This window comes from Pseudomonas sp. McL0111, from assembly GCF_052567255.1.
The window spans coordinates 968,187-1,025,857 of the sequence record NZ_CP199585.1; the positions used below are offsets into that span (position 1 = coordinate 968,187).

At 59.5% G+C, this 57,671-nt stretch carries 42 protein-coding genes and 1 riboswitch (2 of these 43 cut by a window edge); of the genes, 15 read left to right on the plus strand and 27 right to left on the minus strand.

Features of this window, described 5'->3' with window-relative positions; translation table 11 throughout:
• Both cytX and thiC read right to left on the minus strand, forming a co-directional pair.
• Window positions 1–760, minus strand: partial view of a putative hydroxymethylpyrimidine transporter CytX gene (gene cytX, locus ACTWLJ_RS04435; protein WP_401216157.1) — the 5' portion only. It extends 533 nt beyond the left edge of the window; only the first 760 of its 1,293 coding nucleotides appear in the window; the start codon lies at window positions 758–760; its stop codon lies beyond the left edge, outside the window.
• Between the two features lie 145 nt (window positions 761–905).
• Window positions 906–2,795, minus strand: coding sequence for a phosphomethylpyrimidine synthase ThiC (gene thiC, locus ACTWLJ_RS04440; protein ID WP_445180005.1), 1,890 nt, complete (start codon window positions 2,793–2,795; stop codon window positions 906–908).
• A 146-nt stretch (window positions 2,796–2,941) separates the two neighbouring features.
• Window positions 2,942–3,047: riboswitch (TPP riboswitch) on the minus strand.
• A 205-nt stretch (window positions 3,048–3,252) separates the two neighbouring features.
• Between thiC and ACTWLJ_RS04445 the strand changes: the two genes are divergently transcribed.
• Window positions 3,253–4,686 (plus strand): TolC family outer membrane protein, encoded by a 1,434-nt coding sequence (locus ACTWLJ_RS04445; RefSeq protein WP_445180006.1) that lies wholly within the window; start codon window positions 3,253–3,255, stop codon window positions 4,684–4,686.
• A 171-nt stretch (window positions 4,687–4,857) separates the two neighbouring features.
• On the opposite strand, the gene waaA is transcribed toward ACTWLJ_RS04445, so the two are convergent.
• Both waaA and ACTWLJ_RS04455 read right to left on the minus strand, forming a co-directional pair.
• Window positions 4,858–6,132, minus strand: a complete 1,275-nt coding sequence (gene waaA, locus ACTWLJ_RS04450) for a lipid IV(A) 3-deoxy-D-manno-octulosonic acid transferase (RefSeq protein ID WP_445180007.1) — start codon at window positions 6,130–6,132, stop codon at window positions 4,858–4,860.
• A gap of 11 nt (window positions 6,133–6,143) precedes the next feature.
• Window positions 6,144–7,046 (minus strand): LysR family transcriptional regulator, encoded by a 903-nt coding sequence (locus tag ACTWLJ_RS04455; protein WP_445180008.1) that lies wholly within the window; start codon window positions 7,044–7,046, stop codon window positions 6,144–6,146.
• Between the two features lie 103 nt (window positions 7,047–7,149).
• Between ACTWLJ_RS04455 and ACTWLJ_RS04460 the strand changes: the two genes are divergently transcribed.
• The 4 genes from ACTWLJ_RS04460 to ACTWLJ_RS04475 all read left to right on the plus strand — a co-directional run bounded on the left by ACTWLJ_RS04460 (window position 7,150) and on the right by ACTWLJ_RS04475 (window position 10,659).
• Window positions 7,150–7,482: a DMT family transporter gene (locus ACTWLJ_RS04460; RefSeq protein ID WP_401216162.1), complete on the plus strand. Its 333-nt coding sequence runs from the start codon at window positions 7,150–7,152 to the stop codon at window positions 7,480–7,482.
• Between the two features lie 195 nt (window positions 7,483–7,677).
• On the plus strand, window positions 7,678–8,853 hold the full coding sequence (locus ACTWLJ_RS04465; protein ID WP_445180009.1) for an NAD(P)/FAD-dependent oxidoreductase: 1,176 nt from the start codon (window positions 7,678–7,680) through the stop codon (window positions 8,851–8,853).
• A complete protein-coding gene (locus ACTWLJ_RS04470) occupies window positions 8,850–9,662 on the plus strand; it encodes an aldo/keto reductase (RefSeq protein WP_445180010.1) in 813 nt (270 codons plus the stop codon). Before ACTWLJ_RS04465 ends, ACTWLJ_RS04470 begins: the two co-directional genes overlap by 4 nt.
• A 31-nt stretch (window positions 9,663–9,693) precedes the next feature.
• Window positions 9,694–10,659, plus strand: coding sequence for a metal ABC transporter ATPase (locus tag ACTWLJ_RS04475; RefSeq protein ID WP_445180011.1), 966 nt, complete (start codon window positions 9,694–9,696; stop codon window positions 10,657–10,659).
• A 4-nt stretch (window positions 10,660–10,663) separates the two neighbouring features.
• Here ACTWLJ_RS04475 and ACTWLJ_RS04480 read toward each other — a convergent pair whose 3' ends face one another.
• The 7 genes from ACTWLJ_RS04480 to msbA form a co-directional block, all read right to left on the minus strand.
• The gene (locus tag ACTWLJ_RS04480; RefSeq protein ID WP_445180012.1) at window positions 10,664–11,464 is read right to left on the minus strand and encodes a hypothetical protein; all 801 of its coding nucleotides are present in this window, start codon (window positions 11,462–11,464) and stop codon (window positions 10,664–10,666) included.
• 31 nt (window positions 11,465–11,495) lie between these two features.
• Window positions 11,496–12,203 (minus strand): hypothetical protein, encoded by a 708-nt coding sequence (locus ACTWLJ_RS04485; RefSeq protein ID WP_445180013.1) that lies wholly within the window; start codon window positions 12,201–12,203, stop codon window positions 11,496–11,498.
• Window positions 12,204–13,178, minus strand: a complete 975-nt coding sequence (locus tag ACTWLJ_RS04490) for a glycosyltransferase family protein (RefSeq protein WP_445180014.1) — start codon at window positions 13,176–13,178, stop codon at window positions 12,204–12,206.
• Window positions 13,179–13,308: 130 nt separating this feature from the next.
• Window positions 13,309–14,730, minus strand: a complete 1,422-nt coding sequence (gene hldE / locus ACTWLJ_RS04495; RefSeq protein WP_445180015.1) for a bifunctional D-glycero-beta-D-manno-heptose-7-phosphate kinase/D-glycero-beta-D-manno-heptose 1-phosphate adenylyltransferase HldE — start codon at window positions 14,728–14,730, stop codon at window positions 13,309–13,311.
• Window positions 14,731–14,794: 64 nt separating this feature from the next.
• The gene (locus ACTWLJ_RS04500) at window positions 14,795–16,195 is read right to left on the minus strand and encodes a PIG-L deacetylase family protein (protein WP_445180016.1); all 1,401 of its coding nucleotides are present in this window, start codon (window positions 16,193–16,195) and stop codon (window positions 14,795–14,797) included.
• Window positions 16,196–16,199: 4 nt separating this feature from the next.
• The gene (locus ACTWLJ_RS04505) at window positions 16,200–17,096 is read right to left on the minus strand and encodes a GNAT family N-acetyltransferase (protein WP_445180017.1); all 897 of its coding nucleotides are present in this window, start codon (window positions 17,094–17,096) and stop codon (window positions 16,200–16,202) included.
• Window positions 17,090–18,910: a lipid A export permease/ATP-binding protein MsbA gene (gene msbA, locus ACTWLJ_RS04510; protein WP_401216172.1), complete on the minus strand. Its 1,821-nt coding sequence runs from the start codon at window positions 18,908–18,910 to the stop codon at window positions 17,090–17,092. Before msbA ends, ACTWLJ_RS04505 begins: the two co-directional genes overlap by 7 nt.
• Before the next feature lie 125 nt (window positions 18,911–19,035).
• Here msbA and ACTWLJ_RS04515 point away from each other — a divergent pair, with 125 nt between their 5' ends.
• The gene (locus ACTWLJ_RS04515) at window positions 19,036–19,689 is read left to right on the plus strand and encodes a toluene tolerance protein (protein ID WP_401216173.1); all 654 of its coding nucleotides are present in this window, start codon (window positions 19,036–19,038) and stop codon (window positions 19,687–19,689) included.
• A 3-nt stretch (window positions 19,690–19,692) separates the two neighbouring features.
• Here the strand turns inward: ACTWLJ_RS04515 and ACTWLJ_RS04520 are convergent, their stop codons facing one another.
• The 12 genes from ACTWLJ_RS04520 to glnE all read right to left on the minus strand — a co-directional run bounded on the left by ACTWLJ_RS04520 (window position 19,693) and on the right by glnE (window position 35,006).
• On the minus strand, window positions 19,693–21,132 hold the full coding sequence (locus tag ACTWLJ_RS04520; RefSeq protein ID WP_445180018.1) for a hypothetical protein: 1,440 nt from the start codon (window positions 21,130–21,132) through the stop codon (window positions 19,693–19,695).
• A gap of 75 nt (window positions 21,133–21,207) precedes the next feature.
• A complete protein-coding gene (locus tag ACTWLJ_RS04525) occupies window positions 21,208–22,116 on the minus strand; it encodes a glycosyltransferase family 2 protein (protein WP_445180019.1) in 909 nt (302 codons plus the stop codon).
• Window positions 22,109–23,863, minus strand: a complete 1,755-nt coding sequence (locus ACTWLJ_RS04530) for a carbamoyltransferase family protein (RefSeq protein WP_445180020.1) — start codon at window positions 23,861–23,863, stop codon at window positions 22,109–22,111. The genes ACTWLJ_RS04525 and ACTWLJ_RS04530 overlap by 8 nt, the downstream gene beginning before the upstream one ends.
• 172 nt (window positions 23,864–24,035) lie before the next feature.
• Window positions 24,036–24,371, minus strand: coding sequence for a YceK/YidQ family lipoprotein (locus ACTWLJ_RS04535; RefSeq protein WP_445180021.1), 336 nt, complete (start codon window positions 24,369–24,371; stop codon window positions 24,036–24,038).
• Window positions 24,372–24,528: 157 nt separating this feature from the next.
• Window positions 24,529–25,980 carry a lipopolysaccharide kinase InaA family protein gene (locus tag ACTWLJ_RS04540; RefSeq protein WP_445180022.1) on the minus strand — a complete coding sequence of 484 codons (1,452 nt, stop codon included), beginning with the start codon at window positions 25,978–25,980 and terminating at the stop codon, window positions 24,529–24,531.
• Entirely contained in the window at window positions 25,980–26,732 is a 753-nt protein-coding gene (locus ACTWLJ_RS04545; protein WP_445180023.1) for a lipopolysaccharide kinase InaA family protein, read from the minus strand. Before ACTWLJ_RS04545 ends, ACTWLJ_RS04540 begins: the two co-directional genes overlap by 1 nt.
• Window positions 26,729–27,463 (minus strand): lipopolysaccharide kinase InaA family protein, encoded by a 735-nt coding sequence (locus ACTWLJ_RS04550; protein WP_445180024.1) that lies wholly within the window; start codon window positions 27,461–27,463, stop codon window positions 26,729–26,731. The genes ACTWLJ_RS04545 and ACTWLJ_RS04550 overlap by 4 nt, the downstream gene beginning before the upstream one ends.
• Window positions 27,463–28,269 carry a lipopolysaccharide core heptose(I) kinase RfaP gene (rfaP, locus tag ACTWLJ_RS04555; protein WP_445180025.1) on the minus strand — a complete coding sequence of 269 codons (807 nt, stop codon included), beginning with the start codon at window positions 28,267–28,269 and terminating at the stop codon, window positions 27,463–27,465. The genes ACTWLJ_RS04550 and rfaP overlap by 1 nt, the downstream gene beginning before the upstream one ends.
• Window positions 28,270–29,391, minus strand: coding sequence for a glycosyltransferase family 4 protein (locus ACTWLJ_RS04560; RefSeq protein ID WP_445180026.1), 1,122 nt, complete (start codon window positions 29,389–29,391; stop codon window positions 28,270–28,272).
• Window positions 29,391–30,452: a lipopolysaccharide heptosyltransferase I gene (gene waaC / locus ACTWLJ_RS04565; protein ID WP_445180027.1), complete on the minus strand. Its 1,062-nt coding sequence runs from the start codon at window positions 30,450–30,452 to the stop codon at window positions 29,391–29,393. The genes ACTWLJ_RS04560 and waaC overlap by 1 nt, the downstream gene beginning before the upstream one ends.
• A 1-nt stretch (window position 30,453) precedes the next feature.
• Entirely contained in the window at window positions 30,454–31,488 is a 1,035-nt protein-coding gene (waaF, locus tag ACTWLJ_RS04570; protein WP_445180028.1) for a lipopolysaccharide heptosyltransferase II, read from the minus strand.
• Window positions 31,489–32,066: 578 nt separating this feature from the next.
• Window positions 32,067–35,006 (minus strand): bifunctional [glutamate--ammonia ligase]-adenylyl-L-tyrosine phosphorylase/[glutamate--ammonia-ligase] adenylyltransferase, encoded by a 2,940-nt coding sequence (gene glnE, locus ACTWLJ_RS04575; protein WP_445180029.1) that lies wholly within the window; start codon window positions 35,004–35,006, stop codon window positions 32,067–32,069.
• Between the two features lie 384 nt (window positions 35,007–35,390).
• Here glnE and aceE point away from each other — a divergent pair, with 384 nt between their 5' ends.
• The 5 genes from aceE to msrA all read left to right on the plus strand — a co-directional run bounded on the left by aceE (window position 35,391) and on the right by msrA (window position 45,542).
• The gene (aceE, locus tag ACTWLJ_RS04580; protein ID WP_445180030.1) at window positions 35,391–38,036 is read left to right on the plus strand and encodes a pyruvate dehydrogenase (acetyl-transferring), homodimeric type; all 2,646 of its coding nucleotides are present in this window, start codon (window positions 35,391–35,393) and stop codon (window positions 38,034–38,036) included.
• Window positions 38,037–38,047: 11 nt separating this feature from the next.
• The gene (gene aceF / locus ACTWLJ_RS04585; RefSeq protein WP_445180031.1) at window positions 38,048–40,054 is read left to right on the plus strand and encodes a dihydrolipoyllysine-residue acetyltransferase; all 2,007 of its coding nucleotides are present in this window, start codon (window positions 38,048–38,050) and stop codon (window positions 40,052–40,054) included.
• A 278-nt stretch (window positions 40,055–40,332) separates the two neighbouring features.
• Window positions 40,333–41,730 carry an alkaline phosphatase D family protein gene (locus ACTWLJ_RS04590; RefSeq protein WP_445180032.1) on the plus strand — a complete coding sequence of 466 codons (1,398 nt, stop codon included), beginning with the start codon at window positions 40,333–40,335 and terminating at the stop codon, window positions 41,728–41,730.
• Between the two features lie 243 nt (window positions 41,731–41,973).
• Window positions 41,974–44,670, plus strand: a complete 2,697-nt coding sequence (locus ACTWLJ_RS04595; RefSeq protein WP_445180033.1) for a putative bifunctional diguanylate cyclase/phosphodiesterase — start codon at window positions 41,974–41,976, stop codon at window positions 44,668–44,670.
• A 206-nt stretch (window positions 44,671–44,876) separates the two neighbouring features.
• Window positions 44,877–45,542 carry a peptide-methionine (S)-S-oxide reductase MsrA gene (gene msrA, locus ACTWLJ_RS04600; RefSeq protein WP_401216795.1) on the plus strand — a complete coding sequence of 222 codons (666 nt, stop codon included), beginning with the start codon at window positions 44,877–44,879 and terminating at the stop codon, window positions 45,540–45,542.
• 125 nt (window positions 45,543–45,667) lie between these two features.
• Here the strand turns inward: msrA and ACTWLJ_RS04605 are convergent, their stop codons facing one another.
• Entirely contained in the window at window positions 45,668–46,507 is an 840-nt protein-coding gene (locus tag ACTWLJ_RS04605) for a 23S rRNA (adenine(2030)-N(6))-methyltransferase RlmJ (RefSeq protein ID WP_401216797.1), read from the minus strand.
• 291 nt (window positions 46,508–46,798) lie between these two features.
• On the opposite strand from ACTWLJ_RS04605, the gene ACTWLJ_RS04610 reads away from it, so the two are divergent.
• A complete protein-coding gene (locus tag ACTWLJ_RS04610) occupies window positions 46,799–47,098 on the plus strand; it encodes a T6SS effector amidase Tae4 family protein (protein ID WP_445181315.1) in 300 nt (99 codons plus the stop codon).
• The gene (locus ACTWLJ_RS04615; protein ID WP_445180034.1) at window positions 47,095–47,511 is read left to right on the plus strand and encodes a hypothetical protein; all 417 of its coding nucleotides are present in this window, start codon (window positions 47,095–47,097) and stop codon (window positions 47,509–47,511) included. Before ACTWLJ_RS04610 ends, ACTWLJ_RS04615 begins: the two co-directional genes overlap by 4 nt.
• Before the next feature lie 254 nt (window positions 47,512–47,765).
• Here the strand turns inward: ACTWLJ_RS04615 and ACTWLJ_RS04620 are convergent, their stop codons facing one another.
• From ACTWLJ_RS04620 to putP, 3 genes are all read right to left on the minus strand, one after another.
• On the minus strand, window positions 47,766–48,473 hold the full coding sequence (locus ACTWLJ_RS04620; protein ID WP_445180035.1) for a DUF4123 domain-containing protein: 708 nt from the start codon (window positions 48,471–48,473) through the stop codon (window positions 47,766–47,768).
• Entirely contained in the window at window positions 48,463–50,478 is a 2,016-nt protein-coding gene (locus tag ACTWLJ_RS04625) for a type VI secretion system Vgr family protein (protein WP_445180036.1), read from the minus strand. The genes ACTWLJ_RS04620 and ACTWLJ_RS04625 overlap by 11 nt, the downstream gene beginning before the upstream one ends.
• 349 nt (window positions 50,479–50,827) lie before the next feature.
• Window positions 50,828–52,312 (minus strand): sodium/proline symporter PutP, encoded by a 1,485-nt coding sequence (gene putP / locus ACTWLJ_RS04630; protein ID WP_445180037.1) that lies wholly within the window; start codon window positions 52,310–52,312, stop codon window positions 50,828–50,830.
• Between the two features lie 459 nt (window positions 52,313–52,771).
• On the opposite strand from putP, the gene putA reads away from it, so the two are divergent.
• Both putA and ACTWLJ_RS04640 read left to right on the plus strand, forming a co-directional pair.
• A complete protein-coding gene (gene putA, locus ACTWLJ_RS04635; protein WP_445180038.1) occupies window positions 52,772–56,725 on the plus strand; it encodes a trifunctional transcriptional regulator/proline dehydrogenase/L-glutamate gamma-semialdehyde dehydrogenase in 3,954 nt (1,317 codons plus the stop codon).
• Between the two features lie 257 nt (window positions 56,726–56,982).
• Window positions 56,983–57,671, plus strand: partial view of an acyl-CoA dehydrogenase gene (locus ACTWLJ_RS04640; RefSeq protein WP_445180039.1) — the beginning only. 1,114 nt of this gene lie beyond the right edge of the window; 689 of the gene's 1,803 nt are visible here — the first part of the coding sequence; it begins with the start codon at window positions 56,983–56,985; its stop codon lies off the right edge, out of view.

A 57,671-nucleotide genomic window follows, 5' to 3' on the forward strand; every position in this document is an offset into this window, starting at 1 on the left:
TCATCAGCCAGAAGTTGCCGATGAAGAAACCGACAGCAGTACCACCAAATACATTCTTCGCCCGCTTGCCGAATCGCGAGTAGTCAGCGATCAGCGGCAACCACGACAGCGGCATCGCGATGGCAATGTCGAAGCCCACGGCGAACGGCATCGAACCATCACCGGAACGCGCCCACAGGGCAGCCAGATCGGCTTTGGCGAACAGGTTCCAGGTCAGCCAGATACACGCGGCCAATAGCAGCCAGATGCCCCACTTGCGCAGGATCTTGCGCACGAAAGTCAGCGGCCCGCTCACTGCGAGCAAAGTGGCCAATGCGCCGAAGCACAGCGTCCACAACATCGGGCTGGCCCACAGGCTGCCTTCGCTGAACGCACGGGTGCCGAGCAGGCTGGCGGCGTCGCGCATGACGATGATTTCGAACGAGCCCCAACCGATCAGTTGCAACAGGTTGAGCAGCGCCGGCAGGCTCGCGCCTTTACTGCCGAGGCTGAGTTTGAGCGCGGCCATCGACGACAGGCCGGTGTCGCTGCCGATCACGCCGACGGCGGCCAGCAACAGCACACCAACCAAGGTGCCGAGAAAGATCGCCAGCAGCGAACCCGACAGGCCAAGACCGGGCGCGAGCAATGCACCGGTCTGCAAGACCATCAGGCCGATGCCGAGGGAAAACCACAGGGAAAACAGATCGCGACCGCCAAATACACGCTTGTCGGCGGGCACGGCGAGATCAGGGGAATAAGTGCTGGGTTGAATGCTCAAGGGTGTTATCTCAGAGGGACATTTGTTGTTGTGTTGATCAATCGCCAGCAGGCTGGCTCCCACAGGGGAGTTGTGGGCTCACCAATCAAGTGTGGGAGCCAGCCTGCTGGCGATGGGGCCACAGGCCCCACCGTTTCAGGTCAGATCAAACCTTCTTGTACAGCTGACTGCCTTCCTTCTTGAACCGCTCAGCCTGTTCCGCCAGGCCTTGGGCGACTTCCACGTCGACCGCGTCGATCCGCTGGTTGGCCGCGTATTCGCGGACTTCCTGGGTGATCTTCATCGAGCAGAATTTCGGCCCGCACATCGAACAGAAATGCGCGACCTTGGCCGAGTCCTTCGGCAGGGTTTCATCGTGATACGAACGGGCGGTGTCCGGGTCCAGACCGAGGTTGAACTGGTCTTCCCAACGGAACTCGAAACGCGCCTTGCTCAAGGCATTGTCACGAATCTGCGCGCCCGGGTGGCCCTTCGCAAGGTCGGCGGCATGAGCGGCGATCTTGTAGGTGATGATCCCGGTCTTCACGTCATCCTTGTTCGGCAGACCCAAGTGCTCCTTAGGGGTCACGTAGCAGAGCATCGCGCAACCGAACCAGCCGATCATCGCCGCACCGATACCCGAGGTGATGTGGTCGTAGCCCGGTGCAATGTCGGTGGTCAGCGGGCCGAGGGTGTAGAACGGCGCCTCGTCGCAGCACTCGAGCTGCTTGTCCATGTTCTCTTTGATCAACTGCATCGGCACGTGGCCCGGGCCTTCGATCATGCACTGCACATCGTGTTTCCAGGCAATCTTGGTCAGCTCGCCAAGGGTTTCCAGCTCACCGAATTGTGCTGCGTCGTTGGCGTCGGCAATCGAGCCCGGACGCAGGCCATCGCCCAGCGAGAAGCTGACGTCGTAGGCCTTCATGATTTCGCAGATTTCGTCGAAATGGGTGTAGAGGAAGTTCTCTTTGTGGTGCGCCAGGCACCACTTGGCCATGATCGAACCGCCACGGGAAACGATGCCGGTCACGCGTTTGGCGGTCAGCGGCACGTAGCGCAGCAACACGCCGGCGTGAATGGTGAAATAGTCGACGCCCTGCTCCGCCTGCTCGATCAGCGTGTCGCGGAACAATTCCCAGGTCAGGTCTTCAGCGGCGCCGCCGACTTTTTCCAGCGCCTGATAAATCGGCACGGTGCCGATCGGCACTGGCGAGTTGCGGATGATCCACTCGCGGGTTTCGTGAATGTGTTTGCCGGTGGACAAGTCCATCACGGTGTCCGAACCCCAGCGAATGCCCCAGGTCAGTTTCGCCACTTCTTCTTCGATGGACGAACCCAGTGCGCTGTTGCCGATGTTGCCGTTGATCTTCACCAGGAAGTTACGGCCGATGATCATCGGTTCCAGTTCGGTGTGGTTGATGTTGGCCGGAATGATCGCGCGACCACGGGCGATCTCTTCACGGACGAATTCGGGGGTGATGATTTTCGGCACGCTGGCGCCGAAGCTGTGACCGGCGTGTTGCTGGTCCAGCAGGCCAGCGGCGCGAGCCACTTCCAGCTTCATGTTTTCGCGGATGGCAACGTATTCCATCTCGGCGGTGATGATGCCCTGACGCGCGTAGTGCATCTGGCTGACGTTGGCCCCGGCCTTGGCGCGGCGCGGGTTGTTGACGTGAGCGAAGCGCAGCTTGGTCAGTTCGGCATCGGCCAGACGTTCCTGGCCGAAGTTCGAGCTCAGGCCCGGCAGACGCTCGGTGTCTCCACGGTCGTCGATCCACGCCGAACGCACGTCGCCCAGACCTTTGCGCACATCGATCACCACGTTCGGGTCGGTGTACGGGCCCGAGGTGTCGTAGACCGTGACCGGGGCGTTGATTTCGCCACCAAAGTCAGTCGGCGTCACATCGAGGCTGATTTCGCGCATCGGCACGCGGATGTCCGGGCGAGAGCCCTGAACGTAGACTTTTTGCGAACGGGTGAACGGCTTGACCGATTGCTCATCGACCTTGGCCGAATCACTCAGGTTGATCGCGTTTTTTGATTTTGTAGTCATCACGGGCTCTCCAGACAGCATCCAGGCAGTGGATTGTCGGAGCAGAACCTGAAAGGCACGGACGCACCAGGACTGGTGCTGTGCATCGTCGTCGAGCGTTCGATTGTCGAACAATATCCCGGACGAAGCACAAGAGGACTCGCCGGGTGACGAGAAATCTTGTTCCCTACGCAGGCGCTAACCTGATCAGGTTCAACGGGATCCGAAATTATTCGATCTCAGCCTCATAGCAAGGCACCCCGACAAGAACCCGGCCAGTCTAGACACAACCGGCAAAGAACGCCAACACCGCGGCAAACACCATGATGAATGGCGCAATTGGCAGGACTTGCAGGATTGTTGCCGCCCGAATGCGCAACTACACTCGCTGTGCCCCGCCATGCCTTGACGCTGTGGGGCCCGCGCCGTACCTTTGGCGCCCGGATTATTTTCATAATATTTAGCTAGGGATCGCCTCATGCTGCGCAAACTTTCACTGGCTCTTGCCGTGTCTTGTGCGTCCACCTCAATGGCCGGGGCAGCAGAAGCGCCCTTGTCGACCAAGACCGATCTGGTCAGCGTTTATCAGGAAGCGGTCGACAACAACGCCGATCTGGCTGCAGCCCGCGCCCAGTACGGCGCCCAGAAGGAAGTCGTGCCACAGGCCCGTGCCGGTCTGCTGCCGAATCTGTCTGGCGGCGCCGAAGTGGCCGACGTGCGCACCTCGATCGACCAGCCTTCGGCGATTGCTAACCGCAGTGCTCACTCCTATCAGGCGACGCTGGCGCAGCCACTGTTCCGCGCTGATCGCTGGTTCCAGTACCAGGCCGCCAAAGACGTCAACGAACAGGCCGCGTTGCAACTGTCGGCCACCGAACAGAACCTGATTCTGCAATCGGCGGAAGACTACTTCAACGTGCTGCGCACTCAGGACAATCTGGCCTCGACCAAGGCTGAAGAAGCTGCGTTCAAGCGCCAGCTCGACCAGTCCAACGAGCGCTTCGATGTCGGCCTGTCGGACAAGACCGACGTGCTGCAATCGCAAGCCAGTTATGACACTGCACGGGCCAACCGGATCGTCGCTCAGCGTCAGGTCGATGATGCGTTCGAAGCATTGATCACTTTGACCAACCGTGAGTACAACTCGATTCAGGGCATCGTCCACACCTTGCCAATCCTGCCGCCGGCGCCGAACGACGCCAAGGCCTGGGTCGAAACCGCCGCCAAACAGAACCTCAACCTGCTCGCCAGCAACTTCGCCGTCAGTTCCGCCGAGCAGACGCTGAAGCAGCGCAAGGCCGGCCACTTGCCGACCCTCGATGCGGTGGCCAAGTACGAAAAGGGTGACAACGACGCCCTCGGTTTCGCCAACCCGAATGCCTTTGGTACGTCGTACAGCGGTAACGTCGAGCAGAGTACGCTGGGCCTGCAATTGAACATTCCGATCTACAGCGGCGGACTGACCAGCTCGCAGGTGCGCCAGTCGTATGCGCAACTGGATCAAAGCGAGCAACAGCGTGAAGCGCTGCGCCGGCAGATCGTCGAAAACACCCGCAACCTGCATCGCGCGGTGAACACCGATGTCGAGCAGGTACAGGCGCGCCGCCAGTCGATCATTTCGAACCAGAGCGCGGTGGAAGCCACGGAAATCGGTTATCAGGTGGGTACGCGCAACATCGTCGATGTGCTGGATGCCCAGCGCCAGCTGTACACCTCGGTGCGTAACTACAACAACACTCGTTACGACTACATCCTCGACAACCTGCGTCTGAAGCAGGCAGCAGGGACGTTGAATCCGGGTGACCTGCAGGATCTGGCGCGCTATCTGAAACCGGACTACAACCCGGACAAAGACTTCCTGCCACCCGACCTGGCCAAGGCTGCCGAAGCCCAGCTCAAGGCCAGGCCTTAACAGGCGAAAAAATCCCCGTGGCGAGGGGATTTATCCCCGCTGGGCTGCGAAGCGGCCCCGCTTTTTTTCAGCTGTCTCGAGTTGTTCGGCCTGACGACTGCTGCGCAGTCGAACGGGGATAAATCCCCTCGCCACAGAGACCTCATCTCTCAGTAACGTTCGAGCCAGACGTTATTTGATCAGTCTGCCCAACCCATCCAGCAACCGCTGCAACGCGCCCTGATTGCGGCGCATCACTGTCAGCCCGGCCTCGGCCATGCGTTGTGCATCGCGGGGCAGTTCGAACAGGCGCTGCACTTCCACCGCCAGCCCTTCGGCATCATCGACTTCGACCAACGCCCCGGCGCTGCGCAATTGCGCGGCGATGTCGAGGAAGTTGAACAGATGCGGGCCACTGATCACCGGTTTCGCCAACGCCGCTGGCTCCAGCAGGTTATGCCCGCCGTTCGGCACCAGACTGCCGCCGACAAACGCGCTGTCTGCCAGCGCATAAAGAAACAGCAACTCGCCCATGGTGTCGCCGAGTAGTACCGACGTGCTGGCATCGACAGCAGCGCCGGTCGAACGCCGCACCGTGGCGAAACCTTCGCGCTGGCACAACTCGAACATCGGATTGAAGCGCTCCTGATGGCGCGGCACCAGAATCAGCAGCGCATCAGGATGACTGGCCAACAGCCGACGATGGGCGCTGAGCACCACTTCATCTTCGCCTTCATGGGTGCTGGCGGCGATCCACACCGGACGCTCCAGCGCCTGCCATTGCCCACGCAATTCGGCGGCACGTTGCAGCAGTTGCGGGTCGATGGTCAGGTCGAACTTGATTGAGCCGGTCACTTCGACCGCTTCCGGGCGTGCGCCCAAGTCACGGAAGCGCTGCGCCTCGGCTTCGGTCTGCACCGCGAGCAGGCTCATTTCGGCGAGCATCGGCGCGGTCAGCTTGCTGAAGCGGCCATAGCCTTTGGCCGAACGCTCGGACAACCGGCCGTTGGCCAGCGCCACCGGAATCCCACGCTTGGCGCATTGGTGAATGTGGTTGGGCCAAAGCTCGGTTTCCATGATCACCGCGAGTTTTGGCTGCAGCCGATCCAGAAAACGCGCCGAAGCGCACGGCAAGTCATACGGCAGATAGCAGTGCTGAATGCGGGGCTCGTTGGCGAACAGCGCCAGAATCCGCTCCGAACCGGTCGGGGTCATGCTGGTCACGGTAATCGGCAGCTGTGGATAACGTTGCAGCAGCGCACGGATCATCGGCGCGGCAGCGATGCTTTCGCCCACCGACACCGCGTGTACCCAGATGCCTCCGGGTTGCAGCGTCGGCATCCCGCAGGAGAAACGTTCGGCAATCCGTTTAGCGTACGCCGGCGCCTTGCGCGCCCGCAGCCACAGCCGAATCGCCACCAATGGCAGCCCCAGATAAAACAGCGCGGTGTAGAGAGTTCTATTCATGGCGGCGGAGTTTATCGACTTTTGTCGCCGATCGCCCGCAAGTGCACGGCAAAACGCTCGGCGAGCCAACGCGCCGCCGGCCCCAGCGGCTCATCGCGGCGCCAGACCAACTCGACGACCAATGACGGCGGGGTCCATTCGCTGTCCAGTTCGACCATCGAGCCCTGATACGCCGAATACTGCACGACGTGGCGCGGCAACCAGGCCCAGCCGAGATCGCGCACCAGCCACTCGGCCATCACGTAGAAACTGTCGGCACGCCAGACCTGCGGACTGGCGGGTTCATTGCCCGGATAGACGCTGGTTTGCGTCGACATCAACAATTGTCGGTGTTGCGCCAGCTGCTGGCAGGTGACGTAGGACTGCGTCGCCAACGGATGATTGATCCCGCAGACGGTGACCATTTCCACGCTGCCGAGCACCCGGCGCTCAAGCGCTTCGGGGATTTCGTCGTGATAGAACAACAGGCCGAGATCGGCGCGACGCTCGACCAGTTTGCGCGCGACTTCACCTTGGGCGGCGCTGGTCAGTTGCACTTCCAGACTGGGAAACTGCTCGGCCAGCGCACCGAAACTTTCCACCAGTGCCTGATAGGGCATCGCCTCGTCCTGCGCCACGCGCAATTGCGCTTCCTGGCCACGCATCATCGCCATGGCCCGACCGTTCAGGCGCTCGCATTGGCGTAACACCTCGCGCGCTTCCTCAAGCAACGCTTCTCCCGCTTCAGTGAGGCTAGGCTGGCGTCCACTGCTACGCTCAAACAGGCTGACGCCCAAGTCGTCTTCCAGCAAGGCAATCGCACTGCTGATCGCCGACTGCGCCTTGCGCTGATGCCGCGCCACAGCAGAAAACGAGCGCTGTTCGGCGACGTCGACAAACACGCGCAGTTGATCCAGATTCCATTGCATGTTCATCAGCAAGCCCATCTTCAAAACAGATAGGTAATGACTTTACCCCATCTGGAGAATCACTAGAATGCCGACCTCAGAAAGCAACGTTTTACTTGAGGATTGAACCATGAACGCCTACGCCTACCTGGCCATCGCCATCTGTGCCGAAGTGATCGCCACTGTTTCGATGAAAGCGGTCAAAGGCTTCAGCACGCCGCTGCCATTGATTCTGGTGATCTGCGGCTACGCCATCGCGTTCTGGATGCTGACGCTGGTGGTACGCACGGTGCCGGTGGGCGTGGCGTACGCGGTGTGGGCCGGCATGGGCATCGTGATGGTCAGCGTCGCGGCGCTGTTCATCTACGGACAGAAGCTGGATGTGCCGGCAATGATGGGCATGGGCCTGATTGTGCTGGGCGTGGTGGTGATTCAACTGTTCTCGAAAACCGCCGGCCACTGATTCATACCGTTCCAATGTAGGAGTGAGCCTGCTCGCGATAGCTATAGTCGACTCGACATTTAAGCTGACTGACCCGCCGCTATCGCGAGCAGGCTCACTCCTGCAGGCTTTGGGTTCAGCCTGTTGATCACCAACAATTCCCCTCTTTCACGAGTCTGTATACTGCGCCCTCGTCTTGAACACTGAGGTCGCTGCATGCCATCCGTTATTTCCACCGACGTTCTGATTGTCGGCGCTGGTGTCGCCGGCCTCTGGCTGAATGCGCGCCTGCGCCGTCAGGGTTTTTCGACCGTGCTGGTGGAAAGCGCCAGCCTCGGCGGCGGACAGAGTGTGAAGTCGCAAGGCATCATCCACGGCGGCGCCAAGTACGCACTGCACGGTGCGCTGACCGGTGCTTCCGAAGCCATTGCCGACATGCCACGACGCTGGCGTGAAGCGCTGGCCGGAGACGGCGAGCTGGATCTGAGCGGCGTGCGCCTGCTCTCCGAAGCTCACTATCTGTGGTCGCCCGGCACTATCGCCGGCAATCTCACCAGTTTCTTCGCCAGCAAAGCCGTGCGTGGCCGAGTCGATCAGGTCAAGGGCGATCAACTGCCGCCCGCCCTGCAAGACAAGCGCTTCAAGGGCAAGGTCTATCGCCTCGCCGAATTGGTGGTCGACGTGCCGAGCCTGATCCAGCGTCTGGCGGATCTGGCCGGCGACGGCTTGCTCGCCGGCCAAGTGATCGAGCCGTTGCTCGACGGCGGCGTGCTGGTCGGCCTCAAGGTCGATGGCCGCGCGATCCGTGCCCAGCGCATCGTGCTCAGCGCTGGCGCCGGCACCGCCGCACTGCTCACCGACCTCGGCCTGACCAAACCGGCCATGCAACGCCGTCCGCTGCACATGATCATCGCCAAAGGCCCGAGCCTGAAACCGCTGTACGCCCACTGCCTGGGCGGCGGCACCAAACCGCGCATCACCGTCACTACGCATCCGGCGGCTGATGGCAATTGGGTCTGGTATATGGGCGGCGACATCGCCGAAAGCGAAGGCGTGGCCCGCGAGCCCGCTGAGCAGATCGCTACCGCGCAGAAAGAACTCGGCCAGTTGCTGCCGTGGATCGACCTGAGCACCGTGCAATGGGCCACCCTGCGGGTGGATCGCGCCGAACCGCTGCAATCGGGCCTGACCCGACCGGACAACGCGTTCCTAGCCGAGGAAGGTCGTCTGCTGGTGGGCTGGCCGACCAAACTGGCGCTGGCGCCGGACTTCGCCGACCGGGTCATCGCCTCCCTTGAGCGCGACGGTATTCAGCCAAGTGCTGCCGAGCCACTGCCCGAACTGCCGAAACCACCAATGGGCGTCCCGGCCTGGGAGCAACTGCTGCCATGAGCCTGCCAACCCTGCATGACTTGCATCGCCCACTGGGCAGCACCGGCCTGATGGTTTCGCCGCTGGGCCTGGGCACGGTCAAACTCGGCCGCGACCAAGGGGTGAAATACCCCAACGGTTTCCAGATTCCCGACGACGACGCGGCGCGCATGCTGCTCAAGCAGGCCCGCGAACTGGGCATCAACCTGATCGACACCGCGCCAGCTTACGGTCGCAGCGAAGAACGCCTCGGCCCGCTGTTGCGCGCCCAGCGAAACGACTGGGTCATCGTCAGTAAGGTCGGCGAAGAATTTGCTGATGGCTTGTCGCACCACGATTTCAGCGCGGCTCACACTCGATTGTCAGTGGAGCGCAGTCTGCAACGTCTGGAAACGGATTTTATCGACCTGGTATTGGTGCATTCCGACGGCAACGATCTGGCAATCCTCAACGACAGTGAAGTCTATGAAACCCTCGCGGCGCTGAAGGCCGAGGGCAAGATTCGCGGCTTCGGCTTCTCCGGCAAAACTGTCGAGGGCGGGCTGAAAGCGCTGGAGCAAGGCGACTGCGCGATGGTCACTTACAATCTCAATGAGCAAAACGAGAAGGCCGTGATTGACTATGCTGCTGCTCACGGCAAAGCCATTCTGGTGAAGAAGGCTTTGGCCAGCGGTCACGTCTGCCTGAGTCCCGGCGTCGATCCGGTTCGCGCCAGTTTCGAGTTGTTGTTCCAACAGCCTGGCGTCGCCAGTGCTATTGTCGGCACCATCAATCCGCTGCACCTCGCCCACAACGTTGCGACCGTTGCCCAGGTCCTTCGTGGTCATTGACGCCGCCTCGCGGCCTTAAGCAGGAGCCGACATGCCGCGCACGCTCATCAGAAAGAACCCGAGCAACTTCAAGACCCTGCCGCTATTCGTCGAAGCCACGCCCGAAGGCCTGAGTTATCAGAGCGTCGGCATGCCGCTGAATTTCGCCCAGACCTTGCAGCGGCGCAAACCGGTCAGCGTCGCGGATGCCGAACGCTTTGCCCTGGAACTGGCAAACCTCGGGGTCTCGGTGCGCCTGACCCTGCATTGGCAGAATCGCGATTACTGGGTGCTGGTGCGCCAGCGCAGGCAGGATCGCGGCGACGTCGTGCTCAAGTTGATTTCCGGTTACGTGCCGGCTCACGAATTGAATATTCCGTTGCATACAGCGATCCAGGAGATCGCCGAAGAGTGCCTGCTGGAAACCCCGGAAGGCTGGCTCGGTGGCCGATTCAACGATACCTGGCTGCCCGCGCCTTACTCGTCCGCGCTGCATTATCGCGAGGCGCTGCCCTTTCGCCTGACGCCGTTGTCCGGCTCGGCTCTCCCGGTGCGCTGCGCCAATCTGCAATTGCAGGAACGGCCGCGGGCCTACGTGCATCTGCCGACCGCCTCTCTCCAACTGATTTATGACTTGCGCCTGGAAGTCCCCAAGGAAGCCAAATCCCTGAGCCTGTTCCACGTCGATGAACGTCTGGAAGGCGATCAACTGGTGGCCCGGCTCGACCGCAAACGTCCCGATCTGTATTTGATGCCGCTACAGGATGGCGAACCTCTTGCAGAGCTCTACACGCTGAAGAAGGGTCAGCTGTATCCGGCAGGTACCCGTGGCCTGTATCTGGCCGAAAGTTTTGCCCGACAGGACGGCTGGGTGGTACGCGAAGAGCGGATTCGCTGGAAGGACTGGCTGGCGCAACAAGGCTTGCTGCCGGCCAAAGCACCGCGTCAGAGCCTCAAGCAACTGAGCATCAAGGCGCTGAAACTGGTCGGGCTGGTCAAGCGCAGCGCCGGAAAGTGACGCTCTAGCGCTGGCGATCCATGAAGGTGCGCAGCGTGGCGAAGAAGTGGAAATAACGGTTCTCGCGCTTGCCCATACCGCGTTTGGGAGAGAACGATTCTTCGGCGAACGCACCATTGATACGCACGCGGGAGGCTTGGGTTTTCAGAGTACAGACCTTCGCATCAGCCTGTTGCAGTGCATATTTGAGCAACCGCTCGGAGTGCAGCTTTCTTCCAGTAGCCTTGCAGAAATCGAAGATGCGCTCGATGCGTTTACCGTAAGCGACGTAAGTATCACGACCGCAAATGGCAAACCGATCATTCAATCCACCCCACCACTGCCAGTCAGGAATGTAGGCGTTGTGGCGGCGCGCCTGCGGAGCCTTGAACACATAAGCCGGCAACGGCGTGTGAAAGAAATTGTCCGGGCGTACGAACACAACAAAGTCGGGATCGAAAGACTCGATGGCCGTGGTCACGGTGTGCAGCGAATTCAATTGAAAGATCAGGTTGCGCAGCGACGCATAGTCGTCCGCCCAGGTATCGCCGAGTGACTTCACGCGCTCGAAATCCCAACGCTCCAGCACGCCCTCAGTTGACGTAAGCGAACCTGTCATCGACTCGAAAGGCCGGTAGTTATCGGCGCTTAATTCACCCCGCTCGCCCGAACGGGTGTTTTGCACTTCGTCGACTTTGTAGAGGTGATAGAAACATTTCACCTCGCAATCCGCAGGCAATTGCGCCAGCACGTTCTCCTCGATGGAAGGAAAACAGATCTGCGAATTTCTTGGGATTCCGAAAAAAGCCACTGCAACTTTCAACACTCAACAGCACCTTTTAATAGTGATTCGTCGCTCATTTGCGACGCAGTAACCGTTGCCACCAAGGGCGCGGCTGAAGAGCCACAACCGTGACGTCGGCCTGTTGCAGCCAGTCGCGCTCGTAGTCCCAGGCGTGTCCGCCCCAGAGTTTTCCCGCTTCATTGGAAAAACCCAGGGTCATGAGCTGGTAGGTGTATCCGCCATGCCCGCGTAACCAGTCAAACAACACCAGGGCGTTGAACCCCGTGGAGGGGCCGACATAACGCTTGCCGCCCGGGCGATCAACCGGGTAGTTCCACAGCGGCGGAAGTGGAATGCGCTCGCGCAAAAGTGCCACACCAGGCACCGGGCTCATCGCCCCCGTTACCCCGACCAGCACAGTGAAACTGCGCTCGCCGGCCTGCTCGACCAATTGCTGAACCTGAGGGTTGCGGGGCAGACCGAAAAAGTACGCATCCGGTGCGTTGAAGCCATGAACCAGGACATTGACGCTGCGCGGGTCAAGCAAGGGTGCCTTGACGCAGGTATTGAAGCTGACCACGACGTCATCCACGCCGATGTTCAGTCCGGCGAAATCAGCGGCGGTAATCGCCGGGTTGTTGGCAATCAGCACCACTCGGGGTGCACGCTGCAAACAGGCCTTGAAGGCCGGCGAAAAGGCATCGGGAACGCATTGATCGCCGCCGGGCAGCGCATCCAGCGCCATGTATTCGCCGTTTTTCGGCGCTTGATGCTCCTTCATTTACACCGGCACCTTCATCCCGTAGCGCAATTTTACCCACCACTGGGTGAACGCCGAAGGCGGTTGCCACGGACGCATTTCACGCTGGATTTCAGCGGCAAGGGTCTGCCCGACGCGGGCAAAGGAATAACGGCTTTCGGCAAACGCCTGCCCATTGGCGGCGATGCGCTCGGCCAGCGCAGGATCGCCCTGCAACAGTTTTATCTTTTCTACCGCCTCGTCTTCGCTGCGGTAGAACACCGTGTTGTGCATGTCTTCGAAACCCAGCAGCGTGTCTTCCTCGCCCTGACTCCACGCCAGCAGTACGCAGCCGCAGGCCATCGCTTCGAAGTTCTTGATCATGAATTCGTTCATGCCAATGTCGGCGCTGACAAAGATCCGGATGCGATTGAGCGTTTCCAGGTATTCGGCGCCGGATTTGGTGCGGGTCACCAGCATGCCGGTGCGCTTGGACAGTGACTCGAGAATCGCTTTGCGCTGAGCGTATTCGGTGCTTTTCAGGCTACCGAGGAAACCAATCGGGATGTCGCGCTCGGCACCGGTGTTGCGCAGCATCTGCTCGTCATAGCCCTTGGACACGAACACCGTGTCGATGCCTTCGGCGTTCATTTTGCGAGCAACCACGGCACCGGACACCAGCGCCCGGCAACTTGGCAGGCGACTGTAGAGCCGCGAGTAGACCTTGCGGTACTTACTCGCGGGCATGTAGTTCTGGTAGGCGTCGTGTTCGAGGAAGATCAGCCCCGGGATGCACTTGAGCACACGCAGTTGCGGCGCCAGGCGTTTCACGCGAGAGAAGATCACCACCCGGTCAAAGGTCTGATAATCGACAGAGGCGAGAAACGAGCCCAGGTTCATCTGCTGCTGTTTACTCAGACGAAAGATGGAGCACTCATCGCAGTTCTGCTGCACGATTTCGTACAGCCGATCCAGAATGACTCGCTGCTCGTCCATCACCAGGAGCATGACTTTCATAAATTAAGTTACCACGTGACAAGTACAGGCAAGCGCATCGGGTTTGTAGCAGCCGACATCAAAAGAAACGGTTAAATCCCCACGGCAAAACCCGTTCATACGCAGTACACAACGGAAAGTATTCACTGGATCAACGATTGCGAATCTTCTCGACAATCGCCGTTGTCGAGCTGTTTTCAACCAACCCCAAAACCTTCACCGTGCCGCCATAGGCAGTCACGATATCCGCGCCGACCACTTGGTCGATGCCGTAATCCCCACCTTTGACCAACACGTCCGGCTTGACCTCACGCAACAGGTTTTCCGGCGTGCCTTCAGCAAAACTGATGACCCAGTCCACGGCGCCCAAGCCAGCCAATACAGCCATACGCCGATCAACACTGTTGATCGGACGGCCAGGGCCCTTCAGGCGACTGACCGAAGCATCGTCGTTAACTGCAACAATAAGACGATCGCCTTGGGCGCGCGCCTGTTCCAGATAGGTCACATGGCCAGCATGCAGAATATCGAAGCAGCCATTGGTGAAGACAATTCTTTCGTTGTGCGCACGGGCGTCGGCAACCGCCAGCAGCAGTTGCTCGATCCCCAGCACACCGCGCTCGGAACCTTCTTCGCGCTGAATCGCGCGGCGCAGTTCCGGTGCACTGATGGCCGCCGTACCCAGCTTGCCGACCACAATGCCTGCTGCCAGGTTGGCCAGGGCCACCGCGTGAGGCAACTCCTCGCCGGCAGCAATCGCCGCCGCCAGGGTCGAAATCACGGTATCGCCAGCACCCGTCACATCAAATACTTCACGAGCGCGGGCAGGCAGGTGCAGCGCCGGATGATCCGGTCGCAGCAGGGTCATGCCGTGTTCGCCACGGGTCACCAGCAGCGCACCGAGTTCGAGGTCGTGCATCAGGGTGGCACCCTTGCTCACGAGTTCGTGCTCATCGGCGCAACCGCCGACGATGGTTTCGAATTCGCTGAGGTTCGGGGTGATCAGGCTCGCGCCACGATAGATCGAGAAATCCTTACCCTTGGGGTCGGCCAGCACCGGAATGTTGCGGGCACGGGCTGCCTGGATCAGCGCCTGATGGTTTTTCAGTGCGCCTTTGCCGTAGTCGGACAACACCAGCACCTTGACGCCTTCGAGCAGATCATCGACCTGCGAGGCAAGGGCCAGGGCATCAGTGGAGAAAGGTTCTTCAAAGTCGATACGCAGCAATTGCTGGTGCCGGCTCATGACCCGCAGCTTGACGATGGTCGGCTGGTGAGCGATGCGCTGGAACAACGCCCGCACACCCGCAGCCTCAAGGCTGTTGCCGAGACTGTCGGCGGCTTCGTCGTCGCCGGTCACGCCGACCAGCGATGCAGGAGCACCCAGCGCGGCGATGTTCAGGGCAACGTTGGCAGCGCCACCCGGGCGATCCTCGATCTGCTCGACCTTGACGACCGGAACCGGGGCCTCAGGGGAAATCCGTGAGGTTCCGCCATGCCAGTAACGGTCGAGCATGACATCGCCGACTACCAAGACAGGCGCTTGATCGAAACGCGGCATGGACAACTTCATGGAGCAACCCACATACAAAATGAACAGGGGCGCGATATTAACACAGGGTAAAGCGTCGTCCGCCTCATTCTGAAAGGTCGCGCACCCAGAACAATTCATGACGCCGGACTGCCTTGCGGAAAAACTCGTTACTGCCTGTTTCAGGCCAACGTCGCCCCGCCAGCACCCTCTGTATCCAGCGACGTAACTGGCGTTTGAACACCGGTGCCCCTTGCAGATCGTGTTCCATGGCCAGCGCCATCGCCTTGTCCAGTTGCACATCCGGCGACACCAACGGACTCCAGAGCCGGTCAGCAGGCAACGGCTCGATGGCTGGCGGCAACGCGATGCCACTTCCAGCCGGGCCCATCGGCCAGCGGTCATTGTCATGCAGGTGATTGGCGTACATCAGCAACGTCGTCGGCTTCCAGTTGCTGGCAGCGACTGCCTCAAGGAGCGCGCGGGTGGACGCGACATGATCGCCATGCGGGTCCAGTTCGGGATGCGGAGTCACCAGCACTTGCGGACGGAAATGCTCCAGCAATGCCGTCAGGTCTGCGACCAGATTCTGCCAGGTAGCCGCGCCATCCAGATCAGCCGGCAGAGCAACAGGGTTATGCCGACGCACGCTGCGCACGTCGCTTTCCTCGGACTCGCGGGAGCCGAATGCCTTGGCCGGCTCTTCGGCCATCGGCGGCAATTGCAGACAGTAATAGCCCAATTGCACGCAATGACTGGCGGGCACGCCACCCCAGAGAGGGATGGTCAGGCTGTCCCAACTGCGCAGGCGCCCCTTCAAACGGGCCGCCTGAGCCTGATTCAAGCCCAGGCGATGGAACTCTTCTGCTTCGATCTCCCCCTGAGTCAGGGTGACGATGCTGACCTCTTCGCTCTGGCTATACAGGCCAAAAGCAGCCAGCTCGGCATCATCGGCATGCGGCGCAATGACCATCACCCGCTGACGGCTGTAGTCGGGACTGGCCATGACCCAGAGCGTGCCCTTGGCACTCACGCTGCAATGACGCCCGCACAGCTTCAGCGAACCTTGCTCCAACGCCTCCCTTTGCCCGGAAAGATTGAGGAAACGCTTGCCCTTGACGCCTCGTTCGAACTCCTGCCGGTCATTGCCGATTTCGACGCAAGGGTCTAGCCAGCGCCCCAGCCAGGAGGCCTTCAATTGAAGTTCAAGTACGAGGGTTTCGCCTGGCGCCAATGGCCCGCTCAAGCGCACTAAGCCGTTTTCGAGGCTGATGGCCTGACTTGGCGTGTCCGCAGGAAAGTCGTAGTGATAGTCGTCGCCGGGACGATAGAACAAATGATCGGCAAACCACGCTTCGTGGGCGACCCACGCCAGCACCAGCAACAGCGGCACCAGCCACCAGGCGATCAGAAAACCGACCACCGCCAGCGCCAACAGAAACGCAATCAGGAACAATCGCTTGTTGCGCCGATGGATCTTGAGCAGCTGTTGCTTGCGCGCACTCATCAATTCAAACCTGGTAGACCGGCACCGTGTGGCACCAGCGATCCTTGTATTCGCGGTCAGCACGACCGAATGAGTAGCGCAGGGGTTTGCCCAGCGCATGCGCATCCGCCCAGGCCTGCTGCGTGTTGACGAAACTGAGCACGCTGCCGGGACTGAACTCGCGACTCTGCGGGTCGACGCCACCGTTGACGTACTCCAGCGAGACCCACTGCGGTGCTTCGACTCGATAGAGAATCTGGACCGCTACCGGCGCAGAATCGAGCATCACCAGCGAACCGGTCATGAATTCGCGCAGCAAGGTGAAGACCTCAACCAGTCCAGCCTTGCCGGGCACTTCGAAACCCCAGCGCCGCTGAAACAGATCGCCGTAAATCGTAGCCTGCTCCTGAGGGGCAAGCCCGGACATGGCAACCAGCGAGCCACCCGCCTCTTCCAGCAGACGCTGCTCGCGCCGCTGGTTATAGCGAAACTTCTTCGAATAGTCTTCCGGGGCCCTGGCCAGCGCCAGACCTTCGGGTTGCGCTTTCAGGGTGCTGATCTGGCCGGCATTGAGCTGGGAGACATAAGCGGCGCGCTGGCGCACCGGCACTACTGTCTCCGCAGCGATAGGCAGGATGATTTCTGCATTACCCATGTCGAGCAAGCCGCGCTTGCCTTCGCGCTTGAGCACTTGCTTGGACAGGGCGACATGACGCCCCCAACAGGCAACGGCGCCGACTACGTCGCCATCAACGACCCAGCCCAGATAATGCAGCTTGATGCCCAAAAACGCCGACAGGCGCTCGACCACTTCAGGGTGAGTCGCAAAGCTGCCGCCAAAACGCTGCCAGGCCTGCGCGTAGGCATCACGGTCAATCTCGGTCCAGCCACGTTCGCGCCAGGCGCGAAACATGCTCAGCATACGTCCGTCACATGGGCCGGCTGCGATTCGTCACCCTCTTCAAACTCTCTGGCATGCAGGCGCGAGTAATAGCCGTTCTGCTCCAGCAGTTGCGCGTGGGTGCCACGCTCGACGATCTGCCCCTCATCCATGACCAGAATCAGGTCGGCCTTCTCGATGGTGCTCAAACGGTGCGCAATCACCAGCGTCGTGCGGTTCTGCACCACATGATCCAGCGCCGCCTGAATGTGCCGTTCCGATTCGGTATCGAGGGCCGAAGTGGCCTCGTCGAGAATCAGCAACGGCGCATCCTTGAGCAGGGCGCGGGCGATGGCGATGCGCTGACGCTGGCCACCGGACAGCAGCACGCCGTTTTCACCGACCATGGTTTCGTAGCCTTGCGGCATTTTGATGATGAACTCGTCGGCGTAAGCCTCGGTTGCAGCGCGCTTGACCTCATCGAAAGGTGCGCCGGCCAGATCGCCGTAAGCGATGTTGTTGGTCACCGTATCGTTGAACAGAGTCACCTGCTGGGTCACCAGAGCAATCTGACGACGCAGACTGCGCAAGGTGAAGTCCTGCACTTCCACGCCGTCGAGCAGAATCTGCCCTTGTGCATGCTGATAGAAACGCGGAATCAGGCCCGCCAGAGTGGATTTGCCGCTGCCGGAGCGCCCGACCAGAGCAACCATCTGCCCCGGTTCGACCACAAAGCTGATGTTGTTGAGCACCTGCTTTTCGGTGTCCGGGTACTGGAAGCTGAGATTGCGCACTTCCAGACGACCGTCGAGACGATCACGCTCGACCGTGCCCTGATCCACTTCGGCAGGCTCATCCAGTTGCTCGAAAATACTCTCGGCACCGGCCACACCTTTCTGGATGGTGGAGCTGACCTCGGAGAGCTGACGAATCGGCTTGGGCAGCAGACCCGCCATGGTGATGTAAGCCACCAGATCGCCCGGCGACGCATCGCCACGGAGGTAGAGCACCAGAAACATCACCACCGCCATGGCACTGTAAGTCACCAATTGCAGCATCGGCGTATACACCGCGCCGGTTTTGGTCATCGTCAGTTGCTTGTCGGTGTTGCTCTGGCTGGCGTCGCGGAAACGCTGCTTTTCGTAGGTCTCGCCACCAAAGCTGCGCACCACGCGATAGCCATGAATGGTCTCGGACGCCACGTGGGTGACGTTACCCATGGAAACCTGGATCTTCTTGCTCTGCTTGCGGAATTTACGGCTGGTGCTGTTCACCATCACGCCGATGAGCGGCAGGATCGCCACCATCACCAGAGTCAGTTTCCAGTTCATCCACAGCAGGGTGCAGAACAGGAAAATCACGGTCATGCCTTCGCGAATCACCACTTTGATCGCATCGGTGGCTGCGCCGGTCACCATCGTCACGTTGAAGGTGATGCGGGAAATCAGGTGGCCGGAATTGTTCTTGTCGAAAAAGCGGTTGGGCAATTCCAGCAGCTTGTTGAACAGTACAACTCGCAGATCATGGACCAGGCCGAGCGAAACCCGCGCCAGAAAGAAGTTGCCCAGAAACGAACCCACGCCCTGCCACAGTGCGATGAAGACGATCATCAGCGGCACGGTCTCCAGCAACTGCAACTTGCCAAGGTAAGGATTGCCCGGGAACAGGCTGGCCTCGGGGTTGGCCAGTCCGTCGACAAAGTATTTGAGGATGTAGGCGAGCATCGGCTGGGTCGACGCGAAAATCAGAAACCCGACGATACTGAGAATGAACAGGCCCGCATAAGGCCGCACGTAAGCCAAAAGACGGAAGTAGATCGCCAGCGTAGACTGGGCTTTCGGTTCAGGGCTGCTCATGGTAATCCGCGCAAATCAGTGAGGCGCGGATGATATCACAGGCCTTTTCCCCCCAATAAACATGACGGGAAGCCAGCTCTCGGCCAAGTCGGTTAAGATAGCCGGCTCACGATGGGGAGTCAGGCATGCAATCGATTGATCACAACAGCTACGAGGCACTGCGTAAGGGTGCGCACGTACTGGAAGCCGACGGTTCCGGCGACAAGGTGCTCAAGTTGGCCGATGGCCGCATGCTCAAGCTGTTTCGCCGCAAGCGACTGCTCAGTTCGGCGCTGTTTTATCCCTACGCGCAACGCTTCGCCGACAACACCCGCGCCCTCGAACAGCGGGGCATTCTGTGTCCGAAGGTCATCGCGGTGTATCGCATACCGAGCATTGAACGTGACGGTGTCTACTATGACCCGCTGGCTGGCATGACCATTCGCCAGTTGCAGAACAACAACGAGGAAGCCGACGCCTTGCGATTCAAGCTGGGTGGGTACTTCGCGCAACTGCACGACAAAGGCGTGTACTTTCGATCGCTGCATTTCGGCAACGTCGTGCTGACCCCGGACAATCAATTGGGGCTGATCGACATTGCCGATCTGCGCTGCCAGAAACGTGCGCTGAGCGACAGCAAGCGCCTGCGCAACTTCGCCCACCTGCTGCGCTACAAGGAAGACCGCCAGTGGCTACTGGGGCAGGACGCTGGCGACACCTTCATCGAAGGTTACCGCCAGGCCTTGCCGAGCAACCGCCAAGCGCCATTAATTGCACGCCTGCGCCCGCTGCTCGACTGACTTTTACTTGCCGATGACCAATATCGTCGCGCCCTTGCGATTGGCAAAGTGCTCGATGATGCGCATTTTGTGTGCAACCAGCCAGTCGTTCAGCCACGGCTCATCACCCTTCGCATCAATCAGGAAGTAGCGATAGTTGTCTGCCTGCGCGGCCGACATCGCCTCTTCTCGGGTCAACGTCGGAAGCACGTAGCCGCGCCCAGCGTAATAACTGATACGCCCGTCCTCAAAGTAGGCCGGCGCGCCCGGCTCGACATGCGCAGACAGCCAGCGGCCTGCCTCGACGTAATGAGTCTTCCCGGCGCCGAATGAGAGGACGTTCGACAGCATCACCAGCAAACCCACCACCACCAGCGCTTTGCCCAAACGCGGAGACTGGCCGACAAATGCCGCCAGCCCCATCGCCAGCACCGGTACAAACAGCAGATTGAGGAAGCTCATGTATCGGCTGTTCATGAACTGCTGCTTGATAAAGAACAGCACCAATACCAGCAGATATAGCACTGCCGCCCAGGCGAACGGACGATAGTCACGCCAGTAGGCACCCAGAACCCCCCAGTTGCGACGCAAAACGAAGGGGACGGCAAAAGGCCCCATCAGCTTCACAAAACTGATCGCCATGGTCGCCAGAATGCCGAAGAAGATGATCTGACCGGCGTCGTCCTGCGAATACTTGTTGACCAGCGAGTTGGCGAATTGCTGACACAGCAATTGAAACGAAGAAAACACGCTATGCGGCGAGATCATGTCCAGGTAGATCATCATTCGGGCCGACATCAGCGCTCCCGACACCGACACGACCACCAAGCCTATCAAGGGCAACAATGCGAACTGAAAAAACTGTTTGCGCCGTTGCGGCGCCCACAGATTGGGCAGTTGCCAAAGCGCCAGTGCGGGCCATAACAATAAAGCCTCAAGCCGAAAAAACACCGCACCCACGATCGCCAGATGAATGAATGCCGCCCGCAACCAGCCGCCGCGAGCCTGCCAGCGCATCGAAAGCCAGAACGTCAGGGTGCAGAAGAACCAGAACCCGCATTCGCGGATGATGTCATCTCGAAAACTATTGATCGCCGGCATCGCCAGCATCACAAGACAGGCCCAGCGGGCAATCTCGGGGGAACGCTGGCGGATGCAATCCACCATCAGCGCGCTGGTGCCGGCGAAGAACAGGCCGCACCAGAGATAGGCACTCAGCTCCAGCGGCAAGTGCAGAACAACATGCGTACCCGCCAGAAGTAACGAAAACCAGGGCCAGTCAAAAGACTCCCAGGCTACATTCGGCCCGAGGAGCGTGACCCGCTGGGCGATATCAATGTAAAGGGCTGCATCGCGTGCGACTGTCGCGCTACCCATCACGGCAACCAGTGATAGCAACACGCTGGCGAAAAACGCCAGCCATACCGGATGCTCATCCACAATTCTGGAGATCTGAGTTCCCACTTTATTGCGCGTTTCTTTCACCCAACCCCCTCAACAGCACTCACCACAAGGCTCGCGAACGACACCTTCGAGCATTCACCGAAACAACAGACGTATAGCCTTGCGAGTGTATGACCAGCGAGTAAGTGTGCGCCAGTCGGCGCATAGCGCCTGAAAGTAGAACGCTCGGGCCAGTTTGTATTCTTTATGGGAGTAGCAGTCGCGAAACAGCGACAGGCAACGCTGCGCCATAAATGCCTGACGCAAATCGTGAAACTCTTCAGGCATGCGCCGCACGGAAAAAACCTCGTCAACAACCCGCTCCGTACCGGCAGCAAGGCTTTGACGCAAATCGTGACGCATGCTGTCGGCGTGTTTGTAGATCAGCGCAACGGGCTGATTCAGAACACTACACGGAAAGCGTGCCAGCACTTGGGCGAACACTGGCAGATCTTCGACATTGCGCAAGTGTTCGGGGTAGTTGCCCGGCGCGAACACCTCCCGATGCATCGCGCTGGCACCATTGGAAATCGACACGGTTTTGTCCAGCAGATACCCCTGAACACACTGACGCGAAGTCGCTGGCAGGGGCTTGGCCATTTGCAGGCTGCGCCTCCCCCCGGCAAAAACCGACCAATGCGCACCAATGATCATCCGGCTATGAGGATTTTCACCAATGTGCTGCGCCAAGGCTGCCAAAGCGCCCGGCGCCATCTCGTCATCGGAATCGAGGAAAACAAGATACTGCCCGGTCGTCTCCTCGATCCCTCGGTTGCGCACCGAAGACAGTCCTCCATTGCTTTTTCGCAAACTGCGAAAGCGACCCGGATACTTTTCCAGAAGTGCTTGCAGCACCTCTGGCGTCTCGTCGGTGGAACCATCATCGATGACGAGCAAATCAGCCGCCGCTTCATCCAGCTGCGCCAATACCGATTCCACTGCCCTGGGCAGTGTTCGGGCGTAGTTATAAGCTGGAATCACGACGCTGATCAGCATTTCAGTCAAGTCCGTAACCTTCCACACCCTCTTTTACTACCAGAATATCTTCCATGATCAGGTATTGCAGGTCGGAACCGAAAAACATGTTCAACGCATCGGTCGGCGAGCAGATCATCGGTTCGCCACGACGGTTGAGCGAGGTGTTCAGCGACACGCCGTTGCCGGTCAGATTTTCCAGCGCTTTCATCATGTCGTAGTAGCGCGGGTTGTATTCGCGCTTGAGTACCTGGGCACGGGAAGTACCGTCTTCATGGACGACTTCCGGCACGCGGGTCTTCCACTCTTCAGACACTTCGAAAGTGAAGGTCATAAACGGCGCCGGGTGATCGATCTTGATCATCTGCGGGGCGACGGTGTCGAGCATCGACGGGCAGAAAGGCCTCCAGCGCTCGCGGAACTTGATCTGGTGGTTGATACGATCAGCTACGCCCGGAATGCTCGGGCAACCGATGATCGAACGACCGCCCAGTGCACGCGGACCGAACTCCATGCGCCCCTGGAACCAGGCCACCGGGTTGCCATCGACCATGATCTTGGCAATCTGCTCCGGCATGTTGTCGAGCTTGCGCCATTTCGGCTTGTTCTCGTGACGGGCACATGCGGCGATCACGTCTTCGTTGCTGTACTCAGGGCCGAGGTAGACGTGCTCCATCTTCTCGACCGGTACACCACGAGCGTGCGACACATAAGCCGCTGCGCCGACTGCGGTGCCGGCATCGCCGGACGCTGGCTGCACGAACAGCTCTTTGATGTCGTCGCGGGCAATGATTTTCTGGTTGAGCTTGACGTTCAACGCACAGCCACCGGCGAATGCCAGTTTGCCGGTTTCCTTGAGCACGTCGCCCAGGTAATAGTCGATCATCTGCAGCGAGATTTTTTCGAACAGCGCCTGCATGCTCGCGGCGTAGTGGATGTACGGCTCGTCGGCGATGTCGCCTTCGCGCTTCGGACCCAGCCACTCGATCAGCTTCGGCGAGAAGTAGAAACCTTTGCCCTTCTCTTTGTAGCGACGCAGACCGATGACGTTGGCGTAGTCAGTGTTGATCACCAGCTCGCCATTCTCGAACGAGGCCAGACGCGAGAAGTCGTATTTGCTGGCGTCGCCGTACGGCGCCATGCCCATGACCTTGAACTCACCGTCGAGCATCTCGAAACCGAGGAACTCGGTGATAGCGCCGTACAGGCCACCGAGGGAGTCCGGATCGAAGAACTCTTTGATCTTGTGGATCTTGCCGTTCTCGCCGTAACCGAAGAAGGTCGTGGCGTACTCACCCTTGCCGTCGATGCCGAGGATCGCGGTTTTCTCTTTGAAACCCGAGCAGTGGTAAGCGCTGGAAGCGTGAGCCAGGTGGTGCTCGACCGGCTCGATTTTGATCTTTTTCGGATCGAAGCCCAGTTGCTCCAGGCACCAGACGATCTTGTTGCGATAGCGCTTGTAGCGACGATTGCCCATCAGGATCGCATCGAGAGCGCGATCCGGCGCGTACCAGTAACGCTTGGCGTAGTGCCAGCGCGCCTTGCCGAACAGGCTGATCGGGGCGAATGGAATTGCCACCACGTCAACGTCGGACGGCTTGATACCGGCCTGTTCCAGACAGAACTTCGCCGACTCGTAGGGCATGCGGTTCTTTGCATGCTTATCGCGTACGAAGCGCTCTTCTTCTGCCGCAGCCACCAGCTTGCCGTCGATGTACAAGGCTGCTGATGGATCATGGCTAAGGGCGCCGGACAGGCCAAGAATCGTCAATGCCACAGGGGTCTAGCCTCTTTAGTCTGCATGCAGGCGCAGTGCGCCTTGAAAAATAATGTGCCCTCGCAACGGGCGAGTGACAGCTAAAGGGCGGGATTATAGCGTAAACATGAACGGAATTACCCTGTACGAATTGCCTCGGAGTGATCAAGGCGGATAAAACTTCTCTGTCGGCTCAATAAGCGCCCGTACGCCAATAAACACTGATGTTTCCATCGGCAATCTGACGGTAAACCGTGTAGGGCAGCGTTACTGTATCGCACACCGCTGACAGCGGCAGATCCAGCAACACAAACGGTAGCAGGACGCCAGTAGGGTCTGGCGGGGCATTCAGCACACAGAAGTCGTAGGCCAGGCCACTGTAAATTCGCGGAATGGACTGGCAGTAGGTTTTTTGTTTACGCATGTCACGGGCGACGTCGGCGTCGTCTTGCAATACCGAAACAGCGGTGCCGCAGCCGGATAAAAACCAGGAAAAAGCGCCCATCGTCACAGCCTGTTTTATCGTCAAGATTTGCCCTCCGAAAGTGTCAGGGCAAACTAGCATCGGGACTGGACGGGGCACAGTTCATGGGTTCTGGGGTGGCTGTAGGACAAGTCAGTGATGCTTGTCCGCTTTTGCCCACAGAAAATTTTCGGTGACTTTGCTGACCTATTCGCGAGCAGGTTTAAGCGGCGCTCGAGATATCTTTGGGCAGACGCTGATCGATCACTTGATACAACGCGCTGCTTTCAGGCCAGTTGCGCATGAACCGCGCCCGATCCCGCAGGTACGCCGCAAAGAAGCTGTTGGCCGAGCCGTGCTGACACATCGAATCGAGATCGATCAATGCCCAGTGATCATCGCGCCAGAACAGGTTGTGGCCCTTGAAGTCGCCATGACTGATGCGCTCGGCTATCAACGTGGCAAACAGGTTATCGAGCGCTTTCAACTCGGATTCCGGCGCCGCGCCACTTTCGACATACGGTGCAAAGCGCTCGATGATATCCGGGCCCGGCAGGTATTCGGTGACCAGATAAGCCCGACTGCGCAGCCACAGAAAACGCTTTTCCAGCACTGCCAGAGGTTTCGGCGTAGCGATACCGAGGAATGCCAGCCGATTACCCTCACGCCACGAATGCCAGGCGCGGCTCGGGCGCCAGAAGCGCTTGAGCCAGTGGGCAAAACCTTTGATGTTGTAGCGCTTGATCACCAACGTGCGCCCGCCCGCCTCAACCTTGCCGACGCTCGCTGCGCCCCCGGTCTTGTACAGGTGACCGCGATCAAGCAAGGCATCGGCCTGCTCCAGCACCGGCACCATCGCGGCTTCTTCTTCGCGACGAATCGAGCGCAGACCGAAGGCGCCACGCTGCACACTGAACAGCGTGCATTCACGGCCGACCTTGATCAGAAAATCCTTCAGGCGCCACGCACGCACCTTGTCGATCTGCTTCTGCAAGGCTTCCAGCGGCAACGCGTGCTCACCGTTGCTCAGCAGGTAATACACCAGCAATTCTTCGATGAAGGGTTCCAGCGACTTGGGCAACTGGGCGAAAAACACACCCAGATTTTCCAGGACTTTCTGTCGTGACAACGGTTGTCCGGCGGTCTCGGCACGAATGCCGGCGCCGTCGATCAGATACAACTGGCCGCCCTGCCGCAGCAAGTTGTCCAGGTGCAGATCTTCCTGCCACAGACCTTTGCCATGCAGCTGGCCGATTGCACCAAGTGCCTCGGCCAGTACCGCTGACTGTTCATCCGCCAGCATCGGTAGCGATTCGACCTGCTGCCAGGCGTCCCCAAGGCTTTGCGCGCTTTCAAGAAACTCGAATAGCAGCCAACCACCTTCGCCATCCTTCAGGCCATCGGCCAACAGCAATGGTGTGGTCATGCCTTGAGCGGCGAGCAGACGCACGCCATCCAGTTCACGCTGAAAATGCCGCGCAGCCTTACTGCCGACCAACAACTTGGCCAACACCGGCCGACCGCGCCACACGCCGGCACCGACATATCGCTGCCCCGGCAACACCCGCAGCAGACTCAGCAACTGCAAATCCGCCGCGCCAGCAGCGTCCGCCAGAGAAATGGTCAGCGGCAGATTCGGCGCGCGTCCGGCATTTTTCAGGTCGGACAACAGCATTAACGGGTCTCCTTGTGACTGCGTCGGGCAGTCAACCGCGAAATCCAGGTGTCGACCAGTGAACTGTCCGCAGGTTGCTCGACATACGCCGACAGCAGCTCGCGCAACTGCGCTTCGCTCCACTCCGGCGCACGGCGCAGCAGCGGTTCCAGATCCTTGACCCGATCACGCTGACCGAACAGTAACGGCCGGGTCTTTTCCAGGTCGATCAATTGCGCTTTGTAGCTTTCGCCACTGGCCTGCAAAAAGATGTGCTTGGGGTAAAAGCAGCCATGTACCTGACGCACACCGTGCAGGTACCGCGCCAGCTGTCCGCAGGCCCTGAGAATGGCCGATTGTTGTGCGTCGCTCAGACCCGACCAGCCGTGCAACAACGAATCCAGGTCATCCCAGCCATCGAGTGCGCGCGTCAGCAGGACTGCGCGGACTTCGCCGTCAACTTTGCGCTGCCCGAAAAACGCCGCTTGCAGCGCCGGAATGCCGAGCTTGCGATAGCGGCTGATGTTGCGGAATTCCCGGGCAAAACTCGGCTCGCCAAACGGTGCGTGCAACGTACGAGTGAGGTAATTGCTCTGCCGCTTGAGGTAGTAGACGTGCCCTTCGAGGTGCAGACGAAACACGCTGCTCCAGCCACCGCCATCGGTGTTCGGCTCATCCACCGCTTCAAGCTGCTTGGCCCACAAGGCGTCGAAAGTGCCGAGGCCGTGGCGCTCGAGCAGCGCACGGTCTTCGGCAGCGAGAAAATCAGTCATTCGCGTCCCTCGAAAAATCTCACCACGTGACGGATCCGTTTTTTGTCGGCGGCATTCAGCCGGTCACACTGGCGGTATTGCATATAGAAGCGCAGGCGCTGAGTGTTCGACAGATGATACTTGGCCACCTTGTCGAGGCACGCCAGATCCTTGGTGATCCGGTATTTAAGCCAGAAACCGCGCCAGAACTCGCCGTTCGGGCAATCGATCAAAAACACTTGCGCCTGATCGTCGATCAGCAGGTTGCGCCACTTCAAATCGTTATGGGTGAAGCGCTGGTCGTGCATTGTGCGGGTATAACCGGCCAACTGCCGGCTGATACCGTCGACCCATGCACGGTCGGCGAGCTTCGGATCTTTACGTTCGGCCAATGCCGAGAGATCCTCGGTGTTCGGTAGTTCGCGAGTAATCATCGCGCCGCGATCATACGCTGCACCTCGGCGTTCCAGGCCCCAGGCCACCACTTCGGCGGTGGGGATGCCCCACTTGGCGAAGCGCTTGAGGTTCTGCCACTCCATCTTGACCCGCGGCTTGCCCAGATAGCGGCGCAGACCTTTGCCGGCACCGACGTAGCGCTTGACGTAATAATTGACGCCGTTGCGTTGTACCCGGATGACCTCGGACAGCGGATCGCGGGTCAGGCGTTCGCCTTGAAGAGCAAAAACCGCTTCGAGACTGCCGAAGTCAGCAGCCAGATCGCTGTATTGCGGCTCCAGATTCCAACCCGCCATCAGAGCGCATCCCCGTAGCGCAACTTGCGCTCGTAGAGTTTGTTGGCCTTGCCTTCGAGCCAACTCAGCAACGGCGCTTCTTCAGCCAGAATCTGCCGTAGCGGCTGCTGGAAGTAGCCCTTGAGGAAACGCAGCTTGTCGCGACGCGTCAAACCGATGTCCAGCGCGGAAAAGTACAACGCCGCCAGATCCTTGTTGCGCCAGCGCTGAGTAATCTTCGCGCGGGTCTGGGCACGGTGCAGGTCGATCACCGAGAGCTTGAAGTCTTCTGCTGTCACCGGCTTATCCGTGTGCAGCAGAAAGTGGCAGATGTAGCAGTCGCGATGGTTGACCCCGGCGCGGTGCATCATGCCGGTCATGCGTGCGACTTCGGCGATCAGCGCGCGCTTGAGCTTTGGCTGCGGCGGCTGCTTGACCCAGTCGATACTGAAATCTTCGAGGCTGACAGTCGGCGCCAGTTCTTCGGTAACGATGAACGAATGCTGATCCGCCGGGTTGCTGCCCTTCTCGCCGTAAGCCACGGCAGTCATGGTCGGCACGCCGACTTCCTGCAAACGCTGAATGGCTTTCCACTCCTGACCCGCGCCGAGTACCGGCAGCTTGGCAGTCAGCAGGTTCTTGAAGATCTCGCCCCAGCCGATACCACGGTGAATCTTGACGAAAAACCCGTTGCCGTCGACTTCCGTGCGCAGCGTGCGGCGGGCTTCCAGCTCGCGGTAAACCTCGCCCTGCAAGCCCTCGACTTCGGCGAACGGGTCGCGTCCGGCCCACAGGCTCTTGAACGGTTCAGCCAGCATCAACTTCATTTAAGCGTGCTCCGCCAGAATTACATCGGCCGCGTGCTGCGGCATGCTGTAGAGGTCGGCCGTATCGGCAAAGGCCAGACCATTGCGGCTCCAGGCCGCGCGTGCAGCGTCGTCGTTCAACATGTCGGTCAGGTATTGCGTCAGCTGCGCCTGATCGAACGGTTCGTCCAGCACTCGCCCGGCATCCGCCTCGGCAATGTAATGGGCGTAACCGCAGACCGCGCTGACCAGTACCGGCAACCCGGCGACCAGTGCTTCCAGCAGCACCGTACCGGTGTTTTCGTTGTACGCCGGATGGATCAACAGATCGGCACCGAGCAGGAAACGCGGAATATCACTGCGGCCCTTGAGGAACGTCACGTTGTCGCCGAGCCCGAGAGTAGCGCTCTGCATCTGGAACAATTTGGGGTCATCCTGGCCGATTACAAACAGCCGGGTGCGTTTCTTCAGTTCGGACGGCAATGCCGCCAGCGCTTTCAGGCTGCGATCAACGCCTTTGGTCTTGAACCCGGAACCGATCTGCACCAGCAGCAGTTCGTCGTCTTTCAGATTGAATTCGGCACGGAAACCGGCGCGAATTTCGTCGGCATTCACCGGACGTCGACGATCCTGGGCGATGCCCGGTGGCAGCAGATGGAAGCGTTCAAGCGGCGTGTCGTAGTGCTTGATGAACAGCGGCTGCTGCACTTCGGAAATCATCAACACTTCGGTCTTCGCGTCTTTGGCAAACACCGCACGCTCGTACTCGGCGAAGTGGCGATAACGGCCCCAGCGGCGGTACAGCGAGTTGCGCAGATTCTGCGCCTTGTCTTCGAAGCAGCCGTCGGCGGCGTAATACACATCGAGGCCCGGCATCTTGTTGAAGCCGATCAAGCGATCCACCGGACGCTTGGCCAGATCCGCTTCCATCCACGCGCTGAGTTTCTCGTTGCGACGATGGTTGAAAAACGCCTTGACCGGCGCCACCAGCACCTCGAAACCGGGCGGCACGTCGCCTTCCCAGATCAGCGTGTAGACGCGGATCTGATGGCCGCGCTGCTGGCATTCGAGGGCGATGCGCATGAAATCGCGCTGCAAACCACCAAACGGGAAATATTTGTACAGGACAAAAGCCAATTGCATCAGCGCAGCTCCTCAGCCATTAACAACGTGCTCAGTCGGCTGGCGACACGCTCGGGATTCAGACGCGTGAAGCACAGAGGCTGTTCACGCTTCAGGTCAAACTGACGGGCATCCTGCGCGGTCGGTTGATACGTACATTTCTTTTGCAGGCACGGCGCGCACGGGAAATCGCTGGCCAGGTGAATCTGCAGCTTGCCGTAAGCGCCGGTCAGGCCCGGATTGGTCGGGCCGAACAGCGAGATCGTCGGCACATCCAGCGCCGCCGCCAAATGGCCGAGACCGGTGTCCACTGCCACGCAGGCCTGGGCGCCGGCCAATACTTTGCCGACGCCGGCAAGGTTCAGCTTCGGCAGCACTTCGGCGTGTTTGAAACCGGCGGCGATGCGCTCGGCACGGGCCTTCTCCAGCGGATTGCCCCACGGCAGTTTCACGCCAACGCCGAGATAGCCGACCCGTTCGGTCAGCTCGCGCCAGTAACTTTCCGGCCAGTGCTTGGTGTCCCAAGTGGTGCCGTGCAGGAACACCACGAAAGCACTCTTGCGCGGCAACTCGACCAGACGCTCGACATTCAGGCCGTAGTCGCCAAGGCCTTTGGGCAAGTCATAACCGAGGGCAATGGCAAACAACTGCCGCACACGCTCGACGGCGTGCTGACCACGGGCCACGGCCAGTTTGCGATCATAAAAACGCGCGGCTATCGGCTCGCGTGCCGAGCCCTTGTCGAGACCGGCCACCGGGGCTTTGACGTAACGGGTCAGCCAGGCGCTTTTCAGCAGACCCTGAGCGTCGATCACCAAGTCGTACTTGTTAGCCCGCACGCTTTGCTTGAAGCGTTTCCACTCGCCGCTGGTGATGGTCTTCCAGAGATTCTTGCGCCAGCGACGGATCGCCACCGGAATCACTTTGCCGACAGCCGGGTGCCAGGTCGGAATCTCGGCAAAGCCTTCTTCCACGACCCAGTCGAACTTGATCCCGGGGATCGCCCGGGCAGCGTCGGTCAGCGCCGGCAAGGCGTGAATCACGTCGCCCAGCGATGAAGTCTTGATCAGCAATACCCGCAACTTAATGAACCTCGACCACAGAGCCCTGCAATTTCTGCAAGGCATCGTTGACCGCGTCCGGCATCAGCTGGCGCAGGCAGTTGTAATGGCCGAAACGGCAGGTACGGTCGAAGCACGGGCTGCAATCGAGGCCCAGACGGACAATTTCGACATGCTCGGCCAGCGGCGGGGTGAAGCCCGGCGAAGTCGAACCGTAGACCGCCACCAACGGGCGATTCAGCGCAGCGGCAACGTGCATCAGGCCGGAGTCGTTGGACACCACCGAGTCAGCGCAGGACAGCAGATCAATGGCCTCGGCCAGCGATGTGTCGCCGCTGAGGTTGACCGACTCTTCACGCAGACCGGGAATCAGCCGTGCACGGATGTCTTCGCCGACCGCGTGATCGTTTTTCGAGCCGAACAGCCACACCTGCCAGCCTTCACGAATGCGCGCTTCGGCAACCTTGGCGTAATGCTCGGACGGCCAGCGCTTGGATTCGCCGAACTCGGCGCCGGGGCACAGGGCCAACACCGGGCGGTCGAGGGTCAGGCCGAACTTGGCCAGGGCGGCCTCGCGAGTCACCGGGTCGATTTGCAGGCTCGGGCGCGGATACGGCTTCGGCAAATCGGCGTTCGGCTCATAAGCCAGCGCCATGAAGCGCTCGATCATCAGCGGATAACGCTCTTTGTCGAGCGTGCGCACGTCGTTCAGCAGACCGTAGCGGAACTCGCCACGCCAGCCGGTGCGCTTCTTGATGCCAGCGAAAAACGGCACCAGCGCTGACTTCAAAGAGTTGGGCAGCAGGATCGCCTGATCGTACTGGCCGGCCAGGGACTTGCCGATACGTCGACGCGTCGCCAGTTCCAGCGCGCCGTGACCGAGCGGGAAGCTCAAGGCCTTGCGCACTTCAGGCATGCGCTCAAGGATCGGCCGGCTCCACTCGGGGGCCAGCACGTCGATTTCGCATTGCGGGTGGCGCTGCTTGAGACACTGAAACAGTGTCTGCGCCATCACCATGTCACCGACCCAACTGGGCCCAACGATCAGAATATTCATGTGGTTTCCAAAAACGAACCGGGGAGGCATTACGCCTCCCCGCCTCGAGAATTCTACAAACACTGTAGATCTACTGTGAGAGCGGGCTTGCCCGCGATGGGGTCGTTACATCCAACATTGAGTCGTCTGATACTCCGCTATCGCGGGCAAGCCCGCTCCCACAGGGTTTGTTCGTCTTGCCTGGGATCTGCGCTCACCACAGATCCCTTGTAGGAGCGGGCTTGCCCGCGAAGGGGCCTTCACATTCAACATCAATGTCGCCTGACATCCCGCTTTCGCGAGCAAGCTCGCTCCCACAGGGTTTGTTCGTCTTGCCTGGGATCTGCGCTCACCACAGATCCCTTGTAGGAGTGAGCCTGCTCGCGATGGGGTCGTTACATCCAACATTGAGTCGTCTGATACTCCGCTATCGCGGGCAAGCCCGCTCCCACAGGGTTTGTTCGTCTTGCCTGGGATCTATGTTCACCACAGATCCACTGTGGGAGCGGGCTTGCCCGCGAAGGGGCCTTCACATTCAACATCAATGTCGCCTGACATCCCGCTTTCGCGAGCAAGCTCGCTCCCACATTTAAAACATCTCAGCTTAGACCCAGCTCTCGCCAGATCCGCAATACCTGCCGCCGCTCCTCGGCAAACTGGTCTCCCGGGATCACCCCGGCATCCTTCTGCAACGCCTGCCGGTGGGCGGCGGAGCGGTAGGCTTTATAAGCCTCGCGCAACAGGCTGGCATCTTCGGCAGGCATCAGCCCTTCGTGCTCCAGCTCTTCCAGAATGCGGATGTTATCGGTCCAGCGCAGCAATGGCGGGTGGCTTTGCGACCACGCCAGAGCCGCGTATTGCACCATAAATTCAATATCGACGATACCTCCGGCGTCCTGCTTGAGGTCAAACGGCGCCGAGGCCTCGAAGGCATTTGCCGCGGTACCGGCAGCGGTGCTCTTGCTGCCAAGGTTGTCGCGCATCTTGGCACGCATCTCGCTGACTTCTTGTTGCAGCTTCGCCAGATCCCGGGTTTTGCCCAACACTTGCGCCCGGACCTTCTCGAACGCCTGCCCGACATCCTGACTGCCAACCAGCACCCGCGCCCTTACCAACGCCTGATGTTCCCACGTCCAGGCTTCATTTTCCTGATAGCGGGCAAACGCGCCGAGAGAGCTCACCAGCAGCCCCGACGCACCGGACGGTCGCAAGCGCATATCCACTTCATACAGCTGACCTGAGTTGGTCTGCGCCGTCAGCAAGTGAATGATCCGCTGCCCAAGACGGGTAAAGAACTGCGCACCATCAATCGGCTTCGCCCCATCGGTTTCCGCCTGTGGATCGCCGTCGTGGATGAACACCAGATCCAGATCGGAACCATGCCCCAGTTCCAGACCGCCGACTTTGCCGTAACCGACAATAATGAAGCCCGGATCGCACAAAGTGCCGTCGGTGCGCAGCGGCGTGCCGTATTTGGCTACGGTTTGACGCCAGGCCAGCGCCAGCACTTGCTCGAGAATCGCCTCGGCCAGCCAGGTCAGATAATCGCTGACTTTCATCAACGGCAGGCTGCCAGCGATTTCCGAGGCAGCAACGCGCAAACGGTGCGCCAGTTTGAAATGCCGCAGGGCTTCCATCTGCTGTTCGAGGTCGTCCTCGGGAATCCGCGTCAGGCGCTCGCGCAACTCGGCGGCCAGTTCCGGCGCCAATGGCGGCTTGAACAGTCGGCCTTCGTTGAGTAACTCGTCGAGCAACAACGGGAAACGGGTGATTTGCTCGGCAATCCAAGGACTGGCCGCGCACAGGGTCAGCAAACGCCGCAGCGCGCCGGGGTTCTCGGTCAGCAGCACCAGATACGCCGAACGCCGGGCTACCGCCTCGACCAACGGCAGCACCCGCTCCAGCACCAAATCCGGGTTGGCGTGTTCGACCGCTTGCGCAATAAGGCGTGGAATAAACGCATCGAGACGCTCACGCCCCAGACGCTGCATCGCACGCAGTTGCGGACTGCCACGCAAACCGGCCAAGGCTTTCAGGGCCTTGCTCGCATCGATGAAGCCGCCCTCTTCCAACTGTCGGCAAGCGGCTTCTTCGTCCTGCGCCTCTTCCCACAGCGGCAGCCATTCACCACCAACCACTACTTCGCTCTCGGCACCCTCTTCTTCGTCAGGGTCAGCGATCACCTGCGCGAAGTGCCAGGCCACACGGCCACGCCAGAACATCAGTTTTTCGTGGAACGCCTGCCAATCGACAAAACCGAGCATGAAGGCGATACGCGCCTGATCCTGAGCGCCATCCGGCAGCATCTGGGTCTGACGGTCGGCAATCGCCTGGATCGCATGCTCGGTGTAACGCAGGAATTCGTAACCTTCACGCAACTCGCTGATCACCGCCGGCGGCAGATAACCCTGCCCTTCCAGCGTGCTCAATACTTTTAATAGAGGACGTTGCTGCAGGCTCAGATCACGCCCGCCGTGAATCAACTGGAACGCCTGAGCAATGAACTCGACTTCACGAATGCCACCGGAGCCCAGCTTGATATTGTCGGCCATGCCTTTGCGCCGCACTTCCTGCTGGATCAGTTGCTTCATGGTGCGCAGCGCTTCGATCGCCGAGAAATCCAGATAACGCCGATAAACGAACGGCCGCAGCATGTCGAGCAACTGCGCGCCGGCCGCTTGATCGCCGGCCACCACCCGCGCCTTGATCATCGCGTAGCGTTCCCAGTCGCGGCCCTGATCCTGGTAATACTGCTCGAGCGCATTGAAGCTCAGCACCAGCGCGCCGGATGAACCGTACGGGCGCAGGCGCATATCGACGCGGAACACGAAGCCATCGACGGTCATCGGATCAAGCGCCTTGATCAAACGCTGACCGAGACGGATGAAAAATTCCTGGTTATCCAGCGCACGCTTCACGCCGACGGTTTCGCCGCCCTCGGGGTAGGCAAAAATCAGATCGATGTCCGAGGACAGGTTCAACTCGACCGCGCCGAGCTTGCCCATGCCAAGGATGACCATTTGCTGCGGCTCGCCGCTACGGCGCCCGGTCGGCGTGCCGAACTGCTGGCAATGGCGGCTGTACAGCCATTGATAAGCCTGATCGATGCTGGCGTCGGCCATGTCCGAGAGGTCACGGCAGGTCTGCACCAGATCGGCCTGACGGTTCAGGTCACGCCAGATAATCCGTACTTGATGCCGTGCGCGCTGACGGCGCAAGGCACGGCCGAGTTCGTCTTCGTTCTGCGCCTCGTTCACCGCAGCGGCGATCTGCGCGCACAACTCACCCGGCGCGAAGGCTCGGTCGAGTTCGCCGGACTGCACCAGCGAGAGCAACATCAAAGGGTCACGAACGCTCTGTTCAATGACGAAATCGCTGGCGGCGCTGACGCGGGCGAACTGCGCCCAGCGCTCCGGCGTCCAGTTCGCGAAGCCATGATCGTCTTCCAGCGCAGCGACCGCGGTACGGAACGACTGCTCTGATCGAGTGACCAACGGCAGGAGGATAGCGGGCAGTTCGGCAAGCGCGGGCAGGGTCATGGTCTATCCTTGATCGGCGTGTAAACGGCCGCTTGTAGTGATTGGTGAAAACCCGCTACGCGATGGACTGTCGAACAAAGGTTAGAAATAGCTGAAATTTCTTTCATCTTGGCAGCGAACATCAAACTTTCACCTTTTTCGGATGGCAAAAGACCAACCTTAACGATTATTCTCACAACGCAGCCGGAGGCCACAAGCCATTCTTCTGTAGTTTTACTACTCGTCTATACATTCGAAAGGCTGAAATGCCGGAAGATTTGTAGTAAAACTACACGCCGCCGGAACAACCTATCGGCAATCCAAGAATTTTAAATCGTCTGCCCACAAGGCCAGTCGCAAACTCAGGCAACCGATTCTGGAAGCCTTTCCGCCCTGGAGCAAGCCATGCAAGACCTCGATCCCGTCGAAACCCAGGAATGGCTGGACGCCCTGGAATCGGTTCTCGATAAAGAAGGCGAAGACCGTGCTCACTATCTGATGACCCGTATGGGCGAACTCGCGACCCGCAGCGGCTCGCAGTTGCCTTACGCCATCACCACGCCTTACCGCAACACGATTCCGGTTACCCACGAAGCACGCATGCCTGGCGACCTGTTCATGGAACGCCGCATTCGCTCGCTGGTACGCTGGAACGCGATGGCCATGGTAATGCGTACGAACCTGAAAGATTCTGACCTCGGTGGTCACATCTCCAGCTTCGCTTCCAGTGCGACCCTGTACGACATCGGCTTCAACTACTTCTTCCAGGCCCCGACCGACGAACACGGCGGCGACCTGATCTACTTCCAGGGCCACACTTCGCCAGGCGTTTACGCTCGTGCGTTCATGGAAGGTCGCATCACTGAAGACCAGATGAACAACTTCCGCCAGGAAGTCGACGGTCAGGGCCTGTCGTCCTATCCGCACCCTTGGCTGATGCCTGACTTCTGGCAGTTCCCGACTGTATCCATGGGTCTGGGCCCGATCCAGGCGATCTACCAGGCACGCTTCATGAAGTACCTGGAACACCGTGGTTTCATCCAGCCGGGCAAACAGAAAGTCTGGTGCTTCCTGGGCGACGGCGAGTGCGACGAGCCGGAATCCCTGGGCGCAATCTCCCTGGCCGGCCGCGAGAAGCTGGACAACCTGATTTTCGTCATCAACTGCAACCTGCAGCGCCTCGACGGCCCGGTTCGCGGCAACGGCAAGATCATCCAGGAACTCGAAGGCGTGTTCCGCGGTGCTCAGTGGAACGTGACCAAAGTCATCTGGGGCCGTTTCTGGGACCCGTTGCTGGCCAAAGACGTCGACGGCATCCTGCAACGTCGCATGGACGAAGTCATCGACGGCGAGTACCAGAACTACAAAGCCAAAGACGGCGCGTTCGTTCGTGAACACTTCTTCAACTCGCCTGAACTCAAGGCAATGGTTGCTGATCTGTCCGACGACGAGATCTGGAAACTCAACCGTGGCGGCCACGACCCGTACAAGGTCTACGCGGCGTACCACGAAGCGGTCAACCACAAAGAACAACCTACCGTCATCCTCGCCAAGACCATCAAAGGTTATGGCACCGGTGCCGGCGAAGCGAAAAACACTGCGCACAACACCAAGAAAGTCGACGTCGACAGCCTGAAGTTGTTCCGTGATCGCTTCGACATCCCGGTCAAGGACGAAGAGCTGGAGAACCTGCCGTTCTTCAAGCCAGAGCCAAACAGCGCCGAAGCCCGCTACCTGAGCGAGCGCCGCACTGCACTGGGCGGTTTCGTTCCTCAGCGCCGCGCGAAAAGCTTCAGCATTCCAACGCCGCCACTGGAAACCCTCAAGGCGATCCTTGACGGTTCGGGCGACCGTGAAATTTCCACCACCATGGCTTTCGTGCGCATCCTCGCGCAACTGGTCAAGGACAAGGAAATCGGTCCGCGCATCGTTCCGATCATCCCGGACGAAGCCCGTACCTTTGGTATGGAAGGCATGTTCCGTCAGTTGGGCATCTACTCGTCCGTTGGCCAGCTCTACGAGCCAGTCGATAAAGACCAGGTGATGTTCTACAAGGAAGACCAGAAAGGTCAGATCCTTGAAGAAGGCATCAACGAAGCGGGCGCCATGAGCTCCTTCATCGCTGCCGGTACTGCGTACTCCAGCCACAACCAGCCGATGCTGCCGTTCTACATCTTCTATTCGATGTTCGGCTTCCAGCGTATTGGTGACCTGGCCTGGGCCGCTGGCGACAGCCGCACCCGTGGCTTCCTGATCGGCGGCACCGCCGGCCGGACCACCCTGAACGGTGAAGGTCTGCAACACGAAGACGGTCACAGCCACATGCTGGCTGCAACCATCCCGAACTGCCGCACCTACGATCCAACCTACGGCTACGAGCTGGCGGTGATCATTCAGGACGGCATGAAGAAGATGACCGAAGAGCAACAGGACATCTTCTACTACATCACCGTGATGAACGAGTCGTACCAGCAGCCAGCCATGCCGGCCGGTGCCGAAGAAGGCATCAAGAAAGGCATGTACCTGCTGGAAGAAGACACCCGCGACGCGGCACACCACGTACAGCTGATGGGCTCCGGTACCATCCTGCGTGAAGTGCGTGAAGCGGCGAAGATCCTGCGTGAAGAGTTCAACGTTGGCGCTGACGTATGGAGCGTTACCAGCTTCAACGAACTGCGCCGCGACGGCCTCGCTGTAGAGCGCACCAACCGTCTGCACCCGGGCCAGAAGCCTAAGCTGAGCTACGTCGAAGAGTGCCTGAACGGCCGTAAAGGTCCGGTCATCGCGTCTACCGACTACATGAAGCTGTTCGCCGAACAGATCCGTCAGTGGGTACCGTCCAAGGAATTCAAAGTCCTGGGCACCGACGGTTTCGGCCGTAGCGACAGCCGTAAGAAACTGCGTCATTTCTTCGAAGTCGACCGTCATTTCGTGGTGTTGGCAGCCCTGGAAGCACTGGCTGACCGTGGTGATATCGAACCTAAAGTCGTGGCTGAGGCCATCGTCAAGTTCGGCATCGACCCGGAAAAACGCAACCCACTGGACTGCTGAGGAGACATTCTGTGAGCGAACTCATTCGCGTACCTGACATCGGCAGCGGTGAAGGTGAAGTAATCGAACTGTTTGTGAAGGTCGGCGACCGTATCGAAGCCGACCAGAGCATCCTGACTCTGGAATCGGACAAGGCGAGCATGGAAGTGCCTGCGCCGAAGGCCGGTATCATCAAGAGCCTGAAAGTAAAGCTGGGCGACCGTCTGAAAGAAGGCGACGAACTGCTTGAGCTGGAAGTCGAGGGCGCCGCTGCTGCGGCCCCTGCGGCAGCCGCTGCACCGGCTGCCAAAGCCGAGAAAAAACCGGCCGCAGCTCCTGCTGCTGCCGCGCCTGCCGCTGCACCTGCTGCCGCTTCGGTTCAGCAAGTGCACGTGCCGGACATCGGTTCGTCGGGCAAGGCCCAGATCATCGAGATCCAGGTCAAGGTCGGCGACACCGTCGAGGCTGATCAATCGTTGATCACCCTCGAATCCGACAAGGCGAGCATGGAAATTCCGTCGCCTGCCGCTGGCGTGGTCAAGGCCATCAGCGTCAAGCTCAACGACGAAGTCGGCACTGGCGATCTGATTCTGGATCTGGAAGTGGCGGGTGCTGCGGCCCCTGCTGCTGCCGCTCCGGCTCAGGCTGCTGCTCCAGCCGCTGCCGCTGCGCCTGCTCCGGCAGCCGCGCCTGCTGCTCCGGTTGCCGATAGCGTTCAGGACATCCACGTTCCGGACATCGGTTCGGCCGGCAAGGCCAAGATCATCGAAGTGTTGGTCAAGGCTGGCGACAGCGTTGAAGCCGACCAGTCGCTGATCACTCTGGAATCCGACAAGGCGAGCATGGAAATCCCATCGCCTGCCGCTGGCGTGGTGGAAAGCATTTCCATCAAGCTGGATGACGAAGTCGGTACCGGCGACCTGATCCTCAAGCTGAAAGTCAAAGGCGCGGCACCTGCTGCTGCCCCGGCTCCAGCTGCTGCGCCAAGCGCTCCGGCGCAAGCCGCTGCTGCTCCGGCTGCCGCTGCTGCGCCAAGCGCTCCGGCGCAAGCCGCTGCTGCTCCGGCTGCCGCTGCACCAGCTGCTGCCGCTCCGGTTGCTGCTCCGGCCAAGCCAGGCGCGAAAGTTCACGCCGGCCCAGCCGTGCGTCAACTGGCCCGCGAGTTCGGCGTCGAGCTGAACGCCGTTGGCGCCAGCGGTCCGCACGGTCGTATCTTGAAAGAAGACGTGCAGGTTTACGTCAAAGCGATGATGCAGAAGGCCAAGGAAGCACCGGCCGCTGCTGCTGGCGCAACCGGTGGCGCGGGCATCCCGCCGATTCCGGTCGTCGACTTCAGCCGTTTCGGCGAAATCGAAGAAGTGCCGATGACTCGCCTGATGCAGATCGGCGCGTCGAGTCTGCACCGCAGCTGGTTGAACATCCCGCACGTGACTCAGTTCGATTCGGCTGATATCACCGAGCTGGAAGCGTTCCGCGTTGCGCAGAAAGCCGTTGCAGAGAAGGCTGGCGTCAAGCTGACCATCCTGCCGCTGCTGCTCAAGTCGTGCGCGCACATGCTCAAGGAACTGCCGGACTTCAACAGTTCGCTGGCGCCAAGCGGCAAAGCGATCATCCGCAAGAAATACGTGAACATCGGCTTCGCCGTCGACACCCCGGATGGCCTGTTGGTACCGGTCATCAAGAACGTCGACCAGAAGAGCCTGTTGCAACTGGCAGCCGAAGCCGCTGCGCTGGCCGCCAAAGCCCGCGACAAGAAGCTCACCGCTGACGACATGCAAGGCGCCTGCTTCACCATTTCCAGCCTCGGCCACATTGGCGGCACCGGCTTCACGCCGATCGTCAACGCGCCGGAAGTGGCGATCCTCGGTGTTTCCAAGGCAACCATCCAGCCAGTCTGGGACGGCAAAGCCTTCCAGCCGAAACTGATGCTGCCACTGTCGCTGTCCTACGATCACCGTGTGATCAACGGCGCAGCTGCCGCACGCTTCACCCAGCGTCTGGGCAGCCTGCTGGCTGACATCCGCACCATCCTGCTGTAATCCCAAGCGGCCCTCCGGCGACGGAGGGCCGCTTGTGTTCCACGTTTTCGAGCGCCACACGCTCGTACCTCAACCCCGTCAATTTGGCGGGGCTTTTTTTGCCTGAAGGAAAACCAGCTCAGGTTCTTCCTACAAGTTCGGCTTACTTAGCCTACGAGCCCAGTCCACTTCACGCCGATATTTTTTATCGCCGGACAACTAACCTTGCGCTCCGAAGTTAAATAAGCAACTTCACCATTACTTGGTTACAGCCAGCATCAACTCGAAAGGATTCGAACATGTTTAAACCAACTGTTGGACCGATTATCGGCCACACGACAACTAACCACGCACGCATCTTTATCCGGGGCGAAGCCAAAAAGAATGAAACCGTCTTTGCCGGAATGCGTTATCGCAAGTCCGGAAAAGAACAATGGGAAAAAGCACAATTTATAAAGTTGAGTGCATTACGTGATCTTTGCGAAGTGTTTTCACTGAACAACCTCGACAGCAACACCGAGTATGAATACCAGACCGGCTGGTTCAGCCCGATGAGTCCGGTGCACAATGTCGAGAGTGTCGCCGAACTGCCATTGCAATGGCCGCGCGAGGTTTATCGCATGCGTACTCGCTCAAGCGGACCAGCACAGCCCAAGGCTTATATCGTCGGCTCGTGCCGCTATCTGCGCATGACCGCCGGCATTGCCTCGCTTCCGCAATTGGGTGACCGGATATTTGCTTCGATCAATCAGTTGATCGAAAGCGCCCAGCCACCCGTCAGTGCAACGCTTATGACCGGCGACCAGATTTATGTCGATGATCTGAATCTGGTTGCTCCGGATCGGGAATATAAAGACATCCTTCATAAATACCGCACAGCCTTTTCCCAACCGAACATTCAAAAATTAATGTCTGGCACTTCAACTTACATGATCCTTGATGATCATGAGATCGAAGATAACTGGCCGGCCAACGCCGATAAATCCGACCATGAACTGTATCGTAACGCCATGGCGGCTTATGAACAGTATCAAGTCAGCCACAGTCCCGCGCACGAACTTAAACCGAACGGCCAGATAAACCGTGAAAAACTTGAACATTACTGGTATCAGTTCAGCGATGGCGATATCGAATGGTTCGTCACTGACAGTCGCACACGGCGCAACTTGTCAGCGGATGATCGCCGCATCCTCGATCAGCAGCAGGAGCAAGCCCTGCTCGAATGGCTGATCAACAGCCCGGCACGGGTCAAGTTTGTAGTCACCAGCGTGATGTTCTATCCGGACCGCAAGCTTCATGGCGATGACGCGTGGAAAGCCTTCCCCGAACAACGCCTGCGCCTGCTGGACACCATCCGTACCCGGCACATCAAGAACGTGTTTTTTGTCTCAGGCGACGTGCATGGCTCACTGACTTCGCGCCTGACCCACAGCGAAGATCCGCACTTCGAAGTCCACACCATCGTCTCCTCGCCGCTGTGCAACAGCAAACTGCTGCCTTACGCCAAGGCCTCGACCTTCATTCTCGATCAGCCACTGGCGGTGACCGCTGCGGGTGATTACCGGCATGAACTGACCAGCACAGTCGTCAGCGAAGACAATTTTGCACATGTCCTGGTCGAGGCCGATCAGATTCGGGTGAACTACCACGATCGCGACGGTAAACAGCTGCAATCGATCGCTATAAAACTGCACTAAACCCTGCAAGCCCGCAGCTTGCGGCAGCTCCTTCATTGCCTGCTGGAGCTACCGCAGGCTGCGATCTTTTGCTCTTTTCAAAGCATCACTGGAGAAATGTTCATCGCAGCCGACATATTCTTATAGCACTTGGCCTTCATCACTCTTGTCAGTCAGTGCCGCAATGATGCAACCTTGCCGCAGGCAACAGTAAAGAGGGCGAGAGCCCGGCGCGTTCAGCATATTTCCAAGCGAGTTCCCTTCATGAAGAGCCAACCCGATGCCGCCAGCCGTATGGCGGCCGAGGTAGTGACGCAGTTGCCTGTGCCCTCGCGGCTCGGCATGCTGCGTTACGAACGGCTGAATGAAGCAAGCTGGGCGATGCTGTTTCTCGATCCCAACTGCGAACGTCAATTTGGCCAACCGGCCGTTGAGCTGTGTGCTCTGGTCGGCTCGCCCTACGCCAGCCTGATGGAGCCGGAAGCGCGTTATCAACTGCACGACGCGATCCAGTTGCAACTGCGCGACAGCCCGCATTACATGGTGCGCTACACCCTGCACACCGCCGCTGGCGCGTTGAGCATCCTCGAACTCGGCGAAGCGTATAAACAGCACAATCGTCATCTGCTGCGCGGCTATCTACTGGCAGTCAATGACGTGTTCGACGAGGCGCCGTCCTTGCCGTCGGTTGATCTTGAAACCCAGAACTCCCGCCTGCAAATCGCCCTTGAGTTGAACCAGCGCGCCCAGCAGGAACAGCTGCAACACCTTGAGCGGGTGCGCGCCCAGCAGGATCTGATCCTGCTGCTGGCCCGTCAACGCTACAGCACGCATAACTCGCTGCAAGAAGCCGCCGAACTGATCACCCGCTGCGCCTGCGATATCTATGAAATCGACTGCGCCAGCCTGTGGAATCTCGAAGGTCAGTACCTGGTGCCGATCTCGGCCTACCACCGCGCCACGCAGGAATACCTGCTGCCGGAAATGATCGACATCAGCGACTTCCCCGATTACATGGAAGCCCTGCACGGCAGCCGCGCCATCGACGCGCACAATGCGATGCGCGACCCGCGCACTCGCGAGATGGCCGAAGCCCTGCGCCCACGCGACGTCAATGCCATGCTCGACGCCAGTATTCGCGTCGATGGCCAGGTGGTCGGCGTGCTTTGCCTGGAGCAGACCGGCGTCACTCGCGCCTGGCAGTCCGACGAAATCGCCTTCGCCGGTGAGCTGGCCGACCAGTTCGCCCAGGTCATCAACAATCACAACCGCCGCACCGCCACCAGCGCCCTGCACCTGTTCCAGCGTGCCGTGGAGCAAAGTGCCAACGCATTCCTGTTGGTCAACTGCGACGGCGTAGTCGAGTACGTCAACCCGAGCTTCACTGCGATCACCCAGTACACCACCGAAGAAGTCCACGGTCAGCGCCTGTCGGAACTGCCGGCCCTGGAAAACCTCAGTGAACTGCTGTTCGACGCACCTTCGGCGCTGGCCAAGAGCAACAGTTGGCAGGGTGAATTCAAGAGCCGGCGGAAAAACCTCGAACCGTACTGGGGCCAGTTGTCGATTTCCAAGGTCTACGGCGACAACCGTGAGCTGACGCATTACATCGGCATCTACGAAGACATCACCCAGACCAAGCTGGCGCAACAGCGCATCGAACGGCTGGCGTACACCGACAACCTGACCAACCTCGGCAACCGCCCGGCGTTTATCCGCAATCTGGACGAACGCTTCGCCCGCGATACAGATACGCCGATCAGCCTGTTGCTGGTGGACATCGACAACTTCAAGCGGATCAACGACAGCCTTGGCCACCAGACCGGTGACAAGCTACTGATCAGCCTCGCCCGGCGCCTGCGCAACAGCCTGAGCCCGAGCGGCAGCCTGGCGCGTTTTGCCAGTAACGAATTCGCCGTATTGCTCGACAACACCGACCTTGAGGCTGGTCAGCACATTGCCAGTCAATTGCTGACGACCCTCGACAAGCCGATGTTCGTCGACAACCAGTTGATCAGCGTCACCGGCTCGGTAGGCCTGGCCTGCGCGCCGCTGCACGGCCGTGATCCGCAGACCTTGATGCGTAACGCCGGTCTGGCGCTGCACAAGGCCAAGGCCAACGGCAAACATCAGGTTCAGGTATTCACCGAAGCGCTGAATGCCGAGGCCAGCTACAAACTGTTCGTCGAGAACAACCTGCGCCGCGCCCTGACCCAGAACGAGCTGGACGTGTTCTATCAGCCGAAACTGTGCCTGCGCAGCGGTCGTCTGTTGGGTATGGAAGCGCTGCTGCGCTGGAATCACCCGGAGCGCGGCATGATCCGCCCGGACCAGTTCATCAGCGTTGCCGAAGAGACCGGTTTGATCATTCCTATCGGTAAATGGATCGCCCGTCAGGCCTGCCGCATGAGCAAAGCGCTGACCGCTGCCGGCATGGGTAATCTGCAAGTGGCGATCAACCTGTCGCCCAAACAATTCTCCGATCCGGATCTGGTCGCTTCCATCGCCAACATCCTCAAGGAAGAAGCGCTGCCAGCCAACCTGCTGGAACTGGAGCTGACCGAAGGCTTGCTGCTCGAAGCCACCGAAGACACCCACTTGCAGCTCGATCAGCTCAAGCGTCTGGGCCTGACGTTGGCCATGGACGACTTCGGTACCGGTTACTCGTCGCTGAGCTACCTGAAAAAATTCCCGATCGACATCATCAAGATCGATCGCAGTTTCATCCACGAAATCCCGGACAACCAGGACGATATGGAAATCACCTCCGCGGTGATTGCCATGGCCCACAACCTGAAACTCAAGGTCGTGGCTGAAGGCATCGAAACCGCTGAACAGTTGGCCTTTCTGCGACGCCATCGCTGCGACGTTGGCCAAGGCTACCTGTTCGACCGCCCGATCCCGGGCGCCGAGCTGATCCACACCCTCAAGCGCTACCCACGCGGCCCGCTCGTCCTCTAAATCCACCTCCCCCCCTGTAGGAGTGAGCCTGCTCGCGATAGCGGAATATCCGTCACGAACAGGCTGACTGACCCACCGCTATCGCGAGCAGGCTCACTCCTACAGAGAAAGAGTACCCGCACATTTTGACTAGTGATTAACTCGGCATCATTGGGCACACTGGCGGTCTATCTTTTTACATCCCATCCTGACTGAGAGGACTGATCATGGTTCTGCGCTCGGAAATTCTGGTGAACAAAAACGTGCTCCCGACAAAAGAACAAGCTCTGCCTGGCCGCGAAACCGCGATGTCCCTGCCTGAAAAGCACTTCGTGTTCAGCGAAACGCCACTGCTCGGCCCATTCTTCGAGGACGTCGATTTCGCGATTTTCGGTCTGGGCTGCTTCTGGGGTGCGGAACGTCGCTTCTGGCAGCGCGAAGGTGTGGTCAGCACCGTGGTCGGCTACGCCGGCGGCTACACGCCGAACCCGACCTATGAAGAAGTCTGCTCGGGCCTGACCGGCCACACTGAAGTGGTACTGGTGGTGTATGACAAGGCCAAAGTCAGCTACGAAGAACTGCTGAGCATGTTCTGGGAACTGCACAACCCGACGCAGGGCATGCGCCAGGGTAACGACATCGGCACACAGTACCGTTCGGTGATCTACGCGACCTCGCCGCAGCACCTGGACGCGGCGCTGAAGAGCAAGGCGGTTTATCAGGCTGAGCTGTCGAAGGCTGGCCTGGGTGAGATCAGCACTGAAATCGAACAGGCGCCGACCGTGTACTTCGCCGAGACGTATCACCAGCAATACCTGGCGAAAAACCCGGAAGGCTATTGCGGGATCGGCGGCACCGGCGTGTGCATGCCACCGAGCCTGGCGGGTAACTAATCCCCAAAAGCATCGCGGGCAAGCCCGCTCCCACAAGGTCTTGCGCGATTCTGAAACCAGCGCAAAACCTGTGGGAGCGGGCTTGCCCGCGAAGGCGTCAGATCAGACGCCACTAAAACAACTGATCAACTCTCGGCAATCAACCAATCCATCTGCCAGCCACCCTGAGTCTGCCCAAGCTTCTTCGACAACCACGGCAACAGCTCACGCAACTCTTCCTCCAGCCCCCACGGCGGATTGGCAATCGCCATCCCGGAACCGTTCAGGCTGTTCGGCGTATCCAGCGGATGCACCAGCAGTTCCACCCGCAGCAACTTCGGCGCACCGCTACCGGCCAGATCCTGATAGAAGCGGCGTAACGCGCGCTGATCCTTCACCGGATACCAGATCGCCGCCACGGTCTGGCGCATGCGACCAATCGCCTCTTTCAGCGACGCCGCACATTTTTGCATCTCGTCGAGTTGTTCGAACGGCGGATCGATCAACATCACCGCGCGCTTCTCCTGCACCGGCAACATCGCCCGCGCCACATGCCAGCCCTCGCCCAGATGAACTTTCACCCGACGATCACCGGCCATGTTGTCCTTGAGCAGCACACCGTCTTCCGGGTGCTTCTCGTTGAACATCAGCCGATCCTGCGGCCGGGTCAGACGTCGAGCCAGCTCAGGCGAACCCGGGTAATAGCGCAACTGGCCATCCGGGTTCATCTCATGCAGCACTTTCATGTAATCGGCGGTCAGCGCCGGCAGATCCGGTTGATCCCACAGGCGTGCGATGCCTTCCAGGTACTCGCCGGTACGATTGGCCTGATCGCCCTGCAAGTCATACAGACCGATACCGGCGTGGCTGTCGAGATAGGCAAACGGCTGCTCCTTGCGCGACATCAGGGCGATGAGGCGGGTCAAGGTCAGGTGTTTGAACACATCGGCGTGATTGCCGGCATGGAAGGCGTGACGATAATTCATGATTGCTCCTGCGAAGGCCGCAAAGTTTACCTTTTACCGCGCGGCAAGTCAGGAGTTCGCAGCCGAGCGGGCAGAAGCCTGCAATAACTGCCAATGGAGAAACCTGTGGCGAGGGGATTTATCCCCGTTCGGCTGCGCAGCAGTCGCAAACCCGGTGTACGCGGTTTGCCTGCTGTATCGCGTTGGCAGGCTTTGGGGCCGCTTCGCCGCCCAACGGGGATAAATCCCCTCACCACAGGAAGGCGTGCAAACACAAAATCATGAAGTATTCCGAGCAAGTCCATCTATCGTCTGGCCGGCGCGGATCAACTCCCCTACATCATGAAAGTTGCAGAGCTCATGGCATTCTTGAAACACAATTGGGGAGCTCCAGATCACGAGCTAAAGATGGGTGAAGCAGATTTTATCAACGGCAAGAAAGGCGTGATTATCATGGAAATCACTGGATGGCTCGATGCGACTGGTCATGCGACCTTATGGAACGGCAGTAGCACCGGCGACAACAGTGACTACCATCGTCCAGATAGCCACACTTACGACCGGCCAGACGTAAAACTGGAAAAAATCAATTTCTGGGAGTTAAAAGGATGAAATTCCATCTATTCATCGCACTCAGCATTCTTGGCGTTTCAGGAAATGCCCTTTCAAACGAAGTAAACGTCAACAACGCAAGGATTTCACTGAAGAACTACGGCCTTGCCAACTGCATTTCGAACCAATTCAAAAATCAGTCCGATATCAAGTCGGACATCGGGCTTGCTATCGGTGCCTACTCCGCCATGGGCAGAGGGCAGCACGCGATACTGCAGAATGAGGACACGCTTGAAGTCATCCATGACCCTTATGCGGAAACCGAAAAATACATGAAGGACGCATACATGAAGACCTCATCCACCAGCAAACAGTCGGGCAAAAATGTCGTGTTCTATTCTTGCCTTGAAATTTACAACTCTCCTGCGTTTGAAGCTTTTATCGAGTCACAGGATCAGTATCTGCAGAATTAGACTATTTCCAAAACCCACCAAACTCAGCACGCCGAAGCGTTCCCGCGCACAGCCGCCGCGAAGATATTACGGGCACGAATTAAGTGCCGCAATCAAACGACAACGCTGACGCGCGGTGAATTTCTAAGGGTTCCTACACCCTGCCACCACTTTCGCGGTGACAGCCAAAAGACAATCCCTGCAACTCACCGGCCACCAGTTCATGAAAAACGCCGCGACTCGCAGGAAACGTCCGAAGCCTTCCCCCGGAAATTTCATGCTGACTCTGCCAGCAAATACTCCAATAACGTTGATTGCGACGAATCTTCTGACGCCGAAAGATGAAAAAACTGCCGTACCTTGCTACGCAAGACAGCCTCGGGAAATGCTTCGAACTGCGCCGGATGCTCTTCGCTCAGCCACTGCATAACATTGGCGACTAGAGTCTCTTCCGCACTTTGCGCCAGTACTGTTTCCGGTACCGTCCACCACGGAAAAACCCGCCCCGAAACCTGTGCCCTGCCACCGATTTCAACAACCTGACCATTGATCAAACCGCGCCCGATTACCGGCAGTAACTGCGCCGAATCAACGGCTGATGCCTGAAGAATCGGCAGCAAAAACCGCCCATCCCAAAACCGGAAAAAAACGGCCTTACCGTCCGGCATCAACACCTGGGTCAGGCTGCGTAAATGTTCGACGACGCTATCAAGCGGAGCAGAAGACACGGCCATCCATCCCCAGTCGCGGGACTGAGTGGTCGCCACCCAATCCAGAAACTCACGATCAGCAGTGACAATGCCCACATAGGGCATCACCGCGTCCCACTCGGCATAGATCGTGTCCGCCCAAACCGGGCTCGGCGCAGCCTGTAACGGTGGTCTAGCGTCACTGGCATTGCTGAAGATCGCGAACAATTGCTCCGAGGGTTTCAGCGGTTCACGTTGCAGCCATTCATTGGGATGAAGAATCTCAGGCTGCACAAACACCGTCCTTGCAACGCTCACACTCTTCGCAGAATGGCGCATCGCCCTTGAAGCTCATGATTTGTGCGGCGGTGAGCATGGCTGCCGGGGCTGCTGCCATTTTCTTCGACACCCCCGGCACACTCGGCGCGGCACTCATCACCGCCATCGGCGCGCCGCCAACCTGAATCGGCACGCTGCTGAAAATCCCGCCCGGGCCGATGTTGATCCACTGCCCGCCCGCCTGAATCGTCGCACTCGCGCCACCGTCGATCACCACTTGCTGACCGGCGCTGACGTGGAACTGCTGACTGGCGCTGATCGCCTGATTGCTCACGCGGATATGCCGGTCGCCGATCACGGTCAGGTGGTCGTCCCGCTTCACTTCAGCCTGACGTTGGCCGTGAGTAATACGTTGCTCATCAGCCTTCAGCTCATGCTTCGCGGTGCCGGTAACCACGATGCTGCGCTGGTTATCGACCTGCACCTGCTGGTCGTGCAGCACATGCTGGGTCCAGTTGCGTTGGGCGCGCAGGTAGATTTCCTCGGCGCCTTTTTTGTCCTCGATGCGCAGTTCGTTGTAGCCACCGCCACCGGGACTGCTCTGGCTGCGGAAGATGCTGCGAGTCTTGTCCGCCGGCAGGTCCAGCGGCACTGGAGTCGCTGCGTTCGGCAAGCTCCCCACCACCAATGGCTTGTCGGCATCGCCGTCGATGAAACCGACCAGCACTTCCATGCCGACCCGTGGAATCAGCACGCTGCCATAGCGGTCATGCGCCCAACCGGTAGCAACGCGCAGCCAGCAGCTGGAATGCTCATTCAGCTCACCATCACGGTCCCAGGCCAGTTGCACCTTGACCCGGCCGTACTCGTCGCAATGGATTTCACTGTCCTGCGGGCCGGTGACCACGGCCGGTTGGTAGCCGGACATGCGCGGCTTTTGTGGCCCGAGTGGTGGGCGGAAGAACACGTCCCACGGCGCGGCGAGAAAGGTATTACGGTAGCCCTGGAACTCTTCCCCATCGCTGGTCACCGATTCCTCCAGCACTTGCGGCTGTCGGCCACGGTGCTCGATGGCTGTGAGCAGCCACAGATCATTCCAGTCCCTGCGCGGATGCTCGGTCAGTTGCAGGAAATGTCCACAGACCAGCGCAGAATCGTCGCTGCGACCGGTAGCCTGACGGTAATCGGCGACATGCCGCTCAAGGGCTCGCTGGGCAAGGTCCTTGCCGGTTTCACGGTCGCTGAACTGGCCGGGAAAGTGGTAATCCTCAAGCACCGGACGTTGCTCGCCATCGACACGGCTTTGCAGTTGCAGGCGTGGCTTTTCAAAGTTGTAGTCGCGACGGGTGACGACACTGGTACGGGTTTCAACCCGAACATTGAATCGCTTGATCGCTGGCGCCGCCGCAGCCATTCCGCTGCCCGGCAAATACAGCGTCGGCTCGGCGAGACGCGGAAACACCGTCTGATCATCGCCGAATACCAGCAGATGGCCGTCGAGACTGTGCTGAAAATGATAGTGAATGCCGACCTCGGCACACAGGCGCTGGATGAACGCCAGATCGCTTTCGCCGTACTGCACGCAATACTCACGCGCCGGGTATTCGCTGCCCAGGCGAAACTCGAAGGCATCACGCAGGATCGCGTGGTCCTTGAGGATCTGCGCGACGATTAGCGGAACACTCAGGTGCTGGAAGATCCGCTGATTGATCCGATGCCCGAGGTACGTCAGACGCGGGACAAGGCTGACGTGATAACGCGTCAGACGTTTCCCGGAGTCGCCCTGCCCGACCTGATAAATCTGACCGTGAACGCCGGAGCCCTGAGCGTCGAAACCGAGAAACGCCTGACAGTGCAGAAGGCTTTCGAGGTCGAGATCCGCTCGTTCGCTGACCAGTTCCAGCTCGAATCGAAAGGGTTGGCTGATGGCTTCCTTGCCCGTGAACTCAAGCACTTTGAGGTCAGTTTGGGCGCCTTCAAGGGTCAACGTGAAACGCGGTTGATTGGCAGGCGCGAACATCCGATGTGTCTCTGCAGTGTGAGGGCGGGCGATTCTGCATGAGGGGTAAGGACTGTAAACCGGTGGACAGGAAAATCAGATGTCTCCTACTTTCTCTGTCGGCTTTGCCTCCAGAAATCGGTAAATCCAACTACAGACATATCCCTAAAAATCACCACCGAACCCTGTGGGAGCTGGCTTGCCAGCGATGGGGCCAGCAGACCCACATAGATGGCGACTGACAAATCGCTATCGCTGGCAAGCCAGCTCCCACAGGGATTTCAGCGTGTTCGAGAAATCGCAGGCATAAAAAAACGGCCCGCCTCCTTCAGGAGACAGGCCGTTTTTCAGTGAGCCTAAGCTCGGTACATCACTTGTTCAGATGGAAATCTTTCTCTGCCGCTTCGAAGCGCTGAACCATACCTTTGGTCGGCGCGCCGAGCTTGCTGACGATCAGGATTGCCAGGCTGGCGAAGATGAAGCCCGGAATGATTTCGTACAGACCCAGCAGTTCGAAGTGCTTCCACACCACAACGGTGATCGCGCCGACCAGAATACCGGCCAGTGCGCCGTCGCGAGTCATGCCTTTCCAGATGACCGAGATCAGTACAACCGGACCGAACGCAGCGCCAAAACCAGCCCAGGCGTAGGAAACCAGACCCAGTACACGGTTTTCCGGGTTGGCGGCCAGACCGATGGCAATCAGCGCGACCAGCAACACCATCGCACGACCCACCCACACCAGTTCAACCTGGGAGGCGGATTTGCGCAGGAAAGCTTTATAGAAGTCTTCGGTCAGGGCGCTCGAGCACACCAGCAACTGGCAGCTCAGGGTGCTCATGACGGCAGCCAGAATGGCCGACAGCAACACGCCGGCAATCCATGGGTTGAAGAGAATTTTTGCCAGTTCGATGAACACACGCTCGTGGTTTTCGGTCACAGGACCGGCCAGCTCAGGGTGTGCAGAGAAGTAAGCGATACCGAAGAAGCCTACCGCCACAGTACCGGCCAGGCACAGGATCATCCAGGTCATGGAGATGCGACGGGCCTTGGCAATCGACTTGACCGAATCCGCAGCCATGAAACGCGCGAGGATGTGCGGCTGACCGAAGTAGCCCAGACCCCAGCCCATCAGCGAGATGATGCCGATGAAGGTGGTGCCCTTGAGCATGTCGAAGTTGCTTGGATCTTGTGCTTCGATGGCCAGGAACGTGGTGTCGACGCCACCGGTCGCCAGCAGGACGATGATCGGCGTCAGGATCAGCGCGAAAATCATCAGGGTGGCTTGTACGGTGTCGGTCCAGCTCACTGCCAGGAAACCACCGATGAAGGTGTAGGCAATAGTCGCCGCAGCACCGGCCCACAGCGCGGTCTCGTAAGACATGCCGAAGGTGCTTTCGAACAGACGGGCGCCGGCAACGATGCCGGAAGCGCAGTAAATGGTGAAGAACACCAGAATCACGATTGCCGAGATGATCCGCAGCAGGCCGCTTTTATCTTCGAAACGGCTGGCGAAGTAGTCCGGCAGGGTCAGCGCATCGCCGTTGTGCTCGGTCTGTACACGCAGACGGCCGGCAACGAACAGCCAGTTCAGGTAAGCACCGATGATCAGACCGATAGCGATCCAGCTTTCGGACAGACCAGACATATAGATGGCGCCCGGCAAGCCCATCAACAACCAGCCGCTCATGTCGGAAGCACCGGCAGAAAGCGCGGTCACGACGCTGCCCAGGCTGCGGCCGCCCAGAATATAGTCAGAAAGGTTGTTGGTGGAGCGATAGGCCATTAAGCCGATCAGCACCATTGCTGCGATGTAGATCACGAACGTGATCAGGGTTGGATTGCTTACGCTCATTGAGTTACGCCCTGGCTTTGTTTTTATGTAGCGGCGGTGATGAACCGCTCGCAAACGACGACGTTTGGCAGACGATTTGAAATCCCGCGCATTTAGGACTGATGTTTCCCCAGGAAAGCCATCAGCCGGTGCACCGCTTTTACAACCGGTTGCACCTTGGGCGCGAATCCTATGCAACAAAGCAAAAGAGGTGCAACCAGTTTCGTGAGAATTAGTTGCACCTAGTCGGATTTATCAACAATCACCCCGTTTTTGCTCCCTTTTGTGGCAGTCATGGCCATTTGCTAGAAGTAAAAGCACCAAGCAGGAGCAGCACTTGCGTACCAGAAAATAATTCCTGACGAGCTGCCTATTATTCCGACAAAAAAAGGGTTGCACCCGGTTGCACCTCTTTCAGCGCACGGCTAATCTTGCCGCCAGCTGATGCCACTCGACTGTGGCAACCATGAGGATAAAAATATGGCTACCACCACCCTTGGGGTCAAACTTGACGACCCGACCCGCGAGCGCCTGAAGGCTGCCGCAACCTCGATTGATCGCACGCCGCACTGGCTGATCAAGCAGGCAATTTTCAATTACCTGGAAAAACTCGAGGGTGGTGCAACCCTGACCGAGCTGAACGGTTTGTCCGTTAAAGACGCTGATGACGCGGGCGACGTACACACCGATCATGCTCACCAATGCTTCCTTGAGTTCGCCGAAAGCATCTTGCCGCAATCGGTTCTGCGCGCCTCGATCACTGCCGCTTACCGTCGCCCTGAGCCGGAAGTCGTGCCGATGCTGATCGAGCAGGCTCGCCTGCCGGTACCGATGGCCGAAGCCACCAACAAACTCGCCGCGTCCATCGCGGAAAAACTGCGTAACCAGAAAAGTGCCGGCGGTCGTGCAGGCATTGTTCAGGGTCTGCTGCAGGAATTTTCCCTGTCGTCCCAGGAAGGCGTGGCACTGATGTGCCTGGCCGAAGCGCTGCTGCGTATCCCGGACAAAGGCACTCGCGATGCGCTGATTCGCGACAAGATCAGCACCGGCAACTGGCACCCGCATTTGGGCAACAGCCCGTCTTTGTTCGTCAACGCTGCGACCTGGGGTCTGCTGCTGACCGGCAAACTGGTGTCCACGCACAACGAAGCCGGCCTGACTTCGTCGCTGAGCCGCATCATCGGCAAGAGCGGCGAGCCGATGATCCGCAAGGGCGTCGACATGGCCATGCGCCTGATGGGCGAGCAGTTTGTCACCGGCGAAACCATCGCCGAAGCACTGGCCAACGCCAGCAAGTTCGAAGCCAAGGGCTTCCGCTACTCCTACGACATGCTTGGTGAAGCGGCGCTGACCGAACACGATGCGCAGAAGTACCTGGCGTCGTACGAACAAGCGATCCACTCGATCGGCAAAGCCTCCCACGGCCGTGGGATTTATGAAGGCCCGGGCATTTCCATCAAGCTCTCGGCACTGCACCCGCGTTACAGCCGTGCGCAGTACGAGCGTGTGATGGACGAGCTGTATCCGCGCCTGCTGTCGCTGACCTTGCTGGCCAAGCAATACGACATCGGCCTGAACATCGACGCCGAAGAAGCCGACCGTCTCGAACTGTCGCTGGATCTGCTTGAGCGCCTGTGCTTCGAGCCGCAACTGACTGGCTGGAACGGCATCGGTTTCGTCATCCAGGCTTACCAGAAGCGTTGCCCGTACGTGATCGACTACGTAATCGATCTGGCCCGTCGCAGCCGTCATCGTCTGATGATCCGTCTGGTGAAAGGCGCGTACTGGGACAGCGAGATCAAGCGCGCCCAGGTCGAAGGCCTGGAAGGCTATCCGGTCTACACCCGCAAGGTGTACACCGACGTTTCCTACATCGCTTGCGCGCGCAAACTGCTGTCGGTGCCGGAAGTCATCTACCCGCAGTTCGCCACGCACAACGCCCATACCCTGTCGGCGATTTACCATATCGCCGGTCAGAACTATTACCCGGGCCAGTACGAATTCCAGTGCCTGCACGGCATGGGCGAACCACTGTACGAGCAGGTTGTAGGCAAAGTTTCCGAAGGCAAGCTGAACCGTCCGTGCCGCGTGTACGCTCCGGTCGGCACCCACGAAACCCTGCTGGCTTATCTGGTTCGTCGCCTGCTGGAAAACGGCGCCAACACTTCGTTCGTCAACCGAATTGCCGACCAGTCTATTTCGATCCAGGAATTGGTAGCCGATCCAGTAGCTCAGATCGAGCAGATGGCGACCGTGGAAGGTGGTTTCGGCCTGCCGCACCCGCGCATCCCGCTGCCGCGTGACCTGTACGGTGCCGAGCGCGCCAACTCCAGCGGCATCGACATGGCCAACGAACATCGTCTGGCTTCGTTGTCCTGCGCATTGCTGGCCACCGCACACAACAGCTGGAAAGCCGCGCCGATGCTCGGTTGCGCTTCCAGCACCGAAAATCCGGCACCGGTGCTGAACCCGGCGGATCACCGCGATGTGGTCGGCCATGTGCAAGAAGCCACCGTTGAAGACGTCGACAACGCGATCCAGTGCGCCCTGAACGCCGCACCGATCTGGCAGGCCACTCCGCCAGCCGAACGCGCCGCGATTCTGGAACGCGCTGCTGACTTGATGGAAGGCGAGATTCAGCCGCTGATGGGCCTGCTGGCTCGTGAAGCCGGCAAGACCTTCGCCAACGCCATCGCCGAAGTTCGCGAAGCGGTCGACTTCCTGCGCTACTACGCAGTGCAGGCTCGCAACGATTTCAGCAACGATGCCCACCGCCCACTGGGCCCGGTGGTCTGCATCAGCCCGTGGAACTTCCCGCTGGCGATCTTCAGCGGTCAAGTTGCCGCCGCACTGGCCGCCGGTAACCCGGTACTGGCCAAACCGGCTGAACAGACGCCGCTGGTGGCTGCTCAGGCCGTGCGCTTGCTGCTCGAAGCCGGGATTCCTGAAGGCGTGCTGCAACTGCTGCCGGGTCGCGGTGAAACCGTCGGTGCCGGTCTGGTCGGTGACGAGCGCGTCAAAGGCGTGATGTTCACCGGTTCCACCGAAGTCGCCCGTCTGCTGCAACGCAACATCGCTGGTCGCCTGGACAATCAGGGCCGTCCGATTCCGCTTATCGCCGAAACCGGTGGCCAGAACGCGATGATCGTCGACTCGTCGGCACTGACCGAACAAGTCGTGATCGACGTGGTGTCCTCGGCGTTCGACAGCGCCGGTCAGCGCTGCTCGGCACTGCGCGTGCTGTGCTTGCAGGAAGATTCCGCTGATCGTGTGATCGAAATGCTTAAAGGTGCGATGGCAGAATCGCGTCTCGGCAACCCTGAGCGCCTGTCCGTGGACATTGGCCCGGTGATCGACGCCGAAGCCAAGGCCGGTATCGACAAGCACATCCAGGGCATGCGCGATAAAGGTCGCAGTGTGTACCAGGTGGCAATCGCCGACACCGAAGAAGTCAAACGCGGCACCTTCGTCATGCCGACCCTGATCGAACTGGAAAGCTTCGACGAACTGCAGCGCGAGATCTTCGGTCCAGTGCTGCACGTGGTTCGCTACAAGCGCAAAGAAATCGACCAGTTGATCGCGCAGATCAATGCATCCGGTTACGGCCTGACCCTCGGCGTACACACCCGCATCGACGAGACCATCGCCAAGGTGATCGACAACGTCAACGCCGGTAACGTCTACGTCAACCGCAACATCGTCGGTGCCGTGGTCGGCGTGCAGCCATTCGGCGGCGAAGGCCTGTCGGGTACTGGTCCGAAGGCCGGTGGTCCGCTGTACCTGTACCGCTTGCTGTCGACGCGTCCTACCGACGCCATCGAACAATCCTTCGCTCGCGGTGATGCCGTGGTTGCGCCGGACGTTCGTCTGCGCGATGCCATGAGCAAACCGCTGACCGCCCTGAAAGCCTGGGCCGAGAGCAATCAGCTGGCTGACCTGAGCACTTTGTGTGCGCAGTTCGCCGCACAGTCGCAAAGCGGTATCACCCGCGTGCTGGCCGGCCCGACCGGCGAGAAAAACAGCTACGCGATCCTGCCGCGTGAACATGTGTTGTGCCTGGCGGAAGTCGAAAGCGATCTGCTGACGCAACTGGCTGCGGTACTGGCTGTAGGCGGTTCGGCGGTATGGCCGGAATCCGACCTGAGCAAGGCACTGTTCGCACGCTTGCCGAAGGAAATTCAGGCGCGGATCAAACTGGTTGCCGACTGGAACAAGGACGACGTGGTGTTTGATGCCGTTGTGCATCACGGCCACTCCGACCAGTTGCGCGGCGTCTGCCAGCAGATCGCCAAGCGTGCTGGCGCGATTGTCGGCGTTCAGGGCCTGTCCCAGGGCGAGACCAACATTGCGCTGGAACGTCTGGTGATCGAGCGGGCATTGAGCGTCAACACCGCTGCGGCGGGCGGTAATGCCAGTCTGATGACTATCGGCTAAACCCGATAAGCCGGGCACCTGCACAGGTGCCCGGCATAGCAACAATCCCTGTGGGAGCGAGCTTGCTCGCGAAAGCGGTTTGCCAGTCAACTCATCTGTTGAATGTGCCGACCTATTCGCGAGCAAGCTCGCTCCCACAGTGGTTTGTGGTGTTGTTAAGTCGGCGCTCGGCTCCAACATCACCGCTATCAATCATCCTGTTCAGCATTTATCAGCAAGCCTAGACTCGGCCCAACCCCAAATTCAGGTAGGCCGCCATGTCCGAGACGCTGCTCAGTTCCCGCAATCTGGCTTTCGAGCTGTATGAAGTCCTCGATGCCGAGGGCCTGACCCGGCGTGAGCGTTTTGCCGAGCACAATCGCGAGACCTTCGACGCGGCCATCGGCACTGCCCGCAGCATCGCCGAAAAGTACTTTGCGCCGCACAACCGCAAGGGCGACGAGAACGAACCACGCTACGAGGACGGCCAGGCGATTCTGATTCCGGAAGTGAAACCGGCGGTGGATGCGTTCCTTGAGGCGGGTTTCCTCAACGCGGCACGCAGTTTCGATGCTGGCGGCATGCAACTGCCTACTCTGCTGTCCCAAGCCTGCTTCGCGCATTTCCAGTCGGCCAACGCCGCCTCGACGTCGTACCCGTTCCTGACCATGGGCGCGGCCAACCTGATCGAAAGTTTCGGCACCGACGAGCAGAAGCAACGCTTCCTGCAACCGATGATCGACGGACGTTTCTTCGGCACCATGGCCCTGACCGAGCCCCACGCCGGTTCATCGCTGTCGGATATTCGTACACGCGCCGAGCCTGCGTCCGACGGTACCTATCGCCTCAAGGGCAACAAGATCTTCATTTCCGGTGGCGACCATCCGCTGTCCGAGAACATCGTGCACATGGTTCTGGCCAAACTGCCGGATGCACCACCGGGCGTTAAAGGCATTTCGCTGTTCAT

Excerpts from the sequence above, each read along its gene's own strand:
- ACTWLJ_RS04590 (WP_445180032.1), top strand. The coding sequence starts at position 40,333 with ATGTTTAAACCAACTGTTGGACCGATTATCGGCCACACGACAACTAAC.
- ACTWLJ_RS04445 (WP_445180006.1), top strand. The coding sequence starts at position 3,253 with ATGCTGCGCAAACTTTCACTGGCTCTTGCCGTGTCTTGTGCGTCCACC.
- ACTWLJ_RS04460 (WP_401216162.1), top strand. The coding sequence starts at position 7,150 with ATGAACGCCTACGCCTACCTGGCCATCGCCATCTGTGCCGAAGTGATC.
- ACTWLJ_RS04455 (WP_445180008.1), bottom strand. The coding sequence starts at position 7,046 with ATGAACATGCAATGGAATCTGGATCAACTGCGCGTGTTTGTCGACGTC.
- ACTWLJ_RS04550 (WP_445180024.1), bottom strand. The coding sequence starts at position 27,463 with ATGGCGGGTTGGAATCTGGAGCCGCAATACAGCGATCTGGCTGCTGAC.
- ACTWLJ_RS04470 (WP_445180010.1), top strand. The coding sequence starts at position 8,850 with ATGAGCCTGCCAACCCTGCATGACTTGCATCGCCCACTGGGCAGCACC.
- hldE (WP_445180015.1), bottom strand. The coding sequence starts at position 14,730 with ATGAAGTTGTCCATGCCGCGTTTCGATCAAGCGCCTGTCTTGGTAGTC.
- ACTWLJ_RS04625 (WP_445180036.1), bottom strand. The coding sequence starts at position 50,478 with ATGTTCGCGCCTGCCAATCAACCGCGTTTCACGTTGACCCTTGAAGGC.
- ACTWLJ_RS04595 (WP_445180033.1), top strand. The coding sequence starts at position 41,974 with ATGAAGAGCCAACCCGATGCCGCCAGCCGTATGGCGGCCGAGGTAGTG.
- aceE (WP_445180030.1), top strand. The coding sequence starts at position 35,391 with ATGCAAGACCTCGATCCCGTCGAAACCCAGGAATGGCTGGACGCCCTG.
- waaF (WP_445180028.1), bottom strand. The coding sequence starts at position 31,488 with ATGAATATTCTGATCGTTGGGCCCAGTTGGGTCGGTGACATGGTGATG.
- msbA (WP_401216172.1), bottom strand. The coding sequence starts at position 18,910 with ATGAGCAGCCCTGAACCGAAAGCCCAGTCTACGCTGGCGATCTACTTC.
- ACTWLJ_RS04545 (WP_445180023.1), bottom strand. The coding sequence starts at position 26,732 with ATGACTGATTTTCTCGCTGCCGAAGACCGTGCGCTGCTCGAGCGCCAC.
- putA (WP_445180038.1), top strand. The coding sequence starts at position 52,772 with ATGGCTACCACCACCCTTGGGGTCAAACTTGACGACCCGACCCGCGAG.
- glnE (WP_445180029.1), bottom strand. The coding sequence starts at position 35,006 with ATGACCCTGCCCGCGCTTGCCGAACTGCCCGCTATCCTCCTGCCGTTG.
- thiC (WP_445180005.1), bottom strand. The coding sequence starts at position 2,795 with ATGACTACAAAATCAAAAAACGCGATCAACCTGAGTGATTCGGCCAAG.
- rfaP (WP_445180025.1), bottom strand. The coding sequence starts at position 28,269 with ATGAAGTTGATGCTGGCTGAACCGTTCAAGAGCCTGTGGGCCGGACGC.
- msrA (WP_401216795.1), top strand. The coding sequence starts at position 44,877 with ATGGTTCTGCGCTCGGAAATTCTGGTGAACAAAAACGTGCTCCCGACA.
- ACTWLJ_RS04505 (WP_445180017.1), bottom strand. The coding sequence starts at position 17,096 with ATGCTGAGCATGTTTCGCGCCTGGCGCGAACGTGGCTGGACCGAGATT.
- ACTWLJ_RS04485 (WP_445180013.1), bottom strand. The coding sequence starts at position 12,203 with ATGAAGGAGCATCAAGCGCCGAAAAACGGCGAATACATGGCGCTGGAT.
- putP (WP_445180037.1), bottom strand. The coding sequence starts at position 52,312 with ATGAGCGTAAGCAATCCAACCCTGATCACGTTCGTGATCTACATCGCA.
- ACTWLJ_RS04465 (WP_445180009.1), top strand. The coding sequence starts at position 7,678 with ATGCCATCCGTTATTTCCACCGACGTTCTGATTGTCGGCGCTGGTGTC.
- ACTWLJ_RS04615 (WP_445180034.1), top strand. The coding sequence starts at position 47,095 with ATGAAATTCCATCTATTCATCGCACTCAGCATTCTTGGCGTTTCAGGA.
- ACTWLJ_RS04540 (WP_445180022.1), bottom strand. The coding sequence starts at position 25,980 with ATGCTGTTGTCCGACCTGAAAAATGCCGGACGCGCGCCGAATCTGCCG.
- ACTWLJ_RS04560 (WP_445180026.1), bottom strand. The coding sequence starts at position 29,391 with ATGCAATTGGCTTTTGTCCTGTACAAATATTTCCCGTTTGGTGGTTTG.
- ACTWLJ_RS04515 (WP_401216173.1), top strand. The coding sequence starts at position 19,036 with ATGCAATCGATTGATCACAACAGCTACGAGGCACTGCGTAAGGGTGCG.
- ACTWLJ_RS04475 (WP_445180011.1), top strand. The coding sequence starts at position 9,694 with ATGCCGCGCACGCTCATCAGAAAGAACCCGAGCAACTTCAAGACCCTG.
- ACTWLJ_RS04605 (WP_401216797.1), bottom strand. The coding sequence starts at position 46,507 with ATGAATTATCGTCACGCCTTCCATGCCGGCAATCACGCCGATGTGTTC.
- waaA (WP_445180007.1), bottom strand. The coding sequence starts at position 6,132 with ATGAATAGAACTCTCTACACCGCGCTGTTTTATCTGGGGCTGCCATTG.
- ACTWLJ_RS04490 (WP_445180014.1), bottom strand. The coding sequence starts at position 13,178 with ATGAAAGTCATGCTCCTGGTGATGGACGAGCAGCGAGTCATTCTGGAT.
- ACTWLJ_RS04500 (WP_445180016.1), bottom strand. The coding sequence starts at position 16,195 with ATGAGTGCGCGCAAGCAACAGCTGCTCAAGATCCATCGGCGCAACAAG.